The sequence below is a fragment of the Paraburkholderia unamae genome (assembly GCF_003268775.1).
Taxonomy (GTDB): Bacteria; Pseudomonadota; Gammaproteobacteria; order Burkholderiales; family Burkholderiaceae; genus Paraburkholderia; species Paraburkholderia unamae.
This window is the reverse complement of record NZ_QLSU01000004.1, coordinates 111,973-167,305: the sequence shown is the minus strand read 5'-3', so window position 1 is coordinate 167,305 and position 55,333 is coordinate 111,973. Positions and strand designations below refer to the sequence as shown.

The window sequence follows — 55,333 nt, the reverse complement described above, 5'->3', positions numbered from 1 at the left end:
CGCGCTCACCATCGACCGCGTGCTCAACGGTCTCACGCGGCCGTTCTTCGGCTGGGTGTCGGACCGCATCGGCCGGGAGAATACGATGTTCGTCGCGTTCGCCATCGAGGCGGTCGGCATCGTGCTGCTCTCGCAATACGGCCACAGCCCCACGGCCTTCGTCGTGCTCACCGGTATCGTGTTCTTCGCGTGGGGCGAGATCTACAGCCTCTTTCCCGCCACCTGCGGCGACACGTTCGGCCCGAAGTTCGCCGCGACCAACGCCGGGTTGCTCTACACCGCGAAGGGCACGGCCGCGCTGCTCGTGCCGTTCACGAGCGTGATCACGGCGGCAACCGGAAGCTGGCACGCGGTGTTCATGCTCGCTTCGGGCATGGCCGCGATCTCCGCGCTGCTCGCCGTTTTCGTGCTCAAGCCGCTGCGCAACGCGCATCGCCAGAAGCATTCGGAGCCGGCCGCCGACTTCCCGTACGGCAGCCCGCTCGTGCAGGATTGAGCGTTCTCGCGCAGCAATAAAAAACGCCGGCGTGAGCCGGCGTAAAGAGAGACTACCCTAAACCTTCGCTCAGGCGAGCGCTGCCGCCGCCTTCGCATCCTCTTCCTGCTCCACCGACGAGCGGATCAGGTAATCGAATGCGGCCAGCGAGGCCTTCGCGCCTTCGCCCACGGCGATCACGATCTGCTTGAACGGCACGGTCGTCACGTCACCGGCGGCGAACACGCCCGGCACCGACGTCTGGCCCTTCGCATCCACTTCGATCTCGCCGTGCTTCGAGAGCGCCACCGTGCCCTTGATGAATTCGGTGTTCGGCACGAGCCCGATCTGCACGAACACGCCTTCGAGTTCGAGATGATGCTTGTCGCCCGACGTGCGCTCGAGGAACGCAAGACCCGTGACCTTCTGGCCGTCGCCGGAGATTTCCGTGGTTTGCGCGTTCACGTGCACCGTGACGTTCGGCAGGCTGCGCAACTTGCGTTGCAGCACTTCGTCCGCACGCAGTTGCGCGCCGAATTCGAGCAGCGTGACGTGGCTCACGATACCGGCCAGGTCGATCGCCGCTTCGACGCCCGAGTTGCCGCCGCCGATCACCGCCACGCGCTTGCCCTTGAAGAGCGGACCGTCGCAGTGCGGGCAGTAGGCCACGCCCTTGTTCTTGTACTGCTGCTCGCCCGGCACATCGACATTGCGCCAGCGCGCACCCGTTGCGAGCACAACGCTCTTCGCGCGCAGCGTCGCGCCGCTCTGCGTACGCACTTCGAAGCCCTTGCCGGTGGGCACGAGCGCTTCGGCGCGTTGCAGGTTCATGATGTCGACGTCATAGGCGCGCACGTGTTGCTCCAGCGCCGCCGCGAACTTCGGCCCTTCCGTTTCCGTGACCGACACGAAGTTCTCGATCGACATCGTGTCGAGCACCTGGCCGCCAAAACGCTCGGCGAGCACGCCGGTGCGAATGCCCTTGCGCGCCGCGTAAATCGCCGCAGCCGCGCCGGCGGGGCCGCCACCAACGATGAGCATGTCGAAAATGTCCTTCTGGTTCAGCTTCTCGGCGGCACGCGCCGATGCGCCGGTGTCGAGCTTCGCGAGAATCTCTTCCACACCCATGCGGCCCTGGCCGAACACTTCGCCGTTCAGGTAGATGGTCGGCACAGCCATGATCTGGCGCTTCTCGACTTCGTCCTGGAACAGCGCGCCGTCAACCGTGACGATCTGCACATTCGGGTTGAGCGACGCCATCGCGTTGATCGACTGCACGACTTCCGGGCAGTTCTGGCACGACAGCGACATATAGACTTCGAACGAGAACACGCCGTCGAGCGCCTTCACCTGTTCGATCGTTTCGTTCTCGAGCTTGACCGGGTGGCCGCCCACCTGGAGCAATGCCAGCACGAGCGACGTGAATTCGTGGCCCATCGGAATGCCCGCGAACGTCACCTTCACGTCGGAGTTCGCGCGCTTGATCTCGAACGAAGGGGTACGCGCGTCGCCGGCAGCGGCGCCACGGCGTTCTTCGTAGGAGATGCGGCCCGAGAGCGATGCGATGTCCTGCAACAGCTGTTGCAGTTCTTGCGACTTCTCGCCGTCATTCAGGTACGCAACGATCTCGATCGACTGCGTGACTTTTTCGAGGTAGCTTTTGAGTTGATCTTTGAGGTTGGCGTCGAGCATGGCGTTTTTTCCGGCTAAAGAAGAAGCGGGGGAATTCTAAGTATTGCCTGGCAATTTCGCCGTTCCGCTTTTGGCGTAACGCGGCGAACAGGGGTCCCGGGCCGCAGCCGCGTGGGCGCGGCCCGGGGATACAGCTAGTGAGACTTGGGCGTCATGCGATCAAGGCGATCGCATTGGAACTGCGACGCTTAGATCTTGCCGACCAGGTCGAGCGACGGCTTGAGCGTTTCTGCGCCCGGCGTCCACTTGGCGGGGCACACTTCACCCGGGTGCGATGCCACGTACTGAGCGGCTTGCACCTTGCGCAGCAGTTCCTTGGCGTCACGGCCGATGCCGTTGTCGTGGATTTCGCACAGCTTGATCTCGCCTTCCGGGTTGATCACGAACGTGCCGCGCAGTGCCAGGCCTTCTTCTTCGATCATGACGTCGAAGTTGCGCGTGATTGCGCCCGTCGGGTCGCCAACCAGCGGGTACTGGATCTTGGCGATCGTGTCCGACGTGTCGTGCCATGCCTTGTGCGTGAAGTGCGTGTCGGTCGACACGCCGTAGACTTCAACGCCCAGCTTCTGGAATTCAGCGTACTGGTCAGCCAGGTCGCCGAGTTCCGTCGGGCACACGAAAGTGAAGTCGGCCGGGTAGAACACGACAACCGACCACTTACCCTTGAGGTTTTCTTCAGAGACCGGAACGAACTTACCGTTGTGGTATGCGGTTGCCTTGAACGGCTTGACTTGCGTGTTGATGAGAGACATGCGTTGTTTCCTCGGTCTGGGTTGGGAAAAGGTATGGACGAAGGTTACGGGAACCGCGCCCGTTTGAAAAATTGGTTGCTTTGATCGCTGGTATTAACCCTGCCTATCGGCTCCGATAGTCTGCCTCGAAGCCCGCCGGCACGGGGTTGGGCGCCTGATTCACGCCCCCGGAGCAACCCCCGGGGCGGTGAGCATACAACGAAACTGCGACATTGCGCCTCACCTGGCCGCCCTTTCATGGTGCATCCGAGCTGTCCGAAGGCCTCGGCATCGGCTGTGATCGCACCAGGTTCCTCGTGTTAGATGCAGGCGCAACGGCCGTTCTGCAAGAGCTGCGGGCTTGCTGCGTCAAAGCGCCCCGCCGCGCGCAGTTGCCGCACGCGCGATAAGCCGCTCGCGCAAGTATTGCGTGAATGCGCGAATCGTCACGGAAGCTTCACGATGCTGCGGATACAGCGCGTGCAGCGCATTGGACGGCGGCATGAACGGCTCCAGCACTTCGACGAGCAGTCCCGCGTCCACCGACCCGCCTACGATGAAGTCCGGCAGATAGCAGATGCCGAGCCCGGCAATGGCCGCGTCGCGAATTACCTCGCCGTTGTTGGCGCGCAGCGGCCCGTGCACCTCGAACGGCGTGCGCACGCCGTCGACGATGAATTCCCACGGCGCGCGGCCCTGCTGGCCGTAAGGCAGGCAGTCGTGCTGCGCGAGCTCCGCGGGCGTTTGCGGTTCGCGGCGGCGGCGCCGGTAGCCGGGGCTGCAACACGCGATCATGCGCACGTCGATGAGCTTTTGCGCGACCAGCGTGGAATCGGCGAGGCGGCCGATGCGCAGCGCCATGTCGAAACCCTCGCCGATCACATCGACGGTGCGGTCGCTCAGATCCATGTCGAAGCGGACGTCCGGATGCTCGCGCAGAAATTCGGCCACGAGCGTCGAGAGATGCGCCATGCCGAACGACATCGGCGCGCTCACTTTCAGCAGGCCGCGCGGCTCGCTGCGCCGGTCCGACATGGCCTGCTCGGCTTCGGCCACGTCCGCGAGAATGCGTTTGGCGCGCTCGTAGAAGTCCTGCCCCAGGTCGGTCACCGCCAGCTTGCGCGTGTTGCGCACGAGCAGGCGCGCGCCGAGATCGGCCTCCAGCGCCGCCACGCGCCGGCTCACGAACTGCTTGGAAAGCCGCAGCCGGTGGCCCGCCGCCGTGAAATTGCCCGCATCCACGGTGTTCACGAAGATCCGCATGTCGTCGAGTTGCATTCGAATTGTCCACTTTTATGTGACAGTGAGTCGTATTTTACGGCGATTCACGTCATCTGGATTGACCTAAACTTCATTCCATCGCAACCAGACACCGAATCGAAAGATTCACACGGAGAAACGAAAATGATCGAACTTCGCAAAGCAGACGAACGCGGCCGCGGCGAACATGGCTGGCTCAGCTCGCGTCACACGTTTTCGTTCGCAAACTACTACGATCCGAAGCAGATCGGCTTCTCGGACCTGCTCGTGATCAATGACGACCGTGTGGCGCCGGCGCGTGGCTTCGGCAAGCATCCGCACCGCGACATGGAAATCTTCTCGTACGTGCTGGAAGGCGCGCTGGAGCACAAGGACTCGATGGGTACGGGCTCGGTGATCGTCCCCGGCGACGTGCAGCTGATGAGCGCCGGCACGGGCGTGGCGCACAGCGAGTTCAACCACTCGGCCGACGAAGGGGTGCACTTCCTGCAAATCTGGATTGCCCCGAACGAGAAGGGTGCGCAGCCGCGCTACCAGCAGAAGAACATTGCCGATGCCGAAAAGCGCGGCAAGTTCCGCCTGATCCTCTCGCCGGACGGCGCGCAAGACTCACTGCTGCTGCGTCAGGACGCCCGCGTGTATGCCGGCAAGCTCGACGGCGCGGAAACGGCGAAGGTCGAGATCGGCGCGGAGCGCCATGCTTATGTTCACGTGGCGCGCGGCAGTGTGAAGCTCAACGGCGTGGAGCTTGGCGAAGGCGATGGCGCGCGCATTCGCTCCGAGCGCGAGCTGACCTTCACGGACGGACACGATGCCGAGGTACTTGTGTTCGATCTGCGTAATATCGAAGTGTCGGAACTCTGGGCCTGACGCCTGACACCTGCCAGGCGCGGACCTGAGCGCGGCGGCCCGCCGCTGGAAAGCGGGCCGCCGCCCGGCGAGCGCGAATCCGTTTGTAGTGAACGACTTAAAAATTTCTCGGAGTGAACCATGCGATACAACCTCTTCGGACCCGGCAACGACGTCGTGCTGCTGGTCTCGCGCATTCTGCTGACTTCCCTGTTCATCCTGTTCGGCTGGTCCAAGATCACCGGCTTTTCCGGCACCGTCGACTACATGGCGCACGTGGGCGCGCCCGTGCCAATGCTCTCGGCCGCCATCGCCGTGATCATGGAGTTCGTGGTCGGCATTCTGCTTCTGGTGGGGTTCTTCACGCGGCCGCTCGCCGTGCTGCTCGCGATCTACACCGTTGCCACGGCGTTCATCGGCCATCACTTCTGGACCATGACCGGCGCCGACCAGATGGCCAACATGATCAACTTCTACAAGAACGTGAGCATTGCAGGCGGTCTGCTCGCGCTCGCCGTGACCGGACCGGGACGGATTTCGATCGACAGGAAGTAAGGCGGTGGCCGGTTGCCGGTACCGGCCGTATCGCAACCCGGAACGAAGCGCGATGCCTCGAGGCATCGCGCTTTTTTTGTCGCGCCTTACGGTGCAACCGGCTCAGTGCAAAGGCCGGGCGCCGCGCCGTCACGCCCGCATGAGCAACGCGCGATGATCGGTGAGGCGCAGATCGATTTTTTCTGCACTTCTTCGCAAGTGCGTGCGACGAGACCGTTGGCCAGTTTCAGATAGAGCGATTCGATTTCCGCGCGCGTATTGCTGCTCAAGGTAAGGAATGCATTTCGGCCGCCGCCCGATACCAGTTCGTTCAGCATGACGAACTGTTCACGGAGTCGCTCACGGCACCCGTCAGGCAAGTCCGCGGTGACCGTTTCAGAACTTTGTTGCATAGGATTAAGGACATTGAAAGAGAGTTGCGCCAGCAACCGCCGAATCTATCACCGTCGTAAATTTGCGCGGGAAGGGCAAACATCCATGCGCTCCATTTCCGCCCTGCAAGAGCTTGCGAATAGCGCACCGTAATGGCATCCCTGACAATTGGATCAAATTTACTTTCAAATTCTCACATGCGAAGATTTGATCAAATCTCAAGGAGACCCGCATGCAAAGCCGGCAAGGCGTGAATGGGAATCACGCGCAGCACGTTCTCGCACGCGAGCGCGAAGCCTTCGTCGCCGCGCGCCCGAAGTCGCAGGCGCTGTCCGCGCAAGCCGCGCAACATCTGCTGTTCGGTGTGCCGCTGCACTGGATGAACGACTGGCCCACGCCTTTCTCGCTTTACGTGGACGCCGCGCGCGGCGCGAGTTTCACCGACGTGGACGGCCACCGCTACGCCGACTTCTGCCTCGGCGACACGGGCGCGATGTTCGGCCATGCGCCGCACGCCGTGGCGCGTGCGCTCGCGGCCCAGGCGCAACGCGGCTTCACGACCATGCTGCCGGGCGAGGACGCCGTGGCCGTGGGCAAAGCGCTCGCACAGCGCTTCGGCCTGCCCTTCTGGCAATTCGCGATGACCGCGAGCGACGCGAACCGCTTCGCCGTGCGCTGGGCGCGCGCTGCCACGGGGCGGCGCACGATACTCGTGTTCAACGGCTGCTACCACGGCACGGTGGACGACGTGTTCGTCGATCTCGTCGACGGCCGGCCAACGCAGCGCGCGAGCCTGCTGGGCCAGGTGCACGACCTGTTGTCGACCACGCGCGTGGTGGAATTCAACGATCTCGAAGCGCTCGCCCGAGCGCTCGCCGGCAACGACGTCGCATGCGTGCTCGCCGAGCCCGCGATGACCAACGTCGGCATGGTGCTGCCCGATCCCGGCTTCTGGCGCGCAGCCCAGGCGCTCATGAAACGCCACGGCACGCTGCTGTTGATCGACGAAACGCACACCATCAGCAGCGGCCCGCGCGGCTATGCGCGCGAACACGGTATCGAGCCCGATCTCTTCGTGCTCGGCAAGCCGGTGGGCGGCGGCGTGCCCTGCGCGGTCTACGGCTTCTCGGCTGAATTCGCGGCGCGCGCGCAGCAGGCGAAGCACGACGCGCCACCGGGCCATTCGGGCATCGGCACGACGCTCACGGCCAACGCGCTTTCCATGAGCGCGATGCGCGCGACGCTCGACGAGGTGATGACCGAAGCCGCCTACGCACACATGGTCGCGATGGCCGAGCGCCTCGCCAAGGGCCTCGCCGCAACGATCGCGCGCCATGCCTTGCCGTGGTGCGTGACGCGCGTGGGCGCGCGCACGGAGTTCCAGTTCTGCGCCACGCCGCCGCGCAACGGCAGCGAAGCGCGCGCGGCCATGGACGACGAACTCGAACCGCTCCTGCATCTGTATCTGCTCAATCGCGGCGTGCTCATCACGCCGTTCCACAACATGATGCTCGCGTGCCCGGAGACGACCGAGGCCGATGTGGACCGCCTGCTCGCTGCCTTCGACGCCTGCGTGAGCGAACTCACCGCGCCCGACGCGCAATGAAGACGCGAGCGCACCAATCGCTCCAGGACGAGACTTACGCCACGCTGCGGCGCTGGCTGAGCCTCGGGCGCTTCGTGCCGGGCGAGCGCCTGCGCATCCACGCGCTGGCCGACCAACTGGGCGTGGGCGAGATGCCGGTGCGCGCGGCGCTCGTGCGCCTTGCCGGCGAGTCGGCGCTGGCGAACCTGCCCAATCGCGGCGTGATGGTTCCGCAACTCACGCGCGCGCAGTTCGACGACGTGCTCAACGTGCGCGTGATGCTGGAAGGAGAAGCCGCGTTTCTCGCCGCCACGCGGCTCACCGCGAGCGAGATCGGGCAGCTCGACTCCCTGTGCATGCAGATGGCCGAAGCGCTCGCGCAAAACAAGCGCGCCCGCTATCTGGACGCGAACGAGGACTTCCATCTCACGCTCTATCGCGCGGGCGGTTCGCCGCTGCTCGTCGATCTGATCGAAACGGTGTGGCTCCAGGTCGGGCCGATCTCGAACCTGCTGTTCGAAGACGCCGAATTCGCGCACACGCTCAACGATGCACACGCGAGCCTCGTGCGGCGGCTCAAGCGTCACGATGCCGCAGGCGCGCGCCGCGCGAGCGAGCGCGACCTGGGCCACGCAGCGAAGCGGTTGCGCGCGCATTGCCTGCCCGACGACTCGCACACAGTCGACGCGGCTTGATATGCTTGGCGGCGCTCCAGCCACTCCTCACGTTCTCCTTACGACCCACGCCGCGCAATGCACGACCCGCAAGACAACCTTTACGCCTATCTCACGTCGCTCCAGCAATCGGCGCTGGGCGCGCTCAAACGCCTGCCGCTCAAGAGCCGGGCAGCGCAGGGTGCGTTAATGGCGCTGCGCGCCGTGTGCGGCGCGGGCCTCGCGTACAGCATTGGCCGCGCACTCCATACGGAACAGGCGTTCTGGGCCGCGATCACGGCCATTGCGGTCACCCAGCACGATTACGCCGATACCGTCGCGCAGTCCCGCGACCAGTTCATCGGCGCCATCGCGGGCGGCGTGGTGGGACTCGCCACGGCCGCGCTCGGCCCGGGCAATCTCACGGCCTACCTCGTGGCCGTGAGCGTGGTGATCATCGGTTGCTGGTGCCTGCGCGTGAGCACCGCCGCGCGCCTGGGCGCGATCACCACGACCATCGTGCTGCTCGTGCCCATGAACGGGCCCGTGTGGGACGTCGCGCTCTTTCGCGTGGCCGAGGTCGCCATCGGCATGGCGTGCGCGGTGCCGATCTGCTGGCTGTTCTCGTATGTCGAGCGGCGCTGGCTGCATACCTGAGGGCTCGCGCGCTTCGTTTTGCGCCGTTCTTCTCTCAACTCACGCGAAATAATCCATCTCCGCGCGCTCAGGAATCGGCAGCCGATTAGCGGCGATAATCAGGTCCGCAGTGCGACGCAGGTTGCCGTGGGCTTGGGGCACAAGGGCACGAACACGCAAAGGCGCATGCAGGGCGAATCCTGCGGCGCGTGCGCGCAGGCGCCGCCAAAATGCCCCCGCGCGTGTCAAATCGTGCGAAACTCCCCCGCCGCGCTCCGCCGCCGCCAGGTGAATTCCCGGCAATGCGGGGCGCAATCGAGAACACAACTCACGTCGCCGCGACTTCACACCATGAACACCACCACCCGTCCCGCCGCACCGAACGCCAAGTCCAGCAAGTCCATCACGCTCTTGCAGTTGCTCGCGCTGATTGGCGCCGCCGGCATCGCGGCCTCGCTGCTGTTCCGCTACTTCCTCTGAACGCAGCGCGTCCGGGACCGCGCGTTCGAACCGCGCGTTTAGACCGTTACGCACATCGTTTTCGCTTATGTACAAGAAAGGCGTCGCCCTCGAAATCCAGTTCTCGCCCGAACGTCTGAACGACGGCGCGGGCGATCCGTACTGGATCGACCTCACCGCTGAAGAAGCCACCGCGCTGCTCGAAACGCTGCACGCGAAACTCGCCGCGCGCGAGAGCACTGCCGCGCCGCTCGTCGTCACGCTCGACACGCCGCGCGAAAACGCGGCGCAGGAAACCTCGGCCAACGGCGCTGCGGCCGCGGCCGCAGCCGACGACGGCTTCAAGCAATGGGTCTGCGTGATCTGCGGCTGGGTCTACGACGAGGCGGCAGGCGCCCCCGACGACGGCCTCGCGCCCGGCACCCGCTGGGCCGACGTGCCCGACGACTGGCGCTGCCCGCTGTGCGACGTGGGCAAGGAAGACTTCGCGCTCGTCGACTTCTGAGGCGCGCCGCGCCTGAGCGCGCACATGACGAACGCGATGATCGAGACGAACGCGTGATGCACGCGCGGCGCTTACGCGCCCGCGCGCCCAAGCGGTTCGTAGAACAGCGCGAACAGTTCCGACTGCGAGCTCACGCCGAGCTTCGCATAGATGTGCTTCTTGTGAGCCCGCACGGTCTCGAACGAAATGTCGAGCCGCTCCGCAATCGCGCGCGTGGAAAAGCCGCTCAGGCTCAGGCGCACCACTTCGATCTCGCGCGCGGTGAGCGCCACGCGCCCGCTTTGCTGCGTGACCGCCTCGATGCGGCTCGCGAAACCCGCCTCGCTGAGCTGGCCGTGCGACGCCGCGCTTTGCACCTCGACCCGGTCCACCGCAGCGGCCTCCGCCGCCCCTTGCGCAAAATGCTCGTACGCGAGCCGCTGCTTCATGAGCGCGACCACCCACGGCGCGAACATCGCGAACTGCGCAATATCGCGCTCCGTGTAATGGTGCTTTGCGCCCAGTGAGAAGATCAGCGTGCGCTCGTTGTCGACGGGCAGGTTGAACTGCACCTCGTCGCCGATGATGTTGCTCTTGAAATAGCGCTGGTAATAGTCCGTCATGCGGAAGTTATCGGGCGCGACTTCGGCGAGCGTGACGAGCCCCGCGCGCGGCTTTTCGCAGGCGTTGATGTAGAAGGGATCGAGCTGGTACATCGCCTCCAGATACGCGCGGAACAAGAGATCCACGGTGCCGTCGGGCATCGGCGACTCCGCGCAGACAAGCGGCGCGCGCTCGCGCGTGAAGAGGAGCGCACACCAGTTGTCGAACGCGACGAAACGCTCGATCACACGCGTCATGCGGGTCCAGAAATCGGGGCCGTCGAGGGCGTCGATCAGCGTGGCGATATGGTGATGGAACGCGCGGTCCTGCCAGTCGCTTTCCATGAGTCCTCCGATCAGGGTACCCCTGGTGGGTAATTCCTGGACAAAAATAACGTGGAGATAATAGCCGCTCCTGACGCTCGCGCGGCGCTTTACGTACTACATAAGCCTGACTCACAAACCAGGCCGCGCGGGCCCGACGATTTTGGCAACTTCGCTGGCGACATCGCAGGCAACACTGGAGACAAGCATGCAACTCGAACTCGCGCAGATCCCGCTCGTGGATGGCGCAGTCGCTCCCAATCTGGCCCGCGTTCTCGACGCCGTGGCCGCGCGCCGCGAAGGCAGCGATCTCATCGTCTTTCCCGAAGCCACGCTCACCGGCTTTCCCACGCGCGAAAACGTGCGCGACGTGGCCGAAACGCTCGACGGCCCCTCGCTCAGCCGCGTGCGCGACGCCGCGCGCGCCGCGAACATCGGCGTGGCGGTCGGTCTTGCCGAACGCGAAGGCGAGCGCTTCTACAACACGACCGTGCTGATCGACGAGCGCGGCGAAATCGCACTGCGCTACCGCAAAACGCATCTGTGGGCGACGGACGTGGGCGTGTTCACGCCGGGCGATCGCTTCGAAGTGTGCGAATTCAAGGGCACGACCGTGGGTCTGCTGATTTGCTACGACATCGAGTTTCCCGAAACGGCGCGCGCGGTGGCCTCGCTCGGCGCGGAAATGCTGGTCGTGACGAACGGCAACATGGACCCGTTCGGCCCGGTGCATCGACGCGCCATTGTCGCGCGCGCGATGGAGAACCAGATGTTCGCGGCGCTCGTGAACCGCACCGGCGACGGTGACGACAACCTCACGTTCCCCGGCGAAACGGCGCTCGTGAGCCCGTTCGGCGACGTGATCTGCGAATTGAAAAACGAAGACGCGGTACTGCATGCGAAGGTGGACCGCGCGCTGCTCGCGCAAAGCCGCGAGCACTACAGCTATCTGCACGACGCACGCGTTGCGCTGAATCTCGCGGACGAGAACGACGCACAAGGCCGCCGCTCGCTCAATATTCGCCCGCGCGCGCGTTAAGTCCGCGTTTTTGCCCGTCTTAGGCCGGCGTCTTGCCCAAAAGGCGCGCACGACAAGCATCCGCATGGGATGACATGGCTTCGCCTCACGGCGTGGCCATGCCGGCCCGCGCACGCCCTATCCGCAGCACCCTGGAGACACCTGCACCATGAAGCCAGCCTCGCCGTCGCATGAACGCGGCGCTCACGTCCCTCACCTGAAGCGCACGCTCGGCCTGCCCTCCGTGCTCCTGTTCGGCCTCGCCTACATGGCGCCGCTGATCGTCTACGGCACCTATGGCGTGCTCGCCGGCGCGAGCCAGGACACCGCCGCCCTCGCCTACCTCATCGCGCTCGTCGCGATCGTGTTCACGGCGTTCAGCTACGGCAAGCTCGCGCGCCTCTTCCCGGTGGCAGGTTCGGCCTACACGTACACGCGCAAAAGCTTCAATTCGCATCTGGGCTTCATGATCGGCTGGGCCACGCTGCTCGACTACTTCTTCCTGCCGATGGTGATCTGGCTGATCGGCGCGGCTTATCTCGGCGCCGCGTTCCCGAGCGTGCCCACGTGGATCTGGATCGTCGCGTTCATCGTGCTCACGAGCGGCCTGAACATCATCGGCATCGAACTCGCCGCGCGTTTCAACATCGTGCTGATGATCGTGCAGCTCGGCATCGCCGCGATGTTCGTAGTCCTGTGTTTGCACTACGCCTCCGCGGCGGCGGGTCCCGGCGGTCTCATCACGGCGCAGCCGTTCTTCCAGCCGCACGTGCCGCTTTCGGCCACGATGGCGGGCGCTGCGATCGCCGCGTACTCGTACCTCGGCTTCGACGCCGTTTCCACGCTCACCGAAGAAACCATCGAGCCGGAGAAGACCATTCCGCGCGCCATCGTGCTGATCGCGCTGGTGGGCGGCGCGATCTTCGTGATCGCCGCGTACACGCTGCAACTCGCGCATCCGGGCGCCGTGTTCAAGGACCCGGACTCGGCCGCGTTCGAAATCGCGCGCAAGGTGGGCGGCGACATCTTCGTGACGATCTTCCTCGCAGGCCTGATCCTCGCGCAGTTCGCCTCGGGCATCTCGGCGCAGGCGAGCGTGGGCCGTCTGCTCTACGCCATGGGCCGCGACGAAGTGCTGCCCAAGTTGATCTTCGGCTACATTCACCCGCGTTTTCGCACGCCCGCGCTCAACATCGCGATTGCCGGCGTAATCGGTTTGATCGCCCTGAAGCTCGATGTGGCCACCTCCACCTCGTTCATCAACTTCGGCGCGTTCCTCGCGTTCACTTCGGTGAACCTGTGCGTGATTCGCCAGTATTTCGGCGGCGCGGCCGGCACGCGTGGCTTCGGTTTCCTCGGCGGCCTCGTGTTCCCGCTGATCGGCGCCGTGACCGATATCTGGCTGCTGTGCAGTCTGGAAAAGACCGCCATCGTGCTCGGCGTGATCTGGTTCGTGCTCGGCCTCGCCTACCTCGGCTGGATCACGCGCTGCTTCCGCCAGGCCCCGCCGGAAATGGCCGTGTAAGCGAAACGCCGCATCCGTCCCGCTGCATGCAAAACGGCGGGCGTCCCTTACGGGGCGCCCGCCGTTTTTCATTGGGTCCGGCGCACGGAGCGCAACGCGCGCCCTCCGGCGCTCAGCTATCCAGGCCCGCCAGCCGCGCCGCGGCCATCACTTCGCGCTTGGTATCGAGAATATGCCGCTCGATCAGCGCCACCACTTCCTCCACATCGCGCCGCTTGCAGGCATCGACGATCGCGTAGTGGTCGCTTTGCACCTCGTTCTTCTCCGTATCGAGCGACATGCGCAGATGCGGATACCGGTTCGTCGTACTGAGGCAATACTCCTCGATCATCTTGCGCAGCCGCGAGTTGTTCGCGGGCGCGCACAGCGCGAGGTGGAACTGGCGGTTGCACTCGGCCCATTCGGCGGGCGAGGTAGCGGCGTCGTACGCCGCGAGAATGCGCTTCATCACGTCGATGTCGCCGGCCACCATGTTCGGCACCGCGAGCTTCGCCGCATAAGTCTCCAGCGCCGCGCGAATGTCGAGCAGCTCGCAGATCTCCTGCGTGGACATGGCGATCACCACCGCGCCGCGATTGAGCTGGTAGCTCACGAGCCCTTCGGCTTCAAGCTGGCGCAGCGCCTCGCGCACGGGAATACGGCTCGCGCCGAAGCGCTCCGCGAGGCTCTCCTGGCGCAGTTGCGCGCCGGGCGGCAGCACGCCGCGCAGGATCTCGTCACGCAACTGGTCGCGGATCGTCTGAGGCAGCGATCGCTGGTCTTCCTTGGCCTGCACTGTCGTCATGAATTTGCGGGCGCCGGGCGGACGAACGCCGACCGACGAAAAAGTATTGTCGTCAATATTTTTGCCTGCCAGAATTGGATACAATCCACCAAGTTCTGGATATTTAGACTGGTCGGACGGATCCGCCAGCCCTTCCCACTGTGCCGTGTCCTCGTCTGGAGACTGTATAGGTTGCTGTAAGCAACTGAAAACCAAGCAATTTTAACGTATCCACCGGGCCGTCCCGAGGCTGTTGCGTGCGCAACGGTATCGGGGGGCGAACCGCCGCCCGGCGGCCGGACTGTTTTGCTTCACCCCCTGCGCAACAAGGCACGCCGCGCGTTCCCAACGCGGTGCGGGCCCGGCTGCGCCCATGAAAAACGTAGAACGTTGAGGAGAGACCCAGGATGAACCCGAGCAAACACCCCCTGCGCCTGCGCGCCCCCGCTGTCCTTGCCGCCGTCGCGGCCCTGTGGAGCGCCGGCGCGCTCGCCCAGGCCACCGACGTGAAGATCGGCTTCGCCGCCCCGCTCACGGGCGGCCAGGCCCACTACGGCGCGGACTTCCGCAGCGGCGTGCAGATGGCGATCGACGACGAGAACGCCACGAACCCGACCATCGGCGGCAAGCCGGTGCACTTCGTGATCGACGCCTACGACGACCAGGCCGACCCGCGCACCGGCACGACCGTCGCGCAGAAGCTCGTGGACGACGGTGTTGCGGCCGTGATCGGCCACTTCAACTCGGGCACCAGCATTCCGGCCGCGCCGATCTACGCGAAGGCCGGCATTCCTGAAATTGCCACGGCCACGGCGCCCACCTACACGCGCCAGGGCCTGCCCACCACGTTCCGCCTCGTCACCTCCGACGCGCAGCAAGGCAGCGTGCTCGGCGAGTACGTCGTGCGTGACCTGAAGCTCAAGCGTTTCGCCGTGATCGACGACCGCACGGCCTACGGCCAGGGTGTGGCCGAGGAGTTCGCCAAGGCCGTGAAGGCGGCGGGCGGCACGGTGGTCGCGCAGGAATTCACGAACGACAAGGCCGTGGACTTCCGCTCGATCCTCACACACATCAAGGCGGCCGACGCCGACGCGATCTTCTACGGCGGCGCCGACACCCAGGCCGCGCCGATGCTCAAGCAGATGAAGACGCTCGCGATCAAGGCCACACTGATCGGCCCCGACATGATGCATTCGGACGAGCTCATCAAGATCGCCGGTCCGGCGGCCGATGGCGCGCTGGCTTCGTCGGGCGGCAGCCCGCTCGAACAGATGCCGGGCGGCAAGAGCTATGTCGAGCGCTACACCAAGCGCTTCAACAAGCCGGTCGAGCTGTACTCGCCGTACGCGTATGACGGCACGCGCGCCGTGATCGCCGCGATGAAGAAGGCGAACTCGACCGATCCGCACATCTATCTCGCCTCGCTCAAGGCGACCAACATGAAGGGCGTGACCACGAACGAGCTGGCCTATGACCAGTATGGCGACCTCAAGTACGGCGGCGTGACGGTCTACAAGGTCGTGAACGGCAAGTGGCAGCCGCTCACGACGGTCGGCACGAAGTAAGCCGACCTGGCGTCCATCCCGCCGCCGCGTTGCGGGCGCGGCGCCGTGTGGACGCATCGATTTAGCGCATCGCGCACAGGAACAGCCGGCGGTACCCGGCTGCGGCGCACGCCAGCGAGTCATCTTCTCCGCTCGCTGCCCCGTGCGCCGGGTTGACACGGGCTTTCGCGTTGGGCGGAAGCCCGTTTTTTTTGGTCGCGGCGCGGCGCGCGCCCGTCGGTCCGCCTTCGGGCGCCTTTCGAAATCTCCGAAAAAAACGAGCATTCGGTCGTGCCCCAGGGAACCGAACTACAATGCTTGCCGTCCGATGCAATGCCGCATTGCCGCCCTGTTTGCCCCGAACATGTCCCGTTTTTCCAGAACCGTCTCTCTATTGCCCGTCCCGCCCGGTAAAGCCGCCCTTGCCGCAGTGGCGCTCGCGCTGACCGCCGCGCTTGGCGCCTGCTCCTCGGCCAAGCCCAACAGCTTTCAGGACGACCAGCTGCTGAGCAACGCGCCGAGCCAGTTCTCGCGCAGCTTCAACTACGCGAGCACCGACGCCTGCGAGGCGTCGCGCCGCGCGCTGCTGAGCCAGGGCTATATGACGACGATGTCGCGCAACGACACCGTCGACGCCACCAAGAACTTCCAGCCGACGATGGATCAGCACATCGTCGTGGAGGTGCACGTGGTTTGCACGCCGGGGGACGCGAGCAATACCAGCATGGTGTACGTGAACGCCGTGCAGAACGGCTATGCGCTCAAGAAGAGCGATACCTCGGCGAGCGTGGGGCTCTCGATTCTGGGGTCGGTTTCGCTGCCTATCCGCTCGAACAGCGACGAGATGGTGAAGATTTCGAGCGAGACGATCCAGTCGGGGCCGTTTTACTCGCGCTTCTTCGATCTGGTGGGGCGCTATCTGAGCACCGCCGCGCGCAGCGAGCCCGTGCCGGGCAGCGGCGCGATCAAGATCACGCCGCTGCCGCCGCCCGCCGAGCCGGTCACGGCAACGGCCAGCGCCGCGCCCGCCGCGATCACGGTCGGCTCGGCCGCGCCGGCCGCCGCTGCGGCGGCCGCTGCCACGGGTGCGGCCGTGCTGCACAACGCCGCGTTGCCCGCCACGCCCGTGGTAACGGCGCATCCGGCGGCTTCGGTGACTGCGGCCGCGCCGGTCACTGCGACACCCGCACCCGCGTCGGCCACATCGGCCGCGGCGCCAGCCGACCACGCCACGGCGGCCGCCGCCGCCATCATGGGCGTGCCGGTGACGCCGGCAAGCGCCCAGCCAGCGGCGTCTGCAACGAGTGTGAGCACTCACAATGCGGCGGCGCCCGCGGCTGCCTCCGCACCGGTTGCGACGCCGGCAAGCGCCACTACCGCCGCGCAAACCCTCGCTTCGGCTTCCGCCGGAAATCACGCCGAAACCACGGCAACGGCCAGCCCCTCGGGCACGGCGGGCGCGAGCGCCGCACCGGCCACCGGCACGACCGCCACTACGCCCTGACCCGCACGGCCGGCGCCTAGCGCAAACCGGCCATCATCGCGCCCATTCCCACAAGCAGGCTGCCCATCAGCCGATTCACGGCGCGCATGCGCCGCGGCCGCTGCAACACGTGGCGCAGCCGGTGCGAGAACAGCGCCATCGACGCCACGCCGCCCGCGAACAGCACGGCGAACGTCGCCGCCAGCAGCAGGTACTGACGGTTGGCGCTCCACGGCGCGTCGGCGCTCATGAACTGCGGAAAAAACGACGGAAAGAACAGCAAGGTCTTCGGATTGAGCCCCGAGGTCGCAAAGCCGCGCCAGAACAAGGCGCGGCCCGTCGCGCCGTCCGCCTCCGGCGGAGCTTCCGCGCCCGCGAGCGAGCGGCTGCGCCATTGCTTGCAGCCGAGCCAGACGAGATAGGCCGCGCCCAGCCATCGCAAAACCGTAAGTGAATGCTCACTAATGAGCAGCAGCGAATTGAGGCACAACGCAGTCAGCACGAGTTGAAGCAGGACGGCAAGCGTGCCGCCCCAGACGCAAGGCAGCGCACCGCGCCAGCCGGCGTGGAGCGCCTGGCTCATCGTGAGCACGTTGACGGGACCGGGGGTATAGACGAGAACGAGCGCGGCGGCGAGAAAAGACAGATACAGCTGGATCGACATTTCGGATGGTTCTGGCGAAAACGGGTGACGAACGGCGCTCGGAGAATCGCAAACGGGCAACAAAAAACCGCGCCAAAGCGCGGTTTTCAAATGCCTTTTGCCCGACCGGACGCTGCTGACGACGTGATAAACGCGCGCAACGCCCGGTAGCCGCCGCAGGGTGCAACGGAAAATCGGCCCTGACGGACCACCGCGGCTTGTGGCTGCGGCGGCGCTCCCCACTGCGGGGAGGTGGCCGCGTGGGTCGTGCCAGGCAAGAAGGCATGTGGAAAATATACCGGGGAACAGCCTGTATAGGCTTCCTGTTTTCGGGTCAATAGCGTCGTTTTACGGAAGCTTGTTCCGCTAAAATAGCATTTCCCTGTACAGGATTCTTTTTCACCATGAGCCCTCGTGAACGCCCTGCCAAAACGCTCGACAACCAGGATCGCAAGATCCTGCGCGCGCTCCAGGAAAACGCGCGCCTTTCCAACGCCGAACTCGCCGAGCAGGTGGGCATGTCGACCACGGCGTGCTGGAACCGCACGCGCCAGCTCGAAGCCGACGGCTATATCGAAGGCTATGTCGCGCTCGTGAACCAGCGCAAACTCGGCTACGCCGACATCGTGATTCTGGAAGTCACGCTCGACCGCCACGAAGACGACGCGCTCGCGCGCTTCGGCGCGGAGCTCGCGGCGCTGCCCGAAGTGCTGGAAGCCTATCTGGTCTCCGGCGAGTACGACTACTGGATCAAGGTGGCCGTGGACGGCACGGCGGGCTACGAACGCTTCCTGCGTGAAAAGCTCTATCGCATTTCGAGCATTCGGCACAGCCGCTCGATGTTCGCGTTGCGCTGCATGAAAGACGTGCCTTCGATGCAGGTGTGACGAACGCCGTTACTTCGGCGTCCGGATTGATTGCGTGACGCTCAACGCTGCACGATCAGCGTCACGCGGCGGTTCATCGCGCGGCTCGCGGGGTCGTTGCCGGCCACGAGCGGATAGTTGTCGGCGCGGCCGATGGCGGCCAGGCGGTGCGGCTCGATGCCCCGCTCGACGAGGTAGCGCACCACCGCGCCCGCGCGCGCCGAGGAAAGCTCCCAGTTCGACGCATATTTCGCGTTCGAGATGGGCGTGCTGTCGGTATGTCCTTCCACGAGAATGTTGCCCGCGGGCACCGCGCGCAGCACGTCGGCGATCCGGCCCAGCACGCCGAGCGATTCCGGCAGCAGCGCGGCGTCGCCCGCGTTGAAGAGAATCTTCGCGTTGATGCCGATCTCCACGCCGTGCGCCACCGGCACGATCGTGATCTCGCCGCGTTGGCGCAGCGCTTCGAGCGAGGCGAGCAAGGCCTGATCGGTGGCGGGCGGCTTCACCGCTGCCGCAGGCGCACCCTGCGTCGCCGATCGAATTTCGGATTCCTTATTCTTCGCGAGCTGCATGGCGTAGAGCGCGAGGAACAGCACCATCAAGGTGGTGATGAGGTCCGCATAGGAAATGAGCCAGCGGCCGGAGTGCGCTTCGCCGCCTTCGTCCTCGCCGTGATCGAGGCGGGCCGTGAGCGGCAGGTCTTTATCGGAAGGCATGTGCATGCTGAGTGGCCGTCGCGCGGGTCAGGCCGCGTGCGTTTTATCCAGCGCCCATGCGCCGGTTTCGTCGTGCAGCCCGCCAGCGACGCCGCTCGCATTGCCGCCCACCTCACCGGCAAGACGCGTGGCGATCATGTGCGGCGACTCCTTGCGGGAAATGGCGAGCAGGCCGTCCAGATAGAGTTTGCGCAGGCGCAGTTCGCTTTCGATGTGCGCGCGCATCTTGCCGTAAAGCGGCAGAAAAACGAGGTTCGCGAAAGCCAGGCCGTACAGCGTGGCGACGAACGCCACCGCAATGCCGGGCCCGAGTTGCGCGGGCTCGATCAAATGCCCCGTGACTTGAATGAGGCCGAGCACCGAGCCGAGAATGCCGAACGTGGGCGAATAGCCGCCGGCCTGCTGCCACACGCGCGCCGCCGCCATGTGCGTGCGCCCGCAGGCTTCGAGTTCGCGATTGAGCGCGTCTTCGAGCACGGCCGTCGACACGCCGCTCGCCAGCAGTTCCAGCCCGCGCCGCGCGAACGGATGAATGCCTTGCAGGTCCATCGACTCGAACGCGAGCAGGCCGTTGAGCTTGGCCTGGTCGCCCCACTCCAGCACGGCGGCGAGACTCGCCTCATCCACGCGCGGCGCTTTCACGAAGGCCGTGCGCAAATGCTTGATGGCGTCGAAAAAGCGCGCCCAGGTGTTCTGGATCATCACGGCGCCGAGCGTGCCGCCCAGCACGATGGCGAGCGCCTCGGGCTGAAGCAGCGTGACGAAGTGGCCGCCTTCGAGCGAAAAACCGGCCACGAGCGCCAACGCCCCGACTGCGATGCCGATCAGGGTAAGCAAATCCATGTGTTGCTCCGGATGAGGAATCGAGGGGCTTAACGCGCGCCGGGCGACTTGAGCGAACGCACGGCTTCGAGCAGGCGCTGCTCGATGTCCTCGACCTCCACGGGGTCGATCTTGATGTCGCGGCGCATGACCCACGACACCTCGTTCTTGCGCGCGTCGGCCATCACCGAAAGCAGGCGCTCGGACACGGCCTGGTCCTCGATCGAGGCGAGCAGTTTCGCGAGATCGTAGGTATCGAGCGTGCTCACGGCGTCGAACAGCGTGCGTTGATCGACGAACAGCAGGTCGTCGAGCGCCTTGATTTCGCCCGTGCCGCGGTTCGTGCGCTTCGAGAAATACGCCACGCCCTTTTGCTCGACGAAATTGAGCACCTTCGATTTGCGGAACGCGAACACCTCATCGGCGATCTCGGCGTGCGAGAGCTTGTTGAGAATGACCTTGCGCTCCACGCCGATCAGCGTTTCCAGATCGGCCAGTTCGATCAGTTCGAGTTCGCTGTTGATCGACACGTCGAGATCGGCGTCGGCCACCTGCGCCGCGCGCTCCACGATGCGCACGGGGTCGAACGTCACCACCTGACGGCTCAATGCGCCCTCGGCGGCTGCCGTGCCGCTGCCCAGATGCGTGGCCTGCCCGCTTTGCACGGCGATGAGATTGAGCTTCTCCATGCGGCGCAGCATCGCCATCACATGCGGGCGCGAATGGCCCGCCACCGCGCGGCACTTGTGGACCACGTCGGCAAGCGGCACGCTCACCTCCGCGGCCGCGGCGCCTTGTCTCGACCACGTGTCGCCGTCGGCGCGATCGGCGCGATCATTCGCGCCCGCGATCAACGCGAGCACGTGCGCGTACGAAAGCACGCCCGGCATGAAGTCGGCATGGGTATAGGTGGCGAGCAGATCGTCCTTCGCCTTGACGCGCCGCGTGAGCGTGCGCACGACATGGCGCAGCAGCGGCGAAACGCGTTCGAGCTCGTCTTCGATGATGCTCGCGGGCACGACCGTCAACTGGCAGAAGCTGAGCGCCTTGGCCGTGTTCGGGCGCGGCTCGGCGCCGAGCAACGCGGTCTCGCCGAAAAACTCGCCACGACCCAGCGTGGCCATCACGACTTTCTTGTCGTCGCAGCGTGTGGAAATTTCGACCTTGCCGTCGGCGATCACGAAGATCAGCCGCTCGCCGGCAAAGCCTTCCGAATAAATGATCTCGCCAGGCGCCGCTGTACGCGACCATGTTTGACTGCGATTCAAGTTCTATCCCCGGAAAAACGTATTCATCGCGCGCAAGAGTCCTGTTTGCCCATGCGTCAGCGAAGTGAGTCCTATGTGCCGCGTTTACGGCTTTTTCCGCTGGGTTCTTGAATCGGTTTGCATAGACGGCATGCGTGGAAAGCCTGCCGAAAGCGGATGCGGCGAGTGCGCACTCCGGGATGTATCGCGCGTTTTGCACGCGCAAACGCTTGCGTGTTCGCGAAGCGCTGTAAAAGCGACCTTTACTGCACAACATGCGGCACATTGCGGCGGCGAGCATTGCGCCCCCCGCCGCATCATCGTGCTTTCACGCCGCAAGCTTTCCTGTTGCGCCGTTGCTCACGGGCGCACTCACGCCCGCGCGCGCAAAGCGAAGCGCTTGCATCAGCGTTTCGTGCTCGCCCACGTGATTCGCGAGCAGCAGGATCAACTGCGCGTTGGCCGACTGGCTCTGCGCTTCGTCGAGGTCGCGATGCATGTCGATCAGCGCTTCGTAAAAGTCGTCGGGCCGCGCCAGATTGGGTTGAGTGTTGAGCATGGTTGTCTCCTTCGATCTTCTATAGGCGTTATGCCGTGCCCTGCACGCACAGCGTCCGCTTGAGCGCGCTCTCCACACGAGCGGTGTCGGCCCGCCGCCAGCGTGCGCACACGTGCTGGTCCGGACGGATCAGATAGAACGCCCCGTCCTGCGCGCCATAACGTTGCGCCGCAAGCCCTTGCGCGTCGCGCAGCACCACGGTGGAGGCGGGCAGCCCCGCGGGCACCGCGGCATCGCCGTCGAGCATCACGATGAACTTGAGCGGCACCGGAGCGCGCGAGAGCGCTTGCAACGTGTCGAGCGTCGCGGTGTCGATGGCCGAACCCGCGCGGCTGAACAGGAGCCCCCCGAACCGGTCGCCCAGGTGCGGGAGCAGCCAGGTCTCGTGGCCTGCCGCATCGAGCACCGGCGCGTCCGCACACGAAGCGCCCGGTTCCATCTGGCCGCTGAACGTGTCCTCGTCGGGCGTGTTCAAGGTCGATTCACGCAGCACCGCCGGCACGGAAAGCCGGCCGCTGTTCACCAGTTGCCGCGCGAACGCATGCTCGCGGGCGAGCGTGAGCACGGCGTCGCGGAACACGCGGCTCACCGCGCTCTTGGGCGTGATGAAGTCGGTCGAGCGCGTGGAGTTGCGGATATTCTCGTCGGCCGCGTATTCGCGCTCGCTGGCGTAGCTATTGAGCAGCGCGTCGGGTGCGTGGTTCTCCAGCACCATCGCGAGCTTCCATGCAAGGTTTTCGCTGTCCTGGAAGCCGCTGTTCGCGCCGCGCGCACCGAACGGCGAAACGAGGTGCGCCGAGTCGCCCGCGAACAGCACGTTGCCCTGGCGGAAACTGTCCATGCGCAGGCACGAGAACGTGTAGATGCTCACCCACTCCAGCTCGAACTTGACGTCGGGGCCAAGCAGCGCACGCACGCGCGGAATCACGCGCTCGGGCGTTTTTTCGAGCACCGGGTCGGCGTCCCAGCCAAGCTGGAAGTCGATGCGCCAGACGTTGTCGGGCTGGCGATGCAGCAGCACCGACTGGTTGGGGTGGAACGGCGGATCGAACCAGAACCAGCGCTCGGTGGGGAATTCGGCTTCCATCTTCACGTCGGCGATGAGGAAGCGGTCCTTGAACGTGCGGCCGTGGCTGTCGAGGCCGAGCATCTTGCGCAGCGGGCTGCGCGAACCGTCGGCGGCCACCGCGTAGCGCGCGAGCAGCGTATAGGGGCCGTCGGGCGTTTCGATTTCGAGCGCGACATGCGCGTCATTCGAACCCGGCGTGCCGTGCTGCGCGACGCCCGTCACCTTGTTTTTCCAGCGGATTTCGAGGTTGGGCAGTTCCTGCGCGCGTTCGAGCAGAAAGCCTTCCACGTAGTACTGCTGAAGATTCACGAAAGCAGGACGATGATGACCGCTTTCAGGTAACAGATTGAACGTGTAGACGAGCTCGTCCTTACGGAACACCTTGCCCACGTTCCAGCTCACGCCCTTTTCGACCATGCGCTCGCCGCAGCCGAGGCGGTCGAAAATGTCGAGTGAGCGCTTGGAAAAGCAGATGGCGCGCGAGCCGGTGGAAAGCGTGCAGTCGTCGTCCACGAGCACCACCTGCACACCTTGCTGCGCGAGGTCGATGGCCGTCGCGAGGCCCACTGGGCCCGCGCCGACCACCACGACCGGACGCACCTGCGTGGCGGCGTCCGGGGTTTGTTCGCTGCATCGCGCGTAGTCGAAGGTCAGCGTTTGATAGTCGATCATCGTTTTGTCTCCTGTCGGCCGGAGTGCGCGCTCGAGTGCTCACTCCGGTCCCCTGCCGCTGCCGATCGCAGCCGGCGCTCCGGCGCTGACTGCGATCCCAGGCAAGGCTGCGTCTCCAGCCTGTCAACCGTCACATCAATCCTGCAACGCGTCCCACATTTCCTTGTCGCGCTGCGCCGTCCAGATGCGCGGATGCGTGATGCCGCTCGCTTCGTCATAGGCGCGCGTCACGTCGAAAGGCAGGCAATGCTCGTAGATGAACACGTGGCCGAACTTCGGGTCCATCGCCTCGCGCGTGAGCGCCATCGCGCCCTTCAGGTCGAGCTTCTTCTCCACGGCGGCGCGGCCTTGCGCGAGCAGCGTGGTCACGAAGTCCTTCGTGTAGTCGAGGCCCTTGTTCACTTCCGCGGGATTCAGCAGCGCGGGGCCACGGCCCGGCACGAGCTTTTCGGCGTTGAGCGAGCGCAGCGCTTCGAGCGTGGCGGGCCATTCGGCGAGCTGGGCGTCGCCGCAGTAGCAGGCCGCGTCGAACTCGACGAGGTCGCCCGAGTACAGCACCTTCTGCTGCGGCAGCCACACCACGGTGTCGCCCTTCGTGTGGCCCGAGCCCAGATGCGCGATCTTCACTTCGAGCTTGCCGAGGTACAGCGTGATTTCCTTCTCGAACACGAGCGTGGGCCACGTGAGGCCCGGCACCGTTTCGACGCCGGCGAAAAGGCGCGGGAAGCGCTCGATTTCCGACTTCATGTCGGCTTCGCCGCGCTCGACGATCATCTCGTACGTGCCGCGGCTCGCGATGATCTGCTGCGCGCCTTCCTTGAAGTACGCCGATGCGCCCAGCACGCGCACCGCGTGATAGTGCGAGAGCACGACATACTTGATGGGCTTGTCGGTCACCGAGCGGATCTTCGCGATGAGATCCTCCGCCATGGCGGGCGTGGCCGTGGTGTCGACGATCAGCACGCCGTCGTCGCCGATGATGACGCCCGAGTTCGGGTCGCCTTCGGTGGTGTACGCGTATGCGTTTTCCGAGAGCTGCGTGAAGGTGACCTTCTTTTCTTCGAGGTCGGCCTGGGATGCGAACGCCTTTGCCATGTTGAGTCTCCGTATTGAGGGGCTCTTGAAGCCAGGGCGGGGCGAAGCGCGCAGGGGCCGGGCGCATGAAGCGCCAGCCTCGTTGTCTCGCCCCGTTTTAAATTGAACTGACCGCTGTTGTGCCGGGGTGGAGCCATCATGGTCCTCCCGCTTTTATTTGTCAATAGCGAATTCTATCGTTATACGCTAATTTCTCGGCGCACTACGCTACATGTCATGAAGGTAAGCGAGAAGGCGCCATGACGGCATTGCGCCCGCCGCCATCGCGCGGCGCCATTCAGTTAACATGGACCCTTTTTCAGCCAGAGAAAAGCGCCAATGAGACGTCGCAACGATAGCGCCACGGCCGCGCCGGAGCATGACGCGGCGCCGGGCCGCACGCAGCGCGGCATCCAGAGCGTGGAGGTGGGCGGCCGCCTGCTGCGCGCGCTCGCCGACGCACGCGCGCCGCTGGGCGCCACCGACCTCGCTGCGAGCGGCGACATCCCGTCGAGCCAGGCGCATGCCTATCTCGTGAGCCTCACGCGCCTCGGGCTCATCAAGCGCGACGCGCTCTCGGGGCGCTACGAGCCCGGCCCGCTCGCGCTGCGCCTGGGCCTGCTGCATCTCGCGCAGCAACCCGCGCTGCGCGAGGCCGTGCCACGCGCGGCCGCGCTCGCGCACTCGCTCAATTGCAGCGTCGCGCTGTGCATTGCCGGCCCGCAGGGCCCGACCATCGTGCGCTACGAGCACGCGAGCCTGCCGCTGCATGTGAACCTGCACGTGGGCACGGTGATGTCGCTGCGTGCCACGTCCACGGGACGCATGTTCTGCGCGCATCTCGCGCCCGACGCGCTCGACGACATCCTCGCGCGGCAAACCGCGCAGCCGGTATGGCGCGGCACCCGCGGCGCGGCGGGCGCAAGCGCCGCGCCGCCGGAAAACCCGGCCCCGCCCGCGCCCGACGCCGCCTTCCTCGAAACGCTCGAAGCGATCCGCACGCGCGGCTACGAACTCGGCATCGACGTCCCCAGCCCCGGCGTGAGCAGCGTCTGCGTGCCCGTGCTCGGCCCGCAACGCGAACTGGGCCTTTCGCTCACCGCCATCGGCGCGAGCGGCGCGCTCGACGTGCGCCCGAAGGGTGCGGTCGTGCGCGCGCTGCGCGACGCCGCCGCCGAAATCGCCGCGGCCGCTTTTCACACGACTCCGACATGCCCCGAGTAAGCGCCTCCCCCCCGCCCCCCGACGCATCGCAGACCGCCGGTGAAGGCGCCGCCACCGAAGCCGCCGACAAACCGCAGCGCGGCATCCAGTCGCTCGACGTCACGGGCGACCTGCTCGCCGCGCTCATCGCGGCAGGCACGCCCTTGCCGCTGCGCGACCTGGCCGCGGCCGCCGGCATGGCGCCCGCCAAGGCGTTCCCGCACCTGGTGAGCCTGCAAAAAATCGGTTTGCTCGCACGCGATGCGGCGGGCCGCTACGAGGCGGGCCCGCTCAGTCTCGAACTCGGCCTGATCGGTCTTGCACGCCTTTCCCCCGTGCGCGAAGCCGATGCCGAACTGGTCGGCCTCGCCGCCGCCACGGCCATGAGCGTCGCGCTCGCGGTGCCGGGGCCGCTCGGCCCGACGGTCGTGCGTCTGGAAGAGTCGGCGCTGCCGCTGCACGTGAGCCTGCGCCCCGGCACGGTGATGTCGCTCGTGAACACGGCGATCGGACGCGTGTTCGCCGCATGGGTCGACGACGACGTGCGCGCGGCGCTGCTCGCGCAGGACGAACTGCGGCTCGCGGGCGCCAACCCGCGCGAAGGCACGACGCGCGACTATCTCGCACGGCTTGCCGCGATCCGCGCACAAGGCGTGGATACGGCGCTCGACAAGCCCATTCCCGGCATCAGCACCGTGACCGCGCCCGTGTTCGATCACACCGGCAGCGTGTGCCTCGTGCTCGCGGTGATGGGGCCTTCGGGCAGCCTCGACATCGCGCGTGAAGGCACGGCGGCGCAATTGCTGATCGCCGCCGCCGAACGCCTCTCGCGGCGTTTCGGCTATATGGAAGGCGCGGCGGCCGCGCCGCTATGAGCGCCCTCCTCGCGTCATACCAAAACCGCACGCCCACCTGATGAGAACCTGCCCATGAGCACGGCATCGCCCCGACCGGCCTTGCGCCGGATCGCCGACCTCCCCTGCCCGCGCGGGCTGCCGCTGCTCGGCAATCTGCTCCAGCTTTCGCCGCCGCGCCTGCATCTGATCCTGGAGCAATGGGCCGCCGAACTCGGCGCGCCCTACCGCTTCCAGGTGGGCAGCATCCCCATCACGATCTGGACCGATACCGAACTCATCCAGCAGATCATGCGCGAGCGACCGCATCGCTTCCGGCGCTATCAGCCGATCGAAGCGGTGTTCGAGGAGATGGGCTTCAACGGCCTCTTCTCCGCCGAAGGCGTGGCGTGGGAGCCGCAACGCAAGCTCGTGATGCAGGCGCTCTCCATTCCCAACATCAAGGCGTTCTACCCCACGCTGGCCGACATCACGCAGCGTCTTTACACCCGCTGGCAGCGCGCGGCCGAGCGCGGCGAGACCGTCGAGATAACCGACGACCTCAAGCGCTACACGGTGGACGTGACGAGCGCCCTTGCATTCGGCGAAGACCCGCGCACGCTGGAGCGCGACCACGGCGTGATCCAGGAGCACCTGGAGCGCATTCTGCCGGGCGTGATGAGGCGCACCAACGCGCTCTTTCCGTACTGGCGATATTTCAGGCTGCCTGCGGACCGCAAGCTCGACCAGTCGCTCGCCGAAGTGCATCGCTATGTAAACGCGATGATGGCGCGCGCCCGCGAGCGCATGCGCGACGAGCCGTCGGAAACACCCCGCAATCTGCTCGAAGCGATGCTTTCGCAGCAGCAGACGCAAGGCGATACCTCCATCAGCGACGCACAGATCCGCGCGAATGTGCTCACGCTTTTGATAGCCGGCGAGGACACCACCGCCGATTCGATCGCCTGGACGCTGCCCTATCTCGCCGCCGACACGGCCTTGCAGCAGCATCTCGGCGAAGAAGCGTCAAAGGTGCTCGGCGATTCGACGGTGTGCCCCGATTACGCGACGTTGAAAGACCTCGATATTTTCGAAGCGATCTGCATCGAGGCCACTCGCTTGCGTCCGGTGGCTTCCGTGCATTCGTTCGAGCCGCTGGAAGATGTGGTGGTGGACAACGTGGCGCTGCCCAAGGGCACGCGCATGTTCTTCGTGGCGCGTCCGGCCATGCTCGATGCGAAGCACTTTGCCGATCCGCAACGTTACGACCCGTGGCGCTGGATGAAACGCAATGAGCGTGAAGCGCGCGAAGCCGCCGACGAGAAAGCCCATGACGTGCGCGCGTATCTGCAATTCGGCGCGGGGCCGCGCGTGTGTCCGGGCCGCCATCTCGCGACGGTGGAAATGCGCCTCGCGCTCTCCATGCTGATGAAGTCGTTCACGATCGAACTAGCGATCGATCCGGCGAAGATTCAGGAAGTGCAGGCGTTTACGATGGTGCCGGATACGATGCCGGTGAGGCTCAAGCGGCGCGAAAGCCCCAACAGCGGCGGCTGATTTCCATCACCCGTCTTCGGGCGCACCGGGCGCACCAACGGCCGAAGCATCATCGGGCGCGCCATCGCTACGCGCCTGCGCATCACGCACCTTTTCCATCACCTTCGGCCCGAGCCCGAGCGACACCCCGAGCGCGAGCGCATCGAGCACCGCGAGATGCGCGATGCGCACCACGGCGGGCGCATGCGCGTCGCTCGCGGCGGGCACACGCAGCAAGAGCGGAATATCCACCACCCACGCGAGGCGCGAGCCCGCGCTCGTGAGCGCGATGGTCGTGGCGCCGCGCTCCTTCGCGATCTGGATGCTCTCGTTCACCTCCACGCTGCGCCCCGACTGCGAGATCGCAAACGCGACGTCGCCCGGTTCGAGCAGCGCGGCGTAAAGGCGCTGCAAGTGCGCGTCCGTAAACGCACTCGCGGCAATGTCCAGGCGCAGCATGCGCAGCGCCGCGTCCTGCGCAACCAGCCCCGAGCCCGCGCCCACGCCGAAGAAATACACACGCCGCGCGCTGCCGAGCGCCGCCACGGCCGCTTCGAACACGGCCGTATCGAGCGAGGCGCGCGCATGCGTCACGCCCTGCACGACCGACTCCGTCACCTTGTCGAGCAGCGCGCCGACTTCGCCGGCCCACGGCGCGCCGCCGGCCTCGCCGCCCGTCATCTCCGTGGCGAGCGCGAAGGGCACGTTGCCCGCCGCGCTCTGCGCGAGCCGCATCTTGAAGTCGCGCAGGCCGTGCGCGCCCACCGCGCGGCAAAAGCGCGTGACGGAAGGCTCGGACACGTCCGCGCGCAACGCGAGTTCGGTGATGCTCGCGCGCATGGCGAAGTCGATGTCGGCTAGCACCATCTCCGCGACCTTGCGCTCGGCGGGACGTAGCGACTCCGCGACATTGCGGATGTGATGGATCAGGTTGGAGACCGGCAAGCTGTTATTCCCGTGGAAGGTACGAGGCGCCCGCTATCCAGATTACGCTGCGAGCTTCCGCTTCAATCGAGCCGCTTGCCGCTTTCAGTATCGAACAGATGCAGGTGCGCCAAAGGCAACCCTAGCGTCATGCGCTGGCCCGGCGTGACATCCGGACGCGCGCGCGTGGTGACGCACCATGTCGTGCCGCCTATTTTCCCGTACAAGTGGGTCTCCGCGCCAGTCGGCTCGATCACTTCCACGTTGAACGGCACGTCCCCGCCCGCTTCGATGTGCTCGGGGCGCACGCCGAGCGTCACGCGCGCGCCCGTCTGCGTCTTGCCCAATATGGATTCCGGCAGCGTGATGCGCACGCCGTCGTCGAGCACGAGCGCCGTGCCGCGCGCGTCGCTCATCAACGCGCCCTCGGCAAAGTTCATCGAAGGCGAGCCGAGGAAGCTCGCCACGAACAGGTTGGCCGGCTTGTCGTAAAGGTCGAGCGGACGGCCGATCTGCTCGATGCGCCCCGCGTTCATCACGACGATGCGGTCGGCCATCGTCATCGCCTCGATCTGGTCGTGCGTGACGTACACCACCGTATTGCGCAGCCGCTGGTGCAGCGCCTTGATTTCGGTGCGCATCTGCACGCGCAGCTTGGCGTCGAGATTGGAGAGCGGTTCGTCGAAGAGAAAGAGCGAGGGCTCGCGCACCACGGCTCGCCCCATGGCCACCCGTTGACGCTGGCCGCCCGAAAGCGCGCGCGGCAAGCGCTCCAGGTAACTGGAGAGATTGAGCATTTTCGCGGCGGCTTCGATGCGCGGCTTGAACGTGCCTTCACGCTCCTTGCGAATGCGCGGGCCGAACGCGATGTTGTCGTACACCGAAAGATGCGGGTAGAGCGCATAGCTCTGAAACACCATCGAGATGTTGCGCTGCTGCGGCGGCAGCGCATTCGCGCGCGTGCCGCCGATGGTGAGGTCGCCGCCCGTGATGTCTTCGAGACCGGCGATCATGCGCATCAACGTGGTCTTGCCGCAGCCCGAGGGGCCGACCAGCACGACGAACTCGCCGTCTTCGATGTCGAGATCGACGCCATGCACGACCTGGGTCTCGCCGTAGCGCTTGTAAATGCCGTTCAGTTGTACCGCTGCCATGCTGTCCTCGTGTGCGTAAAGTCTTTTCAGGTCTTGCCAGGTCAAAGGGGCGCGTGCGCAGCTCAGTACGGATCGAGCGTCAGCTCGTTCGCCATCTGCCGGTTGCCCGCCATGAGGCCCGCGTCCACGGGCAGCGCGACGCCTGTGATCACACGCGCCTGCGGTGAGGCGAGAAACTGTACGGCGTCGGCAATGTCCTCGGGCGTGGCCACGTCGCCGAGCGGATACCATTTGCTTAGTTCTTCGAATATCTTCGGATGCTGTTCCACACGCGCACGCCACGCGGGCGTCTTCACCGTGCCAGGGCAGACGATATTCGCGCGGATGCCGTGCGGCCCCAGTTCCATGGCGAGCGCCTTCGTGTAGCTCACGAGCCCCGCCTTCGCCGCGCTGTACGCGGGATGGCCGAGCGAGGTGAGGCCGTTCACCGAGCCGATCAACACGAGCGCGCCGCGCCTGCGCTCGATCATCGAGGCGCGCACGGCTTCGACCGTGTAGTAGGCCCCGTTCAGGTTCAGGTCGATGTCGCGCCGCCAGCTCGCGGCGTCGGTGTGCGCGAGCGTCGTGCCGAGCGCGCCGCCCGCGTTCGCCACCGCCACGTCCACCGGGCCGCGCGCGGCCACGCCACGCGCCACCGCGCCGGCCACGGCGGCCTCGTCGCTCACGTCGGCGGCCAGCGGCTCCAGCCGCGCCGCGCCGAATTCGCTCGCAAGCTGCTGCACGCCCGCCTCGTCGCGATCGAGCGCCAGCACCGTGTCGCCCGCCTCCAGAAACCGCTTGCACAACGCGCGGCCTATGCCGCCGCTCGCGCCCGTCACCAGCACCACCCGGCTCATGTCGACTCTCCGTGCGGCCCGCCGGTCATGCCGGCAAACCTGAAAATTTCCTACATACCCATGACGCGCGGCGGTTCGAGTTCGGGTTTATACCGACTGCACGGCGCTGCTGCATCGCATGAATTTCCCCTGTTTTACAGCATGTTATGCAAACTTCGACGGTCGAAACAATATCGAGATTACCAGGTGACAACGCTTTTTTCATCCTGTAGGATTTTTTCAAACAACGCAACCCAGCGGCCGGGAAAACGGCAGCGGCGGCGGCCACGGCAAGTACAAGGCAGGAAAAACCACCAAGGAGAGACAGAATGTCGTTTCAGGCACGTGCAACCAGCATGCTCGGCAAGCTCACCGTCGCGCTCGCGTTCGCGGGCATCACCGCCGCGGCGCACGCCGATACGGTCCGCGTGACCGTCGCGCACTACAGCGACGCCACCGCCCCGTACTTCGAGAAAATGGCCAAGCAGTTCGAGGCCGCCAACCCCGGCATCACGATCAAGATCGAAGACGTGAACTGGGACTCGTTGCAGCAGAAGCTGCAAACGGACATCTCCGGCGGCGCCAACGCCGACCTGGCGATCATCGGCACACGCTGGCTGCTCGACTTCGTGAAGGACGACATTGCCGAGCCGCTCGACCCGTACATGGACGCGAACTTCAAGGGCCGCTTCATCGGCCCCTTCCTCGCTCCGGGTCAGATCAACGGCAAGACCTACGGCCTGCCGATCGCCGCTTCGGCCCGCGCGCTCTACTACAACAAGGACATGCTCGCTTCGGTGGGTTATCCGGACGGCCCGAAGACCTGGAACGACGTGATCGACGCCTCGAAGAAGCTCAAGGCGAAGGGCATTGCGGGCTTCGGTCTGCAAGGCAAGGAAATCGAAACCGACGTGTACTACTACTACGCGCTGTGGACCCACGGCGGCGAAGTGGTGGGCAAGGACGGCAAGGCGGCGTTCAACTCGCCCGCCGGCGTGAAGGCCGCCACGCTCTACAAGACCATGATCGACGAAGGTCTCACGCAGCCGGGCGTGACGGGCTACAGCCGCGAAGACGTGCAGAACCTCTTCAAGCAGGGCCGCGTGGCGATGATGATCTCGGCGCCGTTCCTCGCCAAGCAGCTCAAGAAGGAAGCCCCGAACATCAAGTACGGCATCGACCCGATCCCGGTCGCCACGACGCCCGCAACCTATGCCGTGACCGACTCGATCATGATGTTCAAGAACTCGAAGGTGAAGAAGAGCGCCTGGAAGTTCCTGGACTACCTGTTCACGAAGGAGCCGCGCGTGCAGTTCACGAGCACGGAAGGTTTCCTGCCGACCACCAAGGCCGAGGCAACCGACCCGGTGTTCCAGGACCCGGACACGAAGGCGTTCATCGCGCTGCTGCCGCACGCGAAATTCGCGCCGACCGTGACGGGCTGGGAAGACACCGCGAAGGCCGTGACCAACGCGATGCAGTCGATCTACCTCGGCAAGGCCAAGCCGGCTGACGCGCTGAACCAGGCAGCCACCGAAGCGAACAAGTCGCTCGGCAAGTAAGCCTTCCTGACGGCAAACCCGGCGCGCGCCCGCAGTTCCCGGCGCGCGCCGCAACGCCTGAGAACCGACGTTTCGAAGCCCTGACGATTCGACATGACTACGGGTCCCCTGAAGCCCTCGCCCGCCGCTTCGGCTGCGAGCGAAGCCCCCGACCGAACACGCGCACGAACCCGCATGAGCCGACTACCCCGCGCCGTTGCCGCGCCCCGCGCACCCTGGCTCCTGATCGTGCCGAGTCTCGTGCTCGCGCTCTTCATCATCAGCTATCCGATCTTCAACATCGTGTACCAGTCGCTTCACGATGTCTCGCGCTTCGGGCAGATTCGCGACTTCACCGGCCTGCAAAACTTCTATAACGTGTTCGACGACCGGGTGTTCATGAGCGCCCTGAAGAACACGCTGATCTGGACATTTTTTGTCGTGGTGGGCACCGTGCTGATTTCCGTGCCCGTCGCGCTCGTGCTCAACCAGGACTTTTACGGCCGCGGCATTGCGCGCACGATCGTCATGCTGCCGTGGTCCGTCTCGCTCACCATGACCGCCGTGGTGTGGCGCTGGGCGTTCAACGACGACTACGGCATGGTCAACGTCACGCTGCAACGCCTCGGTCTCACGAGCGGGCCGATCCACTGGCTCGCCACGCCCGAGTATGCGTTTCCTGTCGAGATCTGCGTGGGCATCCTGGTTTCGATACCGTTTACCACCACGATCCTGCTCGGCGGCCTTTCCTCGGTGCCGGGCGACATCTACGAAGCCGCGCGCATCGACGGCGCGAGCGCCTGGCAGCAGTTCCGCCAGCTCACGCTGCCGCTGCTCAAGCCGTTCATCAACATGGCGATCCTGCTGAACGTGATCTACGTGTTCAACTCGTTCCCGATCATCTGGGTGATGACGCAAGGCGGCCCCGACGACAGCACGCATATTCTCGTGACCTACCTCTACGAACTCGGCTTCCGGTTAGGACGACCAGGCGAAGCGGCCGCCGTCTCGCTCGTCATGCTCGTGATCCTGTTCGCGTTCTCGGTGGTTTATCTGCGCTTGCAGGCCAGGCGTGGCGACGCCGAAGGAGACCTCGCATGAACCGCAAGCTCAAACGCTCGTTCTGGTGCTGGCTTGCGCTCTCGCCGCTGGTCGTGGCCGTGCTGTTTCCGTTCGCGGTGATGTTCTTCACCTCGTTCAAGCCCGCTTCGGAAGTATTCGTTTATCCGGCGCGCTGGCTGCCCATGCAATGGCGCTGGCAGAACTATGCCGACATGTGGCAGGCCGCGAACTTCGGCGTCGCGCTGCGCAACAGCATCGTGGTGAGCTGTCTTTCCACGGCGCTCGCGCTCGCGGTGAGCCTGCCCGCCGCCTATGCGCTCGCACGCTTCCGGTTTCGCGGGCGCGGGCTCTACCGCCAGTTCCTGCTCGTCACGCAGATGCTCTCTCCCATCCTGCTGGTGGTGGGCCTGTTCCGCCTCGCCGCGATGATTCCGTATGGCGACGGCAATCTCGTCGATTCGAAGATCGGCGTGATCGTCTCGTACGCGGCGTTCAATATCGCGTTTGCCGTGTGGATGCTCTCGTCGTATTTCCAGACCGTGCCGCGCGACCTCGAAGAGTCCGCGTGGCTGGAAGGATGCAGCCGCACGGGCGCCGTGTTCCGCGTGTTCCTGCCGCTCGCGGTGCCGGCCGTGGTGGTAACGGCGATCTTCACGTTCATCAGCGCGTGGAACGAGTTCGCCGTGGTCTACACACTGATCCGTTCGCCCGAGAACAAGACGCTCACGGTGCAGGTGACCGACATGGTGGCCGGCAAGTACACCGTGGAATGGCAGCTCGTGATGGCGGCAACGCTCGCGGCCACGCTACCGGTTTCGGTGGTGTTCGCCTGGCTTCAGCGCTATATGGTGAAAGGGCTGGCGCTCGGCGCGGTCAAGTAAAAACGCTCCGCTGCGAATCGAAACGAAAACGACGGGCGCAAGCCCGTCGTTTGCTTGATGGCGACGCTAAATGGCGGAGTAATCGCGCAAATCAGCGCGCAAGATAGTCGTGCACCACTTCACCGAGACCCAGCGTGAGGTCGGCGATCAGGTGCCGCGCCTCGACGATCTCCAGCACCGGCAGGTCGGCGACGGGCGCGAGCGCGTGAGGCACGAGATGCAGCGCGGCCGGGCCCGTCCACGCGCCCTTCATGCGGATGTCCTGCAAGTGATAGCGCACGAGCTCGCACACGCGCGCCGAGCCGTCCACATGCGGCACGATCTTGAGCAGATAGTTCGGCCCCGCGAGGCGTGCGCCCTGTTCCGCCAGATCGAGCTCGCGATGCTTGTAGCCCATCGTGCCGATCGCAATGCGCACCGGGCCGTAATCGAGCGTGCCGACCAGGGTGTCGGAGTGCGGAGCGAGCGTGGGCGTCGCCAGCTTCTTGGGGAATCCCCAAAGCTCGCGGCCGCCGGCGATCGGCGGATGGTCGTCGAGATACATCGAATGCGTGTAGCTGCCCGGCTTGCCGTCATACATCACCGGAATCACCTGGCCGCTTTCCGTGTAGTCGCCGAAGCCCGTTGAGTCCGGCATGCGGATGAACTCGTAGCTCACGAGCGGCTCGACCACTTCGAGCGGCGCCGGCACGACCTTGCGCAAGCGCTCCATGTCGGTGCGATAGGTGATGATGAGGAACTCGCGATTGACGAACTTGTACGGACCCGGCGGGAAGGCGGGGTTCGTGAACGGCATCGCGAAAGCTTTGGACGGGATGTTTTGCATGAGCGGTCTCACGATAGGTGCGAACGAGCGACTGCGTTCAAACGCGATACTCGACGTTGACTGCCGGCAGCCGGTTCCGATGAACAGACCGGCGCACCCACGGCGACACGCACCGGCCAGATACCAGTTGTATCACTCATACGAAGGAAAGCGCCGGGCGTGTGGGTGTTGCGCCTGCTGAAATCGCGGCGGGAACCCGCTCGCGAGTATAGGAACCGAACATCCGACAGTCTGTCGTCAATCAGTGACGATTTGAGGACGGTTAAAGACCTGGGCGAAAGTCGCCCGGCATCAGGCGCCGCGCAGCGAATCGCGCGGGCGAAGCATTACAAACGCCTTTGCGCACGCTTGCAACTGCACAGTCCATTGCTACGCAAACGTCAGCTTATTTGCTCAGTTCGTGCCCGATCACCCCGCCCGCCACTGCGCCGCCCACGGTGCCGACCGCGCTGCCGTTGGTCGCCCGGTTGCCGACATAGCCGCCGGCCGCGGCGCCGCCCAGCGTGCAGGCGCCCGCGCCCAGCGTGGTGAGGATGACGGTGGCGACGAGAGAAGCGCGTGCCGCGCCGATGCGTCGAAGCCAGTTCATCGCCGTATCTCCTGATCGATGGTGGTGGCGTTCTACGCAGCAAGCATCGTGCCGCGCCCGTCGCTCAACCGTGATGCAGGTGCAGCAGGATCAGCGTGAGCGTGACAAGCGAGCCGAGCGTGGAGTGCAAAATGGTGCGCGACGTGACGTGCGCTTCACGCCGGTAATACTCGGCGAGCATGAACGGCCCCGTGCCCGTGGGCAGCGCCGCGAGCAGCACCGCGATTTCCACGAGTTGCGGCGGCAACGCGAACACGCGATCGGCCAGCCACCAGGTGAGCGCGGGCTGCGCAACGAGCTTCGAGAGCGTGAGCCACCAGGAAGATTCGCGCGGCGCGTCCGAACTCGCGCGGCGCTCGGCGAGGAAAAGACCGAGGCTCACGAGCGCGCACGGGCTGGCCGCGCCGCCCAGCAGCTTGAGGAACGTTTCCGCGCTCGCGGGCAGCGTGACGTGCGCCGCCGAGACGATCGCACCCAGCGCGGGCGCGACCAGCAGCGGATTGCGCAGGAGCGAGCGCACCACCTTGATGGCGAGGCGGTGCGGCCGCCGCTCGCTCTGCAAGCCCGTTTCGATCAGCACGATGGCGATGGCGAACAGCACGCAGACCACGAGTATCGTCGCGATGGTCGTGGGCGTGAGGCTGGCCGGCCCGAACGCGATCATGCACAGCGGAAAGCCCACGTAGCCCGTATTCGGATACGCGGCGGCGAGGCCGTCGATGCTCGCGTCCGCGAGCGGACGGCCGAGAAACACGCGCGCGCCCACCACGGCGACGAATACGACGAGGCCCGCCAGGCCGAACGCCGCGAGAAAGCCTGGCTGATATAGCTCGTGCCACGTTGCGTGCGCAAGGATATCGAATAGCAACGCGGGCAGCGCGAGCCAGACGACAAAGCGGTTGAGTTCGGAAGCGGCGGCGGGACCGAGCACGTTCGTGCGGCGGCACGCGAAGCCCGCGAAGATGAGGCCGAAAACGGGCAGCAGGATGGAAACGGCGGAGAGCATCGAGGTTCGTGAATGCAAAGCGCGCGGACCTGCCGCGCGCCAGGAGTGAAACGAAAGGCGAAGGCTTCGGGCCGGTTCCCGCTAGCAGGCCCTAATCCATCGCCGCGTGGCTCGTATCGACGGAAGCGGCGCTCGAACTGGGCCGGATCACGAGGAGCAGCGGAATCACGAGCAGCGTGGCCACGAACATCATCTTGAAGTCGTTCAGATACGCGATCATCTGCGCCTGCTGCGTGATCGACTGGTTGAGCACGGCAAGATCGTACCGCGATCCGCTTTCGAGCATCGGCTGGATCGCAGGGTTGAAAGGCGTGATGTTCGCGGCGAGGTCCGAGTGCGCGATCTGCGTGCCGCGCGTGACGAAGGTCTGCACGATCGAAATGCCGATACTGCTGCCGATATTGCGCATCAGGCTATAAGTGGCCGTGCCGTCCGCGCGCAATTGCGGTGTAAGCGTCGAGAAAGTGAGCGCGGAAAGCGGCACGAACACGAAGCCGAGACCAAAGCCCTGCACCACGCCCGGCCACACGATATCCGAAGTCGACAGCACGAGCGTGTACTGCATCATCTGCCACAGCGCGTACGCGGAGACCACGAAGCCGAACAGCAGCATGGCGCGCGCGTCCACGTGCTTCAACATGCGCCCCGCTATGAGCATGGCGACCATGGTGCCCGCGCCGCTTGGCGCGGTCACGAGCCCCGTGGTGGCGACGGGATAGCCCATGAGGTTTTGCAGCATGGGCGGCAGCAGCGCGCGCGTGGCGTAGAGCACGGCGCCGATCACGAAGATGAAGAAGGTGCCCGTTGCGAAGTTGCGGTCCTTGAGCAACTGGTAGCGAAAGAACGTGCCGGGCCCGGAAGTCGCGGTGTGCGCGATAAAAAACGCGAAAGCGATGGCCGCCATGATGGCTTCCACGCGGATTTCGAGCGAGCCGAACCAGTCGAGCTGCTCGCCGCGGTCGAGCAGGGCCTGCAACGCGCCGATGGCAAGCGCGAGGCTTGCAAATCCGAACATGTCGAAGCGCTGCTGGCGCAGCGGCTCGCGCGCGGGCAGAAACGTCGAGACGCCGAAGAACGCGAACAAGCCCACGGGCACGTTGATGAAGAACACCCAGCGCCAGTTGTAGCTGTCGGTGAGCCAGCCGCCGAGCGTAGGCCCGAGCACGGGCCCGACCATCACGCCCATGCCCCAGACCGCCATGGCCTGCCCCTGGCGCTCGCGCGGGTTGATGTCGAGAAGAATGGACTGCGAAAGCGGCACGAGCGAAGCGCCGAACACGCCCTGGAGCAGCCGCGAGGCGACGATTTCGCCGAGCGTTTCCGAAAGCCCGCACAGCGCCGAAGCCACCGTGAACCCCCCAATGGCCACGCCGAGCAAGCGCTTCACGCCATAGCGGTCGGCCAGCCAGCCCGTGAGCGGCGTAGCGATTGCGGCCGCAACGATATACGAGGTGAGCACCCACGTGATCTCGTCCTGCGAGGCCGACAACGCGCCCTGCATGTGCGGCAGCGCGACGTTGGCGATCGTGCTGTCCAGCGTCTGCATCAGTGTGGCGAGCATGATCGAGAGCGTGATCATGCCGCGGTTGAGCGGAGCTTCCTTGCGTGGCTCCGCCCGATGCTGCGCGGCGGCGCCGTCCTGCATGACTGCGGTCATCGTGCAATGGTCGTGCGGTTGTCGGGATTGGGGGCGGAGCGCGTGGAAATAATAAGCCTGCTTATTATACGACTCACGCCTTTGGACGCAATCGGTATCGATGCGGTGTTGTTGCCATGCCGCTGCGGGCGTCAAGACGTGCGCCCGCGCATTCGCGGCGGGACACTCCCTCGTATAATCGCGCGATGACTACCGACCTCGAAAAGCGCTTTGGCTTCCTGGTCGTCGACGTGGGCCGTCTTTTCGGCAAACGCTACGACGAGCTGGCGAAGTCGTCGCTCGAACTCACGCGCGCGCAGTGCCGCATGATCGCCTACCTCGCGCACTACGGTGACATGAACCAGGCGCGCCTCGCCGAACTGCTCGAAGTCGCCCCGATTTCCGCCGGGCGGCTGCTGGAGCGCATGGAAGAAGGGGGCTGGGTCGTGCGCACGCCCAACCCGGAAGATCGCCGTGAATTGCAGGTGAGCCTCACGCCCAGGGCCGAAGGCGTGCTCTCGGGCGCGCGGCGCGTGGGCGACGAGGTGCAGGCGGAAGCCCTGGCGGGCTTCACGCCCGAAGAGGCGGAGCAGTTCAGCGCCATGCTCCAGCGCGTGCGCACCAATCTCGGTGCGCTCGTGGAGCGTTAAAGAAGCTTACTTGCCGGCGGCTTTGCGTTGCCGCCACAGGCACAGCAAGTCGCACGCGAGGTGCGCGGCCGCGAGCGCCGTGATCTCGCTCTGGTCGTAAGCGGGCGCCACTTCCACGACGTCCGCGCCAATCAGGTTCACCGCTTCGAGCCCCCGCACGATGGCCAGCGCCTGCGCCGACGAAAGGCCGCCCGCCACCGGCGTGCCCGTTCCGGGTGCGAAGGCCGGGTCCAGACAGTCGATGTCGAACGTGAGGTACGCGGGCCGCTCGCCCACGATCGACAGAATGCGCTCACGCGCCGCGCGCGGGCCGTGCTCGTGCACCCATGCGGCGTCGAGAACATGCATGCCGAGGAAGTCGTCGTTCCACGTGCGGATGCCGACCTGCACTGAGGTATCCGGATCGATCAGCCCTTCTTTCACGGCCTTGTAGAACATCGTGCCATGATTGAGGCTCTCGGGCGCGTCGTCGGGCCAGGTGTCGCAATGCGCGTCGAAGTGGATCAGCGAGAGCGGCCGCCCATATTTTTCCGCGTGAGCGATGAGCAGCGGGTACGTGATGAAATGATCGCCGCCGAAGGTCAGCATCTTCGCGTTCGAGCGCAGGATCGTGCGCGCATGTTCGACGATCGCGGGCTTGATCGTCAACGGATTGTGCGCGTCGAACCAGCAGTCGCCATAGTCGGTCACAGCGAGCGTCTCGAACGGATCGAAGCCCCACGGGTAGGGATGCAGTTCGGCAAGCTGCACGCTCGCCGCGCGCACGGCCGAGGGACCGAGGCGCGCGCCCGAGCGAAACGTCGTGGCGAGATCGAGCGGCACGCCTGAAATCGCGACGTCCACGCCGTTCAGTTCACGCGTGTAGTTGCGGCGCATGAACGACAGCGCGCCCGCATAGGTGTTTTCGATCGACGAGCCGTGAAGCGAGGGGCGGCGGAACGCGCCGTCGCCGTGAAGCGTGTCAGTCATGCAGGAACCCCGGTAAGCATTGCGTGAAGCCGTGCAGAAAAGCGCGGCGGCGGCCCCGAGGGGCACGCCGCCGCGTGTGCCGAACGCTGCCTTAGCGCAGGCGCACGAGCGTGGACTTGAGCTCCGTATACTTTTCGAGTGCGTGCAACGACTTGTCGCGGCCGTTGCCCGACTCCTTGAAGCCGCCGAACGGGAAATTCATGTCGCCGCCTTCGTCGTAGCAGTTCACCCACACCGTGCCCGCGCGCAGACGGCGCGCGATCTCGTGCGCGTGCGTGAGATTCGCAGTCCATACGGCCGCTGCAAGCCCGTAGTCGCTGTCGTTGGCAATACGCACGGCCTCGTCGATCGTGCTGAAGGTGATGACCGAGAGCACCGGCCCGAAGATTTCCTCGCGCGCGATCTTCGCGTCATGGTGCGTGTCGAACACCGTGGGCTCCACGTAGAAGCCGCCGCTCTCCACGTTCACGCGCTCGCCGCCGGTCAGGAGCTTCGAGTCCTTGCGGCCCGCCTCGATATAGCTCAGCACGCGCTCCAGCTGGATCTTGTCGACGATGGCACCCATCGACACTTTCGGATCGAGAGGATTCCCAGGCTTATATGCCTTCGCGGCTTCCACGAGCTTCGCAAGGAACACGTCCTTGATGTCACGATGCACGAGCAGGCGCGAACCCGCCGTGCACATCTCGCCCATGTTGTAGAAGATCGCCCCCGCCGCCGCACTCGCCGCGCGGTCCAGATCCGGACAATCGGGCAGCACGATGTTGGGCGACTTGCCACCGAGTTCGAGCCACACGCGCTTGAGATTCGACTGGCCCGCATACTGCATGATCTGCTTGCCCACATTGGTCGAACCCGTGAAGGCAATGCAGTCCACGTCGCGATGCAGGCCGAGCAGTTTGCCAGGCTCGCCGCCGCCCGGCAACACGTTGAACACGCCCGCTGGAATGCCGGCTTCGTGCGCGAGTTGCGCCACGCGAATGGCGGTGAGCGGCGACTTTTCCGAAGGCTTGAGCACGACGCTGTTGCCCGCGGCGAGCGCCGGGCCGAATTTCCACGCGGCCATCAGGATCGGGAAATTCCACGGCACGACGGCGGCCACCACGCCAATGGGTTCGCGCGTGACGAGGCCCACGAGATGCGGGTCGGCGGGCACGACTTCGCCGCCCACCTTGTCGATGGCTTCCGCGTACCATTCCACGCAATACGCGGCACCCGGCACGTCCACGCTCGTGGTGTCGCCAATGGGCTTGCCCGCGTCGAGCGTTTCGAGCAGCGCGAGTTCTTCCAGGTGCTCGCGCATGAGCGCGGCCCAGCGCAACAGGATCGCCTTGCGTCCGCGCGGATTCAGCCCCGCCCACACACCTTTGTCGAACGCGCGGCGCGCCGCTCCCACGGCGGCGTCGACATCCGCCGCGCCGCAGTCCGCCACGCTTGCCAGCACGCGGCCGTCAATGGGGCTCACACAGTCGAACGTGCGGCCGGAATAGGCGCTGCGATACGCGCCGTCGATGAATGCGCGGCCTTCGATCGAGAGCGTCGCGGCCTTGTCCTGCCAATAAGCGAGAGTTTTCTTTTCCATCAGGATGCCTCAATGATTTGCGATTCGCCTTGCCTGCCGCATTGCAGCAAAGCATGTGGCAAAAGGCGAACCGGGTACGCGCGACCCGGAGGGTCAGAAGGTGGGCGGCGAGTTCGCCGACACCACTTCGCAGACTTCGTTCGCGCTGGGATTGCGAAACCGGTGCGGAAAACGGCTTTCGAAGTAGTAACTGTCGCCGGGGTCGAGCAGCCACGTCGTGCCGTCCACGGTCAGCTCAAGCTGCCCCGCGACCACCACGCCGCCCTCGTGCCCCGCGTGCGTCAGCATTTCCGGGCCCGTATCGGCAAGCGGCTGATAGACCTCGCGCATGATGCCCATGTTGCGGTCTTTGATGTTGGCGCCGGCCAGATAGAACTCGATGGACTCATTGCCGAGATTCGGCATTTCGCCGCGCCGCGACACGACGTCCGAGCCTTCGCGCAGGTCGAACGTGAAAAATTCGGCAAGGCTCATGGGAATGCATTCGAGCAGCTTCTTGAGCGAGCCGACCGAGGGACTGACTCGACTTTGCTCGATCAGCGAGATCGCGCCGTTGGTCACGCCCGCACGCTTGGCGAGCTCGCGCTGCGACAAACCGTAGCGTTTGCGAACATAACGCAGTCGCGTGGCGACTTCAGACGACACAGAGGAAGACTCGGACACGATGAAGAACCGTAGGCTGGGAAGACGCGCGTGCACGGCGCGGTGGACGTGTTGAATATTCTAATCAGTTTGCTTTATTTTGCGTCAGTACAAACCCCTGTAAGTTATTCGAAATATAAGAGCAGATGCCGATATTTCGCAGAGCGTGCTATTTCACAAGGCTCTCGGGGAAAGTGCTGACATCAAAAAGTTGAAAAAATAATTGACGCCCTTTTTGGCTCGTATATGCTGAAACACAGGTCGAAGATTGCATCGTTTCTGTCGCGTTGCACCGCAAAAAGCGCGTTTTATGCGAGAAACATAGCAAGTCGACCGGGTCTGGAAAGCGATACATCGATGTCGTTCAATGTGTAAAGCCGCAATGAAATTGACGACCTCGAATGCTTGAACCCGACATCCTTCAACGTAACCAGTCGAGTGTTATTGTGAGAGTCCGTGGCCCTCTGGTGAGGTGGGATCGTAGTCATGCGAGGTGTCTTCGCAGTGACTGCGCCGCCCTCGCCGACGGCAGTAGCGGCAGGCTTGCCTCTCGCCTGTTCCTGTCCGTCTTCACGATCCTTTCGCGTCGCTCCGTGCGGCGTCATAACTCCGTTTCCGCACGCGCCTTCATTGCCGTCCACACGGACGAAGTCGCGTCGCTTCTGCCCTAGCGCCTCTCCTTCCTGCGCCGTTCGTTTTCTTCGCCGTCGTTCGTCCGCGAGGTGTCTCGTCGCGCCTGAACGATGTGGCTGTGCGCGCCTGAATACCGTCGCGCCGCATAACGGCAGAAAACGAACCGCTTACATGATCTCCACGCGCAGCGCCATTCGTTAGCGTCGCTGCCCGGAGCACACAGGGTTGTAGTTTTGCGTTCAGCAAGACTGCAAGGTCATGTCACGCCCGTCGCATGGTTTCAAACCGCGCGGGCAAGGAATTGAATCATTAGTCATGCGAACCAGACCATTAGTTGGCGTCACTGCCGACCGCACGATGATGGGACCGCACGCTTCGCACGTCGCCGGCGAGAAGTACCTTGCCGCCGTGGTGGACGGTGCGCACGCGCTTGCGCTCGTGCTGCCCGCGCTCGGCGAGCGCCAGGCGGCGGCGGACATCGTCGAAGCCGTGGACGGCCTGCTTTTCACGGGCAGCTATTCGAACGTCGAGCCGCATCGTTATGGCGGCCCAGCGAGCGAAACCGGCACGCTGCACGACCCCGCACGCGACGCCACCACATTGCCGCTCATGCGCGCCGCGATCGAGGCGGGCGTGCCGGTGCTCGCCATCTGCCGCGGCTTCCAGGAAATGAACGTCGTATTCGGCGGCACGCTGCATCAGCAAGTGCATGCCGTCGCACGCTATGACGACCATCGCGAGAACAAGGACGATCCGCTCGACACGCAATATGGTCCGGCGCACGCGTTGAAGCTCGTGGAAGGCGGTGTGATGCAGCGACTGGCAGGCGGCGCACGCGAAGCGCGCGTGAACTCGCTGCACGGCCAGGGCATCGAGAAGCTGGGTGCGGGCCTCGTGGCCGAGGCATTCGCACCCGACGGCCTCATCGAAGCCGTGAGTGTGGCGAACGCCCGCAGCTTTGCCCTTGGCGTGCAGTGGCACCCCGAGTGGAAGCACGCCGACGACGCGCTCTCAACCGCCATCTTCCGCGCATTTGGCGAAGCCTGCCGCAACCGCATGCTGGCGCGAATACCGGGCGGGGCCGGACACGACGTGGCGCATGCGCCGCGCACCGCCCACGCCTGACACCGGCCCAAACAGAACAGAGAGAAAGATCATGCATGAAATCGACGAATTCCTGAAAAAGCACCACATCACCGAAATCGAAGCGATCATCCCCGACATGGCGGGCATCGCGCGCGGCAAGATCATTCCGCGCAGCAAGTTCGAATCGGGCGAGGCCATGCGCTTGCCGCAAGCCGTGATGATCCAGACCGTGACCGGCGACTATCCCGAAGACGGCAGCCTCACGGGCGTCACCGACCCCGACATGGTGTGCATGCCCGACCCCTCGACGATTCGCATCATTCCGTGGGCCGTCGACCCCACCGCGCAGGTGATTCACGACTGCGTGCACTTCGACGGCACGCCTGTCGAGATTTCGCCGCGCCGTGTGCTGCGCCGTGTGCTCGAACTGTACGAAGCGAAGGGCTGGAAGCCCGTGATCGCGCCGGAGCTCGAGTTCTATCTCGTCGACATGAACAAGGACCCGGACATTCCGCTCACGCCGCCCGTGGGCCGCACGGGCCGCCCCGAAACGGGCCGCCAGGCGTATTCGATCGAAGCGGTGAACGAGTTCGACCCGCTCTTCGAAGACATTTACGAGTACTGCGATATTCAGGGACTCGAAGTCGATACGCTGATTCACGAAGTGGGCGCGGCGCAGATGGAGATCAACTTCATGCACGGCGACCCGCTCAACCTCGCCGACCGCGTGTTCCTCTTCAAGCGCACGGTGCGTGAAGCGGCGCTGCGCCACCACATGTACGCCACGTTCATGGCGAAGCCCATGGAGAACGAACCGGGCTCGGCCATGCATGTGCACCAGAGCCTCGTTTCGGCGGAAAGCGGCCAGAACCTCTTCACGGGTTCGGACGGCAAGCCCACCGACATGTTCTACGCGTATATCGCCGGCCTGCAAAAGTACACGCCCGCGCTCATGCCGATCTTCGCGCCGTACATCAACTCGTACCGCCGTCTTTCGCGTTTCATGGCCGCGCCGATCAACGTGGCCTGGGGTTACGACAACCGCACGGTGGGCTTCCGCGTGCCGTACTCGTCGCCTGCCGCGCGCCGCGTGGAGAACCGGATTCCCGGCGTGGACACGAACCCGTATCTCGCCATCGCCGCAACGCTCGCGGCCGGTTATCTCGGCATGACGCAGCATCTCAAGCCCACCGAACCGCTCGTGAGCGACGGCTATTCGCTGCCGTACCAGTTGCCGCGCAATCTCGAAGAGGGCCTCACGCTGATGAGCGCGTGCGAGCCGCTCAACGGCATTCTCGGCGAGAAGTTCGTGCGCGCCTACCTCGCGCTCAAGGAAACCGAATACGAAGCGTATTTCCGCGTGATCAGTTCGTGGGAACGCAAACACCTGCTGCTGCACGTGTAACAGACCAGGAGGATTGGAAAATGAGCTATCGGATCGACGCCCCCGCGAGCGCGATGCAGGAAGTTCCCACGACGCTGCGCGCGCAGACCGCACGCACGACGAGCGAGTACCGCGCGCTGGACGCCGCGCACCACATTCACCCGTTCTCGGACATGGGCTCGCTCAACAAGGCGGGCAGCCGCGTGATCGTGAAGGCGAAAGGCGTGTACCTGTGGGACTCGGAAGGCAACCAGATCATCGACGGCATGGCCGGACTCTGGTGCGTGAACGTGGGCTACGGCCGCAAGGAACTGGCCGACGCCGCCTACCGGCAAATGCAGGAACTGCCCTTCTACAACACGTTCTTCAAGACCACGCACCCGCCCGTCATTGAATTGTCGGCGCTGCTCGCGCAACTTTCGCCCGAGCCGTTCAACCACTTCTTCTATTGCAACAGCGGCTCCGAGGGCAACGACACGGTGCTGCGCATCGTGCATCAGTTCTGGCTCACGCAAGGCAAGCCCTCGAAGAAGGTCGTCATTTCGCGCAGGAACGCGTATCACGGTTCGACCATCGCGGGCGGCACGCTCGGCGGCATGGGCTACATGCACGAGCAGATGCCCTCGAAGGTCGAGAACATCGTGCACATCGACCAGCCGTACTTCTACGGCGAAGCGCAAGGCAACATGACGCCCGAGGAATTCGGCCTCGCGCGCGCCCAACAGCTCGAAGCGAAGATTCTCGAACTGGGCGCCGAGAACGTGGCCGCCTTCATCGGCGAGCCGTTCCAGGGCGCGGGCGGCGTGATCTTCCCGCCTTCCACGTACTGGCCGGAAATCCAGCGCATTTGCCGCAAGTACGACATCCTGCTGTGCGCCGACGAGGTGATCGGCGGCTTCGGCCGCACGGGCGAATGGTTCGCGCACCAGCACTTCGGCTTCGAGCCCGACCTCATCACCATGGCCAAGGGCCTCACGAGCGGCTACGTGCCGATGGGCGCGGTGGGCATCCACGACCGCATCGCGAAGGCGCTCATCGAGCACGGCGAGTTCAATCACGGGCTCACGTATTCGGGGCACCCGGTTGCCGCGGCGGTGGCGGTGGCGAACCTCAAGCTGCTGCGCGACGAGGGCATCGTCGCGAGCGTGAAGAACGATACGGGCCCGTACTTCCAGCAGCGCCTGCGCGAAACGTTCGCCAACCATCCGATCATCGGCGACATTTCGGGCGCGGGTCTCGTGGCGGGCCTGCAACTCGCCGAGGATCCGAAGGCGCGCAAGCGCTTCGCGAACGGCGGCGACGTGGGCACGATGTGCCGCGACTTCTGCTTCAACGGCAACCTCATCATGCGCGCCACGGGCGACCGCATGCTGCTCTCGCCGCCGCTCGTCGTCACACGAGGTGAGATCGACGAAATCGTGTCGAAGGCGAAGAAGGCCGTCGACGCAACGGCGCAACAACTGGGTCTTTCATAACGCGACTTGTCCACGGCGGGCGGTACACAACGGGGTGTCAAGCCGCCCGCCGATCTTCACCTTCAGGGGTAAACAACATGAGTGTTAGTCATCTTCGTCATGCGGTCGCGATCGCGGCCCTCGCTGCGTGCGCGGGCCTCACGGCCACTTCGAGCGCGCCCGCGCGGGCGGCCGACGGCGATCTGAACGTCTACAACTGGTCCGATTACATTGCGAAGGACACGATCCCCAACTTCGAAAAGGAGTCGGGCATCAAGGTCAAATACGACAACTACGACAGCGACGACACGCTGCAAGCCAAGCTGCTCGCAGGCAGCTCGGGCTACGACATCGTTGTTCCGACATCGAACTACATGGCCAAGCAGATCCAGGCCGGCGTGTACCAGAAGCTCGACAAGTCGAAGATCCCCAACCTCGCGAATCTCGATCCGGTGCTCATGCACATGATCGCCGACGCCGATCCGGGCAACCAGTACGGCGTGCCCTGGGCGTTCGGCACCGACGGCATCGGCTACAACAAGCAGGCCGTCGAAAAGGCGCTCGGGACCAGCGCGCCGGTGGACAGCTGGGCGCTCGTGTTCGACCCGCAATACCTTTCGAAACTCAAGGGCTGCGGCGTCTCGTTCCTCGACCAGGCCGTGGACGTGTTCGCGGCAACGCTGCAATACATGCACAAGGACCCCAACAGCACGAACCCCGGCGACTACCAGGCGGCCTTTGAAGTGCTGAAGAAAGTCCGCCCGTATATCACCCAGTTCAACTCGTCGGGCTATATCAACGACCTCGTGAACAACGACGTTTGCGTGGCGGTGGCGTGGTCGGGCGACGTGGGCATCGCGCATCGCCGCGCCGAGGAAGCCAAGCGCTCGTACGAGATCAAGTTCTCGAACGTCAAGGAAGGCGGCCTGCTGTGGTTCGACGTGATGGTCGTGCCGAAGGACGCCCCGCACCCGGAGAACGCGATGAAGTGGATCAACTACATCTCGGACCCGAAGGTCAACGCACAGATCACCAACGAAGTGTTCTATCCGACCGCGAACAAGGCCGCGCGCCAGTTCGTCACGCCGACGGTTGCGCAGGACACCACGGTGTACCCGCCGGAAGATGTGCTCAAGAAGATGACGCTGATGAAGCCGATGCCGGCTGAGATTCTGCGGCTCGAAAACCGTCTGTGGGCGCAGTTGAAGACCGGCCACTGACACCCTGATTTCCCTGAAGGAATCAAGAAGGAGCAGAAGGAGACAACGCGCGGAAGAGGGATCGCTCGACCCCTCTCCGCCTGAAGTGCGCAATTCCGAAGTCCGGCCGCGCAGCGCCGCCCCCCTTTTCTGACGACGCGCGCGAGCCTTTACCGAGCTCCGTTCGCAGTACTTAAGTTCGCGAGTCGCGCCAGCGCCCCGTGCGGGCCGGCTCGCGCCTGAGAAACGCGTACTGCGACCAGAAAGGAACCAAGGTCACATCATGAATCCGACGTCCAAAGTCAACGCCCCAGAAGCTGTGCGCGTCAGCGCGACCCCGGCAAAGAACGACGCGTTCGTGCGTATCGAAAACGTCGTCAAGAAGTTCGGCGAAAGCACCGCCGTGGACAACGTAAGCCTGAACATTGCCAAGAACGAGCTCTTTGCCCTGCTGGGCAGCTCGGGCTGCGGCAAGTCCACCCTGCTGCGCATGCTCGCAGGCCTCGAAACGGCCACGTCGGGCCGCATCTTCGTCGACGGCGAAGACCTCGCGACGCTGCCCCCGTACCGCCGCCCCGTCAACATGATGTTCCAGTCGTACGCGCTCTTTCCGCACATGAGCGTGGAGTCGAACGTCGCGTTCGGCCTCAAGCAGGAAGGCGTGCCCAAGAACGAGATTCGCGAGCGTGTGGCCGACGCGCTGAACCTCGTGCAGATGGGCCGCTATGCCAAGCGCAAACCGCACCAGCTTTCCGGCGGCCAGCAGCAGCGCGTGGCGCTCGCGCGCTCGCTCGTCAAGCGCCCCAAGCTCCTGTTGCTCGACGAACCCATGTCCGCGCTCGACAAAAAGATCCGCCAGAAAACGCAGCTCGAACTCGTGAACATCATCGAGAAAGTTGATGTCACCTGTGTGATGGTCACGCACGACCAGGAAGAAGCGATGACCATGGCCAACCGGCTCGCCGTGATGAGCGAAGGCCGTATCGTGCAGATCGGCTCGCCGAGCGAAGTCTACGAATTCCCCAACAGCCGCTTCTCCGCCGAGTTCATCGGCTCGACCAACCTGTTCGAAGGCAAGGTCGTCGAGGACGAGCCCGACCACATCTACGTGGAAAGCGAGGACCTCGAAGCGCGCATGTATGTGAGCCACGGCGTGACCGGCCCGCTCGGCATGCCCGTGGGCATTTCGGTGCGCCCCGAACGCGTGCGCGTGACGCGCGAAAGGCCGGGCACGCCGCACAACTGGGCGCGCGGCGTGGTGACCGATGTCGCCTACATGGGCAGCTACTCGCTTTATCACGTGCGCCTGCCCGGCGGCAAGGTGGTCGTCTCGAACCTCTCCAGCTCGCACCTCATGAACGACGGCGCGCCCGCCTGGAACGACGACGTCTATGTCTCGTGGTCGCCCGCCAGTGGCGTCGTGCTCACGCAGTAAGGAGAACGGAACATGAGTACCTCTCTTCCCGCTTCGTCGGGGGCAACGTCCGCAAGCGGCCATGCGCGCCGCCCGGCAATCGTGCGTTTGCTCTCGCGTTTCGTGCCCTCGGGCCGCTCCGCCGTGATCGGCGTGCCGTTCGTGTGGCTCACGCTCTTCTTCGCGCTGCCCTTCGTGCTCGTGCTCAAGATCAGCTTCGCCGACCAGGTGATGGGCATTCCGCCCTACTCGAACCTGGTCGAGATGAAGGACGGCATGGTGCACTTCGCGCTGCAACTGAGCCACTACGCGTTCTTGCTCCAGGACAGCCTCTACATCGCCACCTATATCAGCTCGCTGAAGATGGCGGCCGTGTCCACATTCTTCTGCCTGCTGATCGGCTTTCCCATTGCCTACTACATCGCGCGCTCGAACCCGGCCACGCGCAACCTGCTCATGATGGGCGTCATGTTGCCGTTCTGGACGTCGTTCCTGATCCGCGTCTATGCGTGGATCGGCATTCTCAAGGACGACGGCCTGCTCAATCACACGCTCATCGCCATCGGACTGATTCATTCGCCGCTGCGCCTCTATCACAGCGACGCGGGCGTCTATATCGGCATGGTCTATTCGTACCTGCCCTTCATGGTGATGCCGCTCTACGCGCACCTCGTGAAGATGGACCTCACGCTGCTCGAAGCCGCCTACGACCTGGGCGCAAAGCCCTGGGTGGCGTTCACGCGCATCACGCTGCCGCTCGCGAAGAACGGAATCATCGCGGGCAGTCTGCTCGTGTTCATTCCCGCGGTTGGCGAGTACGTGATCCCCGAACTGCTCGGCGGCGCCGACACGCTCATGATCGGCCGCGTGATGTGGGACGAGTTCTTCAACAACATGGACTGGCCGATGGCCTCCGCCGTCACGGTGGCGATGGTGCTGCTTCTGCTCGTGCCGATGGCGGTCTTTCAGTACTACCAGGTCAAGGAACTGGAGGAAGGCAAATGATCAAGCCCAACCGTACGCTCTCCACTGGCGTTCTCACTTTCGGGTTTCTGTTCCTCTATATCCCGATCATCAGCCTCGTCGTGTACTCGTTCAACGAGTCGAAGCTCGTCACAGTCTGGTCCGGCTTCTCGCTGAAGTGGTACGCGGCGCTGTTGCAGGACGACGAGTTGCTGAGCGCTGCCTGGCTCTCGCTCAAGATCGGCCTCATGACGGCGTTCGCCTCGGTCGTGATCGGCACGTGGGCGGGGTTCGTGCTCGCGCGCTTCGGGCGCTTTCGCGGCTTCACGCTCTACACGGGCATGATCAACGCGCCGCTCGTGATTCCCGAGGTCATCCAGGGCATTTCGCTGCTGCTGCTTTTCGTCGCGCTGGAGCAGATGCTCGGCTGGCCCAAGGGTCGCGGCATCGTGACCATCTGGATCGGCCACGTCATGCTGTGCGTCTCGTACGTGGCGATCATCGTGCAGTCGCGCGTGAAGGAGATGAACAAGTCGCTCGAAGAGGCCGCGCTCAATCTCGGCGCCACGCCGCTCAAGGTGTTCTTCGTCATCACGCTGCCGCTCATTTCCCAGGCGCTGCTCTCGGGCTGGCTGCTCTCGTTCACGCTCTCGATCGACGATCTCGTGCTCTCCGCGTTCCTTTCCGGGCCGGGCTCGACCACGCTGCCGCTCGTCGTGTTCTCGCGCGTGCGCCTCGGCCTGAATCCGGAGATGAATGCGCTCGCCACGCTCTTCATCACCGCCGTCACGCTCGGTGTGATCGCCGTGAACCAGTTGATGAGCGCGCGCGAGAAGAAGCGCATGCGCGACATGCAGCTCGCCTTCGTCCAGCCCGATCCCGCCGAAGCCATCACGCCGGCCGCGCCCGCCGCAGCGATCGGCTCGCCCATCGGCCGGCGCGCCGCCTGATGAGGACTGCCAGATAACCAGGCGCGGCGTACCACCCGCCGCGCCTTACCGGCATGTTGAATGACCAGCAATAACGACCAACAAGGAGAATTTCAATGAAGAAGAAGTTAATCTGTCTGCTGGTGGCCGGGGCGCTGCCAGGGCTCGCGCTAGCGGACTCGACCAGCGAACAGATCAAGGCCCTGCAAGCGCAGTTGAACGCCTTGCAAAAAGAGGTGAAATCGCTCAAGAGCGAACTGGCTGAAACGAAGAGTGCCACGAAGGCCACGGCGAAGACGGCGGCGGCACCGATCGTCGTCCCGGCGAGCGCGGCGGCGCCGGTGGTCGACATCAGCTCGCCCGACTACGGCAAGACACAGGCGCACCTGACCAACGACGAAGTCGACGCCATGAAGCAGCAGATCGCGAGCCAGCAGCTCAAGGTCGACTCGCTCACGGACGCCGCCACGACCGGCCCGCTCGCGGGTCTTTCGATCACCGGCTACATCGACCCGACGTATATCTACAACCGCGCGCCGGGCACCTCGTCGTTCCTGTTCGCGAACCACACCGGCTCGTACAACTACTTCAACAGCACGTTCGGCGACGTCTACCTCGACATCAAGAAGACCTTCGGTGTCGGTCCGATGGCGCCTTCGGCCGAAATCACGCTCATGCCCAATCGCGGCAATGGCATCACGCTGCTGCAAAACGAGCACGGCGAGATCGGCAACAACATCCTGAATACCGCGGTCATCACCGTGCCGGTGACGTCCACGGGCACGTTCGTCGCCGGTCTCATGCCGAGCTTCGGGGGCTACGAGGTGCAGCAGTCCAACCAGATGCTCACGCTCACGCACAATCTGCTCTACGACTTCTCGGATCCGGGCAGCTATGTGGGCATCGGCTGGAACTACACGCCGGACGGCAGCCAGTGGGCCTTCAAGTTCATGATCGGCAACGAGCAGTACCGCACCAACGGCGCGGTCGTGCAGACGGGCCAGAACGCGCTGGGCGACCCGATCACCACGAGCAACAAGATCCCGACGTTCACGGCGCGCGCCGACTACACGTGGTCGAGCGCGCTCGATATCGGCGGCTCGTTCAACATCGGCCGCCAGACGCTGCCGAGCGCATTCGATTCGACCACGGGCCAGGCCGTGTACGGCGTGGGCGGCCAGGCGTCGAGCTCGGGCGGCTACTTCTTCTTCGGCGAGGTCGATGCGACCTACACGCTCGCGGACATCCAGTACAACGCCGAAGTCGACTACGGCCAGCAGCAACGCGCCGCGTTCAACGGCGGCAACGCGCAGTGGTACGGCTTCTCGCTGCTCGCGCACCGCAAGTTCAATGCACCGGTGGTGGGCCGCATGGGCGCCACGCTGCGCTACGACCTGCTCGCCAACAGCAAGAACGGCGGCGGCGGCGGCGGCATCGTCCAGAACTCGAACGGCATGGACCCGTACAACGGCTTCGGCATTGGTGCGGACTGCCTGGCGAATTCGCAGGCGGGCGGCGGCTTCGGCTTCGAGTGCAAGGGCGCGACGCGCCAGGACGTGGCGCTCGACCTGCTGTTCTACCCGACGCAGCAGATCACCGTGAAGGTCGAATATCGTCACGACTGGGCCACGCAGCGCGTGTTCCTGCACGACGACGGCTCGTACGGCAAGAGCAACGATTTGCTGGGCGCGCAGTTCATCTACTCGTTCTGACGACGTTGTGGCGGGCGGCGGCCTTCGCGGTTTCAGGCTGTCGCCCGTTTTTTCCTTGTACGCTTTCCCTATGCTCAAATTCGCCAGTCAGCCTCACGCCCCGTCCTGGTACGCGGCCACCGCCAACGACAGTTCAGCGCACCCCATGCTGGAAGGCACGTTCGATGCCGATGTCTGCGTGGTGGGCGCGGGCCTCACGGGCGTTTCCGCCGCCCTCAATCTCGCCGAACGCGGCTACCGCGTCGCGCTCGTGGAAGCCTCGCGAGTGGGATGGGCCGCAAGCGGTCGCAATGGAGGGCAACTGATCGGCGGTTACGCGTGCGATATCGACACGTTCGCGCAGTTCATGCCGGAAGCCGAAGTCCGGCAGATCTGGGACATGGGCCTCGAAACGCTCGATATCGTGAAGCGCCGCGTCAGGCAGCACGGCATCGACTGCGCGCTCACGGAGGGTTATTTCACCGCCGCCAACAAGGCGCGCGACGTGGAAGCGCTCAAGCGCTGGCGCGATGAAGCGGCGCAGCGCTTTGGCTACGACCGTTTCCAGTACATCGACGGCGACGGCGTTGGCCGTTACGTGCAATCCACGCGCTATCCAGGCGGCCTCTACGACCCCGATAGCGGCCATCTGCACCCGCTCAACTACACGCTCGGCCTGGCGCGCGCGGCCGTGGAGGCGGGCGTGCGCGTGTTCGAGAACAGCGCCGTGACGCGCCTGCGCGACGAAAGCGGCACGCATGTCGTCGAAACCGCGCGCGGCAACGTACGCGCGAAATTCGTCGTGCTCGCATGCAATACGTATTTGGGCGATCTCGCGCCGGCGCTCGCGCGCAAGATCATGCCCGTGGGCACGTACGTGATCGCCACCGAGCCGCTGGGCAACGCGCGCATGAACGCCCTGATGCCTGCCCAGGCCGCCGTGTGCGACAGCCGCTTCGTGCTCGACTATTTCCGGCCCGCGCCGGACACGCGGCTGCTCTGGGGCGGCAAGGTGAGCTATTCCACGTTCGCGCCGCCCAACCTTGGCGAAGCGATGCGCCGCGACATGCTCATGACGTTTCCGCAACTCGCCGATGTGAAGGTCGATTACGCATGGGGCGGCTACGTGGACATCACGATGAACCGCGCGCCGCACTTCGGCCGGCTCTCGCCCACGGTGTATTTCGCGCAGGGCTTCTCGGGCCATGGCGTGAACACCACGGGGCTCGCGGGCACGCTGATCGCCGAGGCGATCCACGGCCAGGCCGCGCGCTTCGACCTGTTCGGCAAGATCCGTCACCGCGATTTCCCCGGCGGCGCTACACTGCGAACCCCTGCCCTCGTGCTTGCGATGGCGTGGTATCGAATGAAGGACCTGCTCTGATGACACTCGACCTCGACGCCCAGGCGGACGCGCTCGCCCGCCACTCGTACTACGAAGCCACCGCCACGCGCCCCACCGACGACGACCCCGCGCTCGTGGGCGCGATCGACGCCGACGTATGCGTGATCGGCGCGGGTTTCGCCGGGCTCTCGGTCGCACTGGAGTGCCGCGCACGCGGCCTCTCGGTCGTGGTGCTCGACGCGCATCGCCCCGGCTGGGGCGCTTCGGGCCGCAACGGCGGCCAGACACTCGTGGGCTTCGCGAAGGACGAAGTGCTCGAAAAGCAGCTCGGCGCGCAAGGCATCCGCGCGGCGTGGGCGCTTTCCATCGAAGGCGTGAACCTCGTGCGCGAGCGCATTGCGCGCTACGGCATCGACTGCGACTTCACGCCGGGCTATCTGACCGTCGCGACCCGGCCCAAGCGCGTGCCGGACCTGCGCGCGTGGATGGACGCCGCGCGCACGCGCTGGGGTTACGACCGGCTCGAGTGGCTCGACACCGACGCCACGCGTGCTCACGTGGCGTCGCAACGTTATCTCGCGTGCGTCTACGATCCGGTTTCCGGGCATCTGCATCCACTCAAGTACTGCCTCGGCCTTGCCGCCGCCGCGCGGCGCGAGGGCGCGCAACTGTTCGCGCATACGCCCGCGCTCGAAGTCGTGCGCG

The 55,333-nt window shown here is 65.0% G+C and carries 54 protein-coding genes (2 of these 54 running past the window's edge); 31 read left to right on the top strand and 23 right to left on the bottom strand.

Features of this window, described 5'->3' with window-relative positions:
- A protein-coding gene (oxlT, locus tag C7401_RS08190; RefSeq protein WP_112170873.1) for an oxalate/formate MFS antiporter crosses the window boundary here: on the top strand, nt 1-496 show its 3' end. The gene continues 848 nt to the left of window position 1, outside the view; the window shows 496 of its 1,344 coding nt (coding positions 849-1,344); its start codon lies off the left edge, out of view; its stop codon occupies nt 494-496.
- Nucleotides 497-565: 69 nt separating this feature from the next.
- Here the strand turns inward: oxlT and ahpF are convergent, their stop codons facing one another.
- The 3 genes from ahpF to C7401_RS08175 all read right to left on the bottom strand — a co-directional run bounded on the left by ahpF (nt 566) and on the right by C7401_RS08175 (nt 4,176).
- Complete coding sequence (ahpF, locus tag C7401_RS08185) at nt 566-2,167, bottom strand: alkyl hydroperoxide reductase subunit F (protein ID WP_112170872.1); 1,602 nt, start codon at nt 2,165-2,167, stop codon at nt 566-568.
- A gap of 188 nt (nt 2,168-2,355) precedes the next feature.
- Complete coding sequence (ahpC, locus tag C7401_RS08180) at nt 2,356-2,919, bottom strand: alkyl hydroperoxide reductase subunit C (RefSeq protein ID WP_112170871.1); 564 nt, start codon at nt 2,917-2,919, stop codon at nt 2,356-2,358.
- Between the two features lie 348 nt (nt 2,920-3,267).
- Entirely contained in the window at nt 3,268-4,176 is a 909-nt protein-coding gene (locus tag C7401_RS08175) for a LysR family transcriptional regulator (protein WP_112170870.1), read from the bottom strand.
- 126 nt (nt 4,177-4,302) lie between these two features.
- Here C7401_RS08175 and C7401_RS08170 point away from each other — a divergent pair, with 126 nt between their 5' ends.
- On the top strand, nt 4,303-5,028 hold the full coding sequence (locus C7401_RS08170; protein ID WP_112170869.1) for a pirin family protein: 726 nt from the start codon (nt 4,303-4,305) through the stop codon (nt 5,026-5,028).
- Nucleotides 5,029-5,148: 120 nt separating this feature from the next.
- Entirely contained in the window at nt 5,149-5,562 is a 414-nt protein-coding gene (locus C7401_RS08165) for a DoxX family protein (protein WP_112170868.1), read from the top strand.
- 86 nt (nt 5,563-5,648) lie between these two features.
- Here the strand turns inward: C7401_RS08165 and C7401_RS08160 are convergent, their stop codons facing one another.
- Entirely contained in the window at nt 5,649-5,990 is a 342-nt protein-coding gene (locus C7401_RS08160; protein ID WP_146757892.1) for a hypothetical protein, read from the bottom strand.
- 176 nt (nt 5,991-6,166) lie between these two features.
- Here C7401_RS08160 and C7401_RS08155 point away from each other — a divergent pair, with 176 nt between their 5' ends.
- From C7401_RS08155 to C7401_RS45930, 5 genes are all read left to right on the top strand, one after another.
- The gene (locus C7401_RS08155) at nt 6,167-7,540 is read left to right on the top strand and encodes an aspartate aminotransferase family protein (RefSeq protein ID WP_112170866.1); all 1,374 of its coding nucleotides are present in this window, start codon (nt 6,167-6,169) and stop codon (nt 7,538-7,540) included.
- The gene (locus C7401_RS08150) at nt 7,537-8,214 is read left to right on the top strand and encodes a GntR family transcriptional regulator (RefSeq protein ID WP_112170865.1); all 678 of its coding nucleotides are present in this window, start codon (nt 7,537-7,539) and stop codon (nt 8,212-8,214) included. The genes C7401_RS08155 and C7401_RS08150 overlap by 4 nt, the downstream gene beginning before the upstream one ends.
- Nucleotides 8,215-8,271: 57 nt before the next feature.
- On the top strand, nt 8,272-8,829 hold the full coding sequence (locus C7401_RS08145; RefSeq protein WP_112170864.1) for an FUSC family protein: 558 nt from the start codon (nt 8,272-8,274) through the stop codon (nt 8,827-8,829).
- A gap of 330 nt (nt 8,830-9,159) precedes the next feature.
- Nucleotides 9,160-9,288, top strand: a complete 129-nt coding sequence (locus C7401_RS45495) for a hypothetical protein (protein ID WP_258396931.1) — start codon at nt 9,160-9,162, stop codon at nt 9,286-9,288.
- Nucleotides 9,289-9,355: 67 nt separating this feature from the next.
- Nucleotides 9,356-9,772 carry a rubredoxin gene (locus C7401_RS45930; RefSeq protein WP_112170863.1) on the top strand — a complete coding sequence of 139 codons (417 nt, stop codon included), beginning with the start codon at nt 9,356-9,358 and terminating at the stop codon, nt 9,770-9,772.
- A gap of 71 nt (nt 9,773-9,843) precedes the next feature.
- On the opposite strand, the gene C7401_RS08135 is transcribed toward C7401_RS45930, so the two are convergent.
- On the bottom strand, nt 9,844-10,698 hold the full coding sequence (locus C7401_RS08135; RefSeq protein WP_112170862.1) for a helix-turn-helix transcriptional regulator: 855 nt from the start codon (nt 10,696-10,698) through the stop codon (nt 9,844-9,846).
- A gap of 187 nt (nt 10,699-10,885) precedes the next feature.
- On the opposite strand from C7401_RS08135, the gene C7401_RS08130 reads away from it, so the two are divergent.
- Both C7401_RS08130 and C7401_RS08125 read left to right on the top strand, forming a co-directional pair.
- The gene (locus tag C7401_RS08130; RefSeq protein WP_112170861.1) at nt 10,886-11,716 is read left to right on the top strand and encodes a carbon-nitrogen hydrolase family protein; all 831 of its coding nucleotides are present in this window, start codon (nt 10,886-10,888) and stop codon (nt 11,714-11,716) included.
- A 148-nt stretch (nt 11,717-11,864) separates the two neighbouring features.
- Complete coding sequence (locus C7401_RS08125; RefSeq protein WP_112170860.1) at nt 11,865-13,220, top strand: APC family permease; 1,356 nt, start codon at nt 11,865-11,867, stop codon at nt 13,218-13,220.
- Nucleotides 13,221-13,332: 112 nt separating this feature from the next.
- Here C7401_RS08125 and C7401_RS08120 read toward each other — a convergent pair whose 3' ends face one another.
- A complete protein-coding gene (locus C7401_RS08120) occupies nt 13,333-14,004 on the bottom strand; it encodes a GntR family transcriptional regulator (RefSeq protein ID WP_112171114.1) in 672 nt (223 codons plus the stop codon).
- A 386-nt stretch (nt 14,005-14,390) separates the two neighbouring features.
- On the opposite strand from C7401_RS08120, the gene C7401_RS08115 reads away from it, so the two are divergent.
- Nucleotides 14,391-15,548, top strand: a complete 1,158-nt coding sequence (locus tag C7401_RS08115; protein ID WP_112170859.1) for a branched-chain amino acid ABC transporter substrate-binding protein — start codon at nt 14,391-14,393, stop codon at nt 15,546-15,548.
- A gap of 343 nt (nt 15,549-15,891) precedes the next feature.
- Nucleotides 15,892-17,031, top strand: coding sequence for a DUF2242 domain-containing protein (locus C7401_RS08110; protein ID WP_112171113.1), 1,140 nt, complete (start codon nt 15,892-15,894; stop codon nt 17,029-17,031).
- A 16-nt stretch (nt 17,032-17,047) separates the two neighbouring features.
- On the opposite strand, the gene C7401_RS08105 is transcribed toward C7401_RS08110, so the two are convergent.
- Nucleotides 17,048-17,674 carry a LysE family translocator gene (locus tag C7401_RS08105; RefSeq protein WP_112170858.1) on the bottom strand — a complete coding sequence of 209 codons (627 nt, stop codon included), beginning with the start codon at nt 17,672-17,674 and terminating at the stop codon, nt 17,048-17,050.
- Between the two features lie 383 nt (nt 17,675-18,057).
- On the opposite strand from C7401_RS08105, the gene C7401_RS08100 reads away from it, so the two are divergent.
- Nucleotides 18,058-18,540 carry an Lrp/AsnC family transcriptional regulator gene (locus tag C7401_RS08100; protein ID WP_112170857.1) on the top strand — a complete coding sequence of 161 codons (483 nt, stop codon included), beginning with the start codon at nt 18,058-18,060 and terminating at the stop codon, nt 18,538-18,540.
- 41 nt (nt 18,541-18,581) lie between these two features.
- Here C7401_RS08100 and C7401_RS08095 read toward each other — a convergent pair whose 3' ends face one another.
- The 6 genes from C7401_RS08095 to C7401_RS08070 all read right to left on the bottom strand — a co-directional run bounded on the left by C7401_RS08095 (nt 18,582) and on the right by C7401_RS08070 (nt 24,702).
- Nucleotides 18,582-19,238 (bottom strand): OmpA/MotB family protein, encoded by a 657-nt coding sequence (locus C7401_RS08095; RefSeq protein WP_112171112.1) that lies wholly within the window; start codon nt 19,236-19,238, stop codon nt 18,582-18,584.
- Nucleotides 19,239-19,265: 27 nt separating this feature from the next.
- Complete coding sequence (locus C7401_RS08090) at nt 19,266-20,081, bottom strand: flagellar motor protein (RefSeq protein ID WP_112170856.1); 816 nt, start codon at nt 20,079-20,081, stop codon at nt 19,266-19,268.
- 29 nt (nt 20,082-20,110) lie between these two features.
- Entirely contained in the window at nt 20,111-21,328 is a 1,218-nt protein-coding gene (locus C7401_RS08085; RefSeq protein WP_112170855.1) for a Crp/Fnr family transcriptional regulator, read from the bottom strand.
- Nucleotides 21,329-21,635: 307 nt separating this feature from the next.
- Complete coding sequence (locus C7401_RS08080; protein ID WP_112170854.1) at nt 21,636-21,866, bottom strand: DUF2783 domain-containing protein; 231 nt, start codon at nt 21,864-21,866, stop codon at nt 21,636-21,638.
- A 28-nt stretch (nt 21,867-21,894) separates the two neighbouring features.
- The gene (locus tag C7401_RS08075; RefSeq protein WP_112170853.1) at nt 21,895-23,607 is read right to left on the bottom strand and encodes an FAD-dependent oxidoreductase; all 1,713 of its coding nucleotides are present in this window, start codon (nt 23,605-23,607) and stop codon (nt 21,895-21,897) included.
- Nucleotides 23,608-23,742: 135 nt separating this feature from the next.
- Entirely contained in the window at nt 23,743-24,702 is a 960-nt protein-coding gene (locus C7401_RS08070; RefSeq protein WP_112170852.1) for an MBL fold metallo-hydrolase, read from the bottom strand.
- A gap of 318 nt (nt 24,703-25,020) precedes the next feature.
- Here C7401_RS08070 and C7401_RS08065 point away from each other — a divergent pair, with 318 nt between their 5' ends.
- The 3 genes from C7401_RS08065 to C7401_RS08055 are packed head-to-tail and all read left to right on the top strand — an operon-like array spanning nt 25,021 to nt 28,274.
- Nucleotides 25,021-25,905 (top strand): IclR family transcriptional regulator, encoded by an 885-nt coding sequence (locus C7401_RS08065; protein ID WP_112170851.1) that lies wholly within the window; start codon nt 25,021-25,023, stop codon nt 25,903-25,905.
- Nucleotides 25,893-26,759: an IclR family transcriptional regulator gene (locus C7401_RS08060; RefSeq protein ID WP_112170850.1), complete on the top strand. Its 867-nt coding sequence runs from the start codon at nt 25,893-25,895 to the stop codon at nt 26,757-26,759. The genes C7401_RS08065 and C7401_RS08060 overlap by 13 nt, the downstream gene beginning before the upstream one ends.
- A gap of 54 nt (nt 26,760-26,813) precedes the next feature.
- A complete protein-coding gene (locus C7401_RS08055; protein WP_112170849.1) occupies nt 26,814-28,274 on the top strand; it encodes a cytochrome P450 in 1,461 nt (486 codons plus the stop codon).
- A gap of 6 nt (nt 28,275-28,280) precedes the next feature.
- Here the strand turns inward: C7401_RS08055 and C7401_RS08050 are convergent, their stop codons facing one another.
- The 3 genes from C7401_RS08050 to C7401_RS08040 form a co-directional block, all read right to left on the bottom strand.
- Nucleotides 28,281-29,198, bottom strand: coding sequence for a MurR/RpiR family transcriptional regulator (locus C7401_RS08050; protein WP_112170848.1), 918 nt, complete (start codon nt 29,196-29,198; stop codon nt 28,281-28,283).
- Between the two features lie 62 nt (nt 29,199-29,260).
- On the bottom strand, nt 29,261-30,331 hold the full coding sequence (locus C7401_RS08045; protein WP_112170847.1) for an ABC transporter ATP-binding protein: 1,071 nt from the start codon (nt 30,329-30,331) through the stop codon (nt 29,261-29,263).
- Between the two features lie 62 nt (nt 30,332-30,393).
- Nucleotides 30,394-31,167, bottom strand: a complete 774-nt coding sequence (locus C7401_RS08040) for an SDR family oxidoreductase (RefSeq protein WP_112170846.1) — start codon at nt 31,165-31,167, stop codon at nt 30,394-30,396.
- Between the two features lie 308 nt (nt 31,168-31,475).
- Between C7401_RS08040 and C7401_RS08035 the strand changes: the two genes are divergently transcribed.
- From C7401_RS08035 to C7401_RS08025, 3 genes are all read left to right on the top strand, one after another.
- Nucleotides 31,476-32,708: an ABC transporter substrate-binding protein gene (locus C7401_RS08035; RefSeq protein ID WP_112170845.1), complete on the top strand. Its 1,233-nt coding sequence runs from the start codon at nt 31,476-31,478 to the stop codon at nt 32,706-32,708.
- Nucleotides 32,709-32,882: 174 nt separating this feature from the next.
- Nucleotides 32,883-33,788: a carbohydrate ABC transporter permease gene (locus tag C7401_RS08030; RefSeq protein ID WP_112170844.1), complete on the top strand. Its 906-nt coding sequence runs from the start codon at nt 32,883-32,885 to the stop codon at nt 33,786-33,788.
- Nucleotides 33,785-34,630, top strand: coding sequence for a carbohydrate ABC transporter permease (locus tag C7401_RS08025; protein ID WP_112170843.1), 846 nt, complete (start codon nt 33,785-33,787; stop codon nt 34,628-34,630). The genes C7401_RS08030 and C7401_RS08025 overlap by 4 nt, the downstream gene beginning before the upstream one ends.
- A gap of 91 nt (nt 34,631-34,721) precedes the next feature.
- Here C7401_RS08025 and C7401_RS08020 read toward each other — a convergent pair whose 3' ends face one another.
- The 4 genes from C7401_RS08020 to C7401_RS08005 form a co-directional block, all read right to left on the bottom strand.
- Nucleotides 34,722-35,456, bottom strand: coding sequence for an acetoacetate decarboxylase (locus tag C7401_RS08020; RefSeq protein ID WP_112170842.1), 735 nt, complete (start codon nt 35,454-35,456; stop codon nt 34,722-34,724).
- Nucleotides 35,457-35,841: 385 nt separating this feature from the next.
- A complete protein-coding gene (locus C7401_RS08015; RefSeq protein WP_112170841.1) occupies nt 35,842-36,045 on the bottom strand; it encodes a glycine zipper 2TM domain-containing protein in 204 nt (67 codons plus the stop codon).
- Between the two features lie 64 nt (nt 36,046-36,109).
- Nucleotides 36,110-37,051 (bottom strand): AEC family transporter, encoded by a 942-nt coding sequence (locus C7401_RS08010; protein WP_112170840.1) that lies wholly within the window; start codon nt 37,049-37,051, stop codon nt 36,110-36,112.
- A 91-nt stretch (nt 37,052-37,142) separates the two neighbouring features.
- On the bottom strand, nt 37,143-38,630 hold the full coding sequence (locus C7401_RS08005; RefSeq protein WP_181565535.1) for an MDR family MFS transporter: 1,488 nt from the start codon (nt 38,628-38,630) through the stop codon (nt 37,143-37,145).
- Nucleotides 38,631-38,893: 263 nt separating this feature from the next.
- Between C7401_RS08005 and C7401_RS08000 the strand changes: the two genes are divergently transcribed.
- A complete protein-coding gene (locus C7401_RS08000; protein ID WP_112170838.1) occupies nt 38,894-39,337 on the top strand; it encodes a MarR family winged helix-turn-helix transcriptional regulator in 444 nt (147 codons plus the stop codon).
- 6 nt (nt 39,338-39,343) lie between these two features.
- Here the strand turns inward: C7401_RS08000 and speB are convergent, their stop codons facing one another.
- The 3 genes from speB to C7401_RS07985 all read right to left on the bottom strand — a co-directional run bounded on the left by speB (nt 39,344) and on the right by C7401_RS07985 (nt 42,533).
- The gene (gene speB, locus C7401_RS07995) at nt 39,344-40,306 is read right to left on the bottom strand and encodes an agmatinase (RefSeq protein ID WP_112170837.1); all 963 of its coding nucleotides are present in this window, start codon (nt 40,304-40,306) and stop codon (nt 39,344-39,346) included.
- 91 nt (nt 40,307-40,397) lie between these two features.
- The gene (locus C7401_RS07990; protein ID WP_112170836.1) at nt 40,398-41,888 is read right to left on the bottom strand and encodes an aldehyde dehydrogenase; all 1,491 of its coding nucleotides are present in this window, start codon (nt 41,886-41,888) and stop codon (nt 40,398-40,400) included.
- A gap of 93 nt (nt 41,889-41,981) precedes the next feature.
- Nucleotides 41,982-42,533 (bottom strand): cupin domain-containing protein, encoded by a 552-nt coding sequence (locus tag C7401_RS07985; RefSeq protein ID WP_112170835.1) that lies wholly within the window; start codon nt 42,531-42,533, stop codon nt 41,982-41,984.
- 443 nt (nt 42,534-42,976) lie between these two features.
- Here C7401_RS07985 and C7401_RS45485 point away from each other — a divergent pair, with 443 nt between their 5' ends.
- From C7401_RS45485 to C7401_RS07930, 11 genes are all read left to right on the top strand, one after another.
- Complete coding sequence (locus C7401_RS45485; protein WP_112171111.1) at nt 42,977-43,201, top strand: hypothetical protein; 225 nt, start codon at nt 42,977-42,979, stop codon at nt 43,199-43,201.
- Between the two features lie 277 nt (nt 43,202-43,478).
- Nucleotides 43,479-44,288 (top strand): gamma-glutamyl-gamma-aminobutyrate hydrolase family protein, encoded by an 810-nt coding sequence (locus tag C7401_RS07975; protein ID WP_112170834.1) that lies wholly within the window; start codon nt 43,479-43,481, stop codon nt 44,286-44,288.
- Between the two features lie 31 nt (nt 44,289-44,319).
- Complete coding sequence (locus C7401_RS07970; RefSeq protein ID WP_112170833.1) at nt 44,320-45,654, top strand: glutamine synthetase family protein; 1,335 nt, start codon at nt 44,320-44,322, stop codon at nt 45,652-45,654.
- 20 nt (nt 45,655-45,674) lie between these two features.
- Nucleotides 45,675-47,108, top strand: coding sequence for an aspartate aminotransferase family protein (locus tag C7401_RS07965; protein ID WP_112170832.1), 1,434 nt, complete (start codon nt 45,675-45,677; stop codon nt 47,106-47,108).
- Between the two features lie 77 nt (nt 47,109-47,185).
- Nucleotides 47,186-48,307: a polyamine ABC transporter substrate-binding protein gene (locus tag C7401_RS07960; protein WP_112170831.1), complete on the top strand. Its 1,122-nt coding sequence runs from the start codon at nt 47,186-47,188 to the stop codon at nt 48,305-48,307.
- 262 nt (nt 48,308-48,569) lie between these two features.
- A complete protein-coding gene (locus C7401_RS07955; protein ID WP_112170830.1) occupies nt 48,570-49,721 on the top strand; it encodes an ABC transporter ATP-binding protein in 1,152 nt (383 codons plus the stop codon).
- Nucleotides 49,722-49,733: 12 nt separating this feature from the next.
- Nucleotides 49,734-50,705 carry an ABC transporter permease subunit gene (locus C7401_RS07950; RefSeq protein WP_112170829.1) on the top strand — a complete coding sequence of 324 codons (972 nt, stop codon included), beginning with the start codon at nt 49,734-49,736 and terminating at the stop codon, nt 50,703-50,705.
- Entirely contained in the window at nt 50,702-51,613 is a 912-nt protein-coding gene (locus tag C7401_RS07945; protein ID WP_112170828.1) for an ABC transporter permease subunit, read from the top strand. Before C7401_RS07950 ends, C7401_RS07945 begins: the two co-directional genes overlap by 4 nt.
- Nucleotides 51,614-51,708: 95 nt before the next feature.
- A complete protein-coding gene (locus tag C7401_RS07940; protein WP_112170827.1) occupies nt 51,709-53,304 on the top strand; it encodes a DUF3138 family protein in 1,596 nt (531 codons plus the stop codon).
- A gap of 70 nt (nt 53,305-53,374) precedes the next feature.
- Complete coding sequence (locus C7401_RS07935; RefSeq protein ID WP_112170826.1) at nt 53,375-54,667, top strand: NAD(P)/FAD-dependent oxidoreductase; 1,293 nt, start codon at nt 53,375-53,377, stop codon at nt 54,665-54,667.
- Nucleotides 54,667-55,333, top strand: the 5' portion of a protein-coding gene (locus tag C7401_RS07930; RefSeq protein ID WP_112170825.1) for an NAD(P)/FAD-dependent oxidoreductase. The gene runs 638 nt beyond the window's last position; 667 of the gene's 1,305 nt are visible here — the first part of the coding sequence; the start codon lies at nt 54,667-54,669; its stop codon lies off the right edge, out of view. The genes C7401_RS07935 and C7401_RS07930 overlap by 1 nt, the downstream gene beginning before the upstream one ends.

What these genes read in the sequence shown, in the direction of transcription:
- C7401_RS08010 (WP_112170840.1), bottom strand. Translation starts at nt 37,051, where the DNA reads ATGCTCTCCGCCGTTTCCATCCTGCTGCCCGTTTTCGGCCTCATCTTC.
- C7401_RS08060 (WP_112170850.1), top strand. Translation starts at nt 25,893, where the DNA reads ATGCCCCGAGTAAGCGCCTCCCCCCCGCCCCCCGACGCATCGCAGACC.
- ahpC (WP_112170871.1), bottom strand. Translation starts at nt 2,919, where the DNA reads ATGTCTCTCATCAACACGCAAGTCAAGCCGTTCAAGGCAACCGCATAC.
- C7401_RS08105 (WP_112170858.1), bottom strand. Translation starts at nt 17,674, where the DNA reads ATGTCGATCCAGCTGTATCTGTCTTTTCTCGCCGCCGCGCTCGTTCTC.
- C7401_RS08040 (WP_112170846.1), bottom strand. Translation starts at nt 31,167, where the DNA reads ATGAGCCGGGTGGTGCTGGTGACGGGCGCGAGCGGCGGCATAGGCCGC.
- C7401_RS08155 (WP_112170866.1), top strand. Translation starts at nt 6,167, where the DNA reads ATGCAAAGCCGGCAAGGCGTGAATGGGAATCACGCGCAGCACGTTCTC.
- C7401_RS08005 (WP_181565535.1), bottom strand. Translation starts at nt 38,630, where the DNA reads ATGATCACGCTCTCGATCATGCTCGCCACACTGATGCAGACGCTGGAC.
- C7401_RS07990 (WP_112170836.1), bottom strand. Translation starts at nt 41,888, where the DNA reads ATGGAAAAGAAAACTCTCGCTTATTGGCAGGACAAGGCCGCGACGCTC.
- C7401_RS08025 (WP_112170843.1), top strand. Translation starts at nt 33,785, where the DNA reads ATGAACCGCAAGCTCAAACGCTCGTTCTGGTGCTGGCTTGCGCTCTCG.
- C7401_RS08135 (WP_112170862.1), bottom strand. Translation starts at nt 10,698, where the DNA reads ATGGAAAGCGACTGGCAGGACCGCGCGTTCCATCACCATATCGCCACG.
- C7401_RS07970 (WP_112170833.1), top strand. Translation starts at nt 44,320, where the DNA reads ATGCATGAAATCGACGAATTCCTGAAAAAGCACCACATCACCGAAATC.
- C7401_RS45495 (WP_258396931.1), top strand. Translation starts at nt 9,160, where the DNA reads ATGAACACCACCACCCGTCCCGCCGCACCGAACGCCAAGTCCAGCAAG.
- C7401_RS08030 (WP_112170844.1), top strand. Translation starts at nt 32,883, where the DNA reads ATGAGCCGACTACCCCGCGCCGTTGCCGCGCCCCGCGCACCCTGGCTC.
- C7401_RS08080 (WP_112170854.1), bottom strand. Translation starts at nt 21,866, where the DNA reads ATGCTCAACACTCAACCCAATCTGGCGCGGCCCGACGACTTTTACGAA.
- C7401_RS07955 (WP_112170830.1), top strand. Translation starts at nt 48,570, where the DNA reads ATGAATCCGACGTCCAAAGTCAACGCCCCAGAAGCTGTGCGCGTCAGC.
- C7401_RS07975 (WP_112170834.1), top strand. Translation starts at nt 43,479, where the DNA reads ATGCGAACCAGACCATTAGTTGGCGTCACTGCCGACCGCACGATGATG.
- C7401_RS07935 (WP_112170826.1), top strand. Translation starts at nt 53,375, where the DNA reads ATGCTCAAATTCGCCAGTCAGCCTCACGCCCCGTCCTGGTACGCGGCC.
- C7401_RS08130 (WP_112170861.1), top strand. Translation starts at nt 10,886, where the DNA reads ATGCAACTCGAACTCGCGCAGATCCCGCTCGTGGATGGCGCAGTCGCT.
- C7401_RS08110 (WP_112171113.1), top strand. Translation starts at nt 15,892, where the DNA reads ATGTCCCGTTTTTCCAGAACCGTCTCTCTATTGCCCGTCCCGCCCGGT.
- C7401_RS08035 (WP_112170845.1), top strand. Translation starts at nt 31,476, where the DNA reads ATGTCGTTTCAGGCACGTGCAACCAGCATGCTCGGCAAGCTCACCGTC.
- C7401_RS08150 (WP_112170865.1), top strand. Translation starts at nt 7,537, where the DNA reads ATGAAGACGCGAGCGCACCAATCGCTCCAGGACGAGACTTACGCCACG.
- C7401_RS08090 (WP_112170856.1), bottom strand. Translation starts at nt 20,081, where the DNA reads ATGGATTTGCTTACCCTGATCGGCATCGCAGTCGGGGCGTTGGCGCTC.
- C7401_RS08165 (WP_112170868.1), top strand. Translation starts at nt 5,149, where the DNA reads ATGCGATACAACCTCTTCGGACCCGGCAACGACGTCGTGCTGCTGGTC.
- C7401_RS08045 (WP_112170847.1), bottom strand. Translation starts at nt 30,331, where the DNA reads ATGGCAGCGGTACAACTGAACGGCATTTACAAGCGCTACGGCGAGACC.
- C7401_RS08170 (WP_112170869.1), top strand. Translation starts at nt 4,303, where the DNA reads ATGATCGAACTTCGCAAAGCAGACGAACGCGGCCGCGGCGAACATGGC.
- C7401_RS45930 (WP_112170863.1), top strand. Translation starts at nt 9,356, where the DNA reads ATGTACAAGAAAGGCGTCGCCCTCGAAATCCAGTTCTCGCCCGAACGT.
- C7401_RS08100 (WP_112170857.1), top strand. Translation starts at nt 18,058, where the DNA reads ATGAGCCCTCGTGAACGCCCTGCCAAAACGCTCGACAACCAGGATCGC.
- C7401_RS08070 (WP_112170852.1), bottom strand. Translation starts at nt 24,702, where the DNA reads ATGGCAAAGGCGTTCGCATCCCAGGCCGACCTCGAAGAAAAGAAGGTC.
- C7401_RS08125 (WP_112170860.1), top strand. Translation starts at nt 11,865, where the DNA reads ATGAAGCCAGCCTCGCCGTCGCATGAACGCGGCGCTCACGTCCCTCAC.
- C7401_RS08075 (WP_112170853.1), bottom strand. Translation starts at nt 23,607, where the DNA reads ATGATCGACTATCAAACGCTGACCTTCGACTACGCGCGATGCAGCGAA.
- C7401_RS08055 (WP_112170849.1), top strand. Translation starts at nt 26,814, where the DNA reads ATGAGCACGGCATCGCCCCGACCGGCCTTGCGCCGGATCGCCGACCTC.
- C7401_RS07960 (WP_112170831.1), top strand. Translation starts at nt 47,186, where the DNA reads ATGAGTGTTAGTCATCTTCGTCATGCGGTCGCGATCGCGGCCCTCGCT.
- C7401_RS08175 (WP_112170870.1), bottom strand. Translation starts at nt 4,176, where the DNA reads ATGCAACTCGACGACATGCGGATCTTCGTGAACACCGTGGATGCGGGC.
- ahpF (WP_112170872.1), bottom strand. Translation starts at nt 2,167, where the DNA reads ATGCTCGACGCCAACCTCAAAGATCAACTCAAAAGCTACCTCGAAAAA.
- C7401_RS07940 (WP_112170827.1), top strand. Translation starts at nt 51,709, where the DNA reads ATGAAGAAGAAGTTAATCTGTCTGCTGGTGGCCGGGGCGCTGCCAGGG.
- C7401_RS07965 (WP_112170832.1), top strand. Translation starts at nt 45,675, where the DNA reads ATGAGCTATCGGATCGACGCCCCCGCGAGCGCGATGCAGGAAGTTCCC.
- C7401_RS08095 (WP_112171112.1), bottom strand. Translation starts at nt 19,238, where the DNA reads ATGCCTTCCGATAAAGACCTGCCGCTCACGGCCCGCCTCGATCACGGC.
- speB (WP_112170837.1), bottom strand. Translation starts at nt 40,306, where the DNA reads ATGACTGACACGCTTCACGGCGACGGCGCGTTCCGCCGCCCCTCGCTT.
- C7401_RS08015 (WP_112170841.1), bottom strand. Translation starts at nt 36,045, where the DNA reads ATGAACTGGCTTCGACGCATCGGCGCGGCACGCGCTTCTCTCGTCGCC.
- C7401_RS08120 (WP_112171114.1), bottom strand. Translation starts at nt 14,004, where the DNA reads ATGACGACAGTGCAGGCCAAGGAAGACCAGCGATCGCTGCCTCAGACG.
- C7401_RS07950 (WP_112170829.1), top strand. Translation starts at nt 49,734, where the DNA reads ATGAGTACCTCTCTTCCCGCTTCGTCGGGGGCAACGTCCGCAAGCGGC.
- C7401_RS07945 (WP_112170828.1), top strand. Translation starts at nt 50,702, where the DNA reads ATGATCAAGCCCAACCGTACGCTCTCCACTGGCGTTCTCACTTTCGGG.
- C7401_RS08020 (WP_112170842.1), bottom strand. Translation starts at nt 35,456, where the DNA reads ATGCAAAACATCCCGTCCAAAGCTTTCGCGATGCCGTTCACGAACCCC.
- C7401_RS08065 (WP_112170851.1), top strand. Translation starts at nt 25,021, where the DNA reads ATGAGACGTCGCAACGATAGCGCCACGGCCGCGCCGGAGCATGACGCG.
- C7401_RS08115 (WP_112170859.1), top strand. Translation starts at nt 14,391, where the DNA reads ATGAACCCGAGCAAACACCCCCTGCGCCTGCGCGCCCCCGCTGTCCTT.
- C7401_RS08145 (WP_112170864.1), top strand. Translation starts at nt 8,272, where the DNA reads ATGCACGACCCGCAAGACAACCTTTACGCCTATCTCACGTCGCTCCAG.
- C7401_RS08000 (WP_112170838.1), top strand. Translation starts at nt 38,894, where the DNA reads ATGACTACCGACCTCGAAAAGCGCTTTGGCTTCCTGGTCGTCGACGTG.